Annotated in this window: 58 protein-coding genes and 3 tRNA genes (1 of these 61 cut by a window edge); 30 read left to right on the top strand and 31 right to left on the bottom strand. The window is 65.6% G+C overall.

The window, feature by feature from the left end; all coding sequences use genetic code 11:
- On the bottom strand, positions 1–342 hold the 5' portion of the coding sequence (gene infB, locus NO362_RS01690; RefSeq protein ID WP_256288844.1) for a translation initiation factor IF-2. It extends 1,473 nt beyond the left edge of the window; 342 of the gene's 1,815 nt are visible here — the first part of the coding sequence; its start codon is at positions 340–342; the stop codon falls past the left edge of the window.
- 245 nt (positions 343–587) lie between these two features.
- Between infB and NO362_RS01685 the strand changes: the two genes are divergently transcribed.
- The gene (locus NO362_RS01685) at positions 588–842 is read left to right on the top strand and encodes a PRC-barrel domain-containing protein (protein ID WP_121568491.1); all 255 of its coding nucleotides are present in this window, start codon (positions 588–590) and stop codon (positions 840–842) included.
- 16 nt (positions 843–858) lie between these two features.
- Entirely contained in the window at positions 859–1,317 is a 459-nt protein-coding gene (locus NO362_RS01680) for an NOB1 family endonuclease (RefSeq protein WP_256545883.1), read from the top strand.
- 92 nt (positions 1,318–1,409) lie between these two features.
- Here the strand turns inward: NO362_RS01680 and NO362_RS01675 are convergent, their stop codons facing one another.
- Positions 1,410–2,156 (bottom strand): CPBP family intramembrane glutamic endopeptidase, encoded by a 747-nt coding sequence (locus NO362_RS01675; protein ID WP_256545882.1) that lies wholly within the window; start codon positions 2,154–2,156, stop codon positions 1,410–1,412.
- 113 nt (positions 2,157–2,269) lie between these two features.
- Here NO362_RS01675 and NO362_RS01670 point away from each other — a divergent pair, with 113 nt between their 5' ends.
- A complete protein-coding gene (locus NO362_RS01670) occupies positions 2,270–2,686 on the top strand; it encodes a DUF6276 family protein (RefSeq protein ID WP_256545881.1) in 417 nt (138 codons plus the stop codon).
- Between the two features lie 10 nt (positions 2,687–2,696).
- Here NO362_RS01670 and prf1 read toward each other — a convergent pair whose 3' ends face one another.
- Positions 2,697–3,947, bottom strand: a complete 1,251-nt coding sequence (gene prf1 / locus NO362_RS01665; RefSeq protein WP_121568487.1) for a peptide chain release factor aRF-1 — start codon at positions 3,945–3,947, stop codon at positions 2,697–2,699.
- 123 nt (positions 3,948–4,070) lie between these two features.
- On the opposite strand from prf1, the gene minD reads away from it, so the two are divergent.
- Positions 4,071–5,837: a cell division ATPase MinD gene (gene minD, locus NO362_RS01660; RefSeq protein ID WP_256545880.1), complete on the top strand. Its 1,767-nt coding sequence runs from the start codon at positions 4,071–4,073 to the stop codon at positions 5,835–5,837.
- 55 nt (positions 5,838–5,892) lie between these two features.
- The gene (locus NO362_RS01655; RefSeq protein ID WP_199722996.1) at positions 5,893–6,039 is read left to right on the top strand and encodes a hypothetical protein; all 147 of its coding nucleotides are present in this window, start codon (positions 5,893–5,895) and stop codon (positions 6,037–6,039) included.
- Positions 6,040–6,083: 44 nt separating this feature from the next.
- On the opposite strand, the gene argS is transcribed toward NO362_RS01655, so the two are convergent.
- Positions 6,084–7,838 carry an arginine--tRNA ligase gene (gene argS / locus NO362_RS01650; RefSeq protein ID WP_256545879.1) on the bottom strand — a complete coding sequence of 585 codons (1,755 nt, stop codon included), beginning with the start codon at positions 7,836–7,838 and terminating at the stop codon, positions 6,084–6,086.
- Positions 7,839–8,112: 274 nt separating this feature from the next.
- Here argS and NO362_RS01645 point away from each other — a divergent pair, with 274 nt between their 5' ends.
- The 3 genes from NO362_RS01645 (at position 8,113) to NO362_RS01635 (ending at position 10,628) form a co-directional block, all read left to right on the top strand.
- The gene (locus tag NO362_RS01645) at positions 8,113–8,823 is read left to right on the top strand and encodes a DUF120 domain-containing protein (RefSeq protein ID WP_121568484.1); all 711 of its coding nucleotides are present in this window, start codon (positions 8,113–8,115) and stop codon (positions 8,821–8,823) included.
- Positions 8,820–9,545 carry a 3,4-dihydroxy-2-butanone-4-phosphate synthase gene (gene ribB / locus NO362_RS01640; protein ID WP_256545878.1) on the top strand — a complete coding sequence of 242 codons (726 nt, stop codon included), beginning with the start codon at positions 8,820–8,822 and terminating at the stop codon, positions 9,543–9,545. The genes NO362_RS01645 and ribB overlap by 4 nt, the downstream gene beginning before the upstream one ends.
- 153 nt (positions 9,546–9,698) lie before the next feature.
- Complete coding sequence (locus NO362_RS01635) at positions 9,699–10,628, top strand: branched-chain amino acid transaminase (RefSeq protein WP_121568482.1); 930 nt, start codon at positions 9,699–9,701, stop codon at positions 10,626–10,628.
- A gap of 226 nt (positions 10,629–10,854) precedes the next feature.
- Here the strand turns inward: NO362_RS01635 and NO362_RS01630 are convergent, their stop codons facing one another.
- Complete coding sequence (locus tag NO362_RS01630; RefSeq protein ID WP_121568481.1) at positions 10,855–11,442, bottom strand: DUF502 domain-containing protein; 588 nt, start codon at positions 11,440–11,442, stop codon at positions 10,855–10,857.
- A 134-nt stretch (positions 11,443–11,576) separates the two neighbouring features.
- Between NO362_RS01630 and NO362_RS01625 the strand changes: the two genes are divergently transcribed.
- The 6 genes from NO362_RS01625 (at position 11,577) to NO362_RS01600 (ending at position 17,142) form a co-directional block, all read left to right on the top strand.
- Positions 11,577–12,119 (top strand): CDP-2,3-bis-(O-geranylgeranyl)-sn-glycerol synthase, encoded by a 543-nt coding sequence (locus NO362_RS01625; RefSeq protein ID WP_256545877.1) that lies wholly within the window; start codon positions 11,577–11,579, stop codon positions 12,117–12,119.
- A 247-nt stretch (positions 12,120–12,366) separates the two neighbouring features.
- A complete protein-coding gene (pyrE, locus tag NO362_RS01620; protein ID WP_256545876.1) occupies positions 12,367–12,897 on the top strand; it encodes an orotate phosphoribosyltransferase in 531 nt (176 codons plus the stop codon).
- A gap of 144 nt (positions 12,898–13,041) precedes the next feature.
- The gene (locus NO362_RS01615) at positions 13,042–13,761 is read left to right on the top strand and encodes a phosphoribosyltransferase family protein (RefSeq protein ID WP_256545875.1); all 720 of its coding nucleotides are present in this window, start codon (positions 13,042–13,044) and stop codon (positions 13,759–13,761) included.
- Positions 13,762–13,842: 81 nt separating this feature from the next.
- The gene (locus NO362_RS01610) at positions 13,843–15,255 is read left to right on the top strand and encodes an NCS2 family permease (protein WP_256545874.1); all 1,413 of its coding nucleotides are present in this window, start codon (positions 13,843–13,845) and stop codon (positions 15,253–15,255) included.
- 148 nt (positions 15,256–15,403) lie between these two features.
- Positions 15,404–16,798 (top strand): aryl-sulfate sulfotransferase, encoded by a 1,395-nt coding sequence (locus NO362_RS01605; protein WP_256545873.1) that lies wholly within the window; start codon positions 15,404–15,406, stop codon positions 16,796–16,798.
- Positions 16,799–16,881: 83 nt separating this feature from the next.
- Entirely contained in the window at positions 16,882–17,142 is a 261-nt protein-coding gene (locus NO362_RS01600; protein WP_256545872.1) for a glutathione S-transferase N-terminal domain-containing protein, read from the top strand.
- A gap of 180 nt (positions 17,143–17,322) precedes the next feature.
- Here NO362_RS01600 and NO362_RS01595 read toward each other — a convergent pair whose 3' ends face one another.
- On the bottom strand, positions 17,323–18,300 hold the full coding sequence (locus NO362_RS01595; RefSeq protein WP_121568474.1) for a transcriptional regulator: 978 nt from the start codon (positions 18,298–18,300) through the stop codon (positions 17,323–17,325).
- A gap of 144 nt (positions 18,301–18,444) precedes the next feature.
- Between NO362_RS01595 and NO362_RS01590 the strand changes: the two genes are divergently transcribed.
- Positions 18,445–19,722 carry a tRNA(Ile)(2)-agmatinylcytidine synthase gene (locus NO362_RS01590; protein ID WP_256545871.1) on the top strand — a complete coding sequence of 426 codons (1,278 nt, stop codon included), beginning with the start codon at positions 18,445–18,447 and terminating at the stop codon, positions 19,720–19,722.
- Positions 19,723–19,839: 117 nt separating this feature from the next.
- Here NO362_RS01590 and NO362_RS01585 read toward each other — a convergent pair whose 3' ends face one another.
- Positions 19,840–20,292: a DUF7382 domain-containing protein gene (locus NO362_RS01585; protein WP_256545870.1), complete on the bottom strand. Its 453-nt coding sequence runs from the start codon at positions 20,290–20,292 to the stop codon at positions 19,840–19,842.
- Positions 20,293–20,367: 75 nt separating this feature from the next.
- Between NO362_RS01585 and NO362_RS01580 the strand changes: the two genes are divergently transcribed.
- Genes NO362_RS01580 through NO362_RS01570 form a run of 3 tightly spaced genes read left to right on the top strand, consistent with a single transcriptional unit; the run spans position 20,368 to position 22,311 of the window.
- A complete protein-coding gene (locus tag NO362_RS01580) occupies positions 20,368–21,570 on the top strand; it encodes an ATP-binding protein (RefSeq protein WP_256545869.1) in 1,203 nt (400 codons plus the stop codon).
- A gap of 10 nt (positions 21,571–21,580) precedes the next feature.
- The gene (locus NO362_RS01575) at positions 21,581–21,922 is read left to right on the top strand and encodes a fluoride efflux transporter FluC (protein ID WP_256545868.1); all 342 of its coding nucleotides are present in this window, start codon (positions 21,581–21,583) and stop codon (positions 21,920–21,922) included.
- On the top strand, positions 21,919–22,311 hold the full coding sequence (locus tag NO362_RS01570; protein ID WP_439331157.1) for a fluoride efflux transporter FluC: 393 nt from the start codon (positions 21,919–21,921) through the stop codon (positions 22,309–22,311). Before NO362_RS01575 ends, NO362_RS01570 begins: the two co-directional genes overlap by 4 nt.
- A 70-nt stretch (positions 22,312–22,381) precedes the next feature.
- Here NO362_RS01570 and NO362_RS01565 read toward each other — a convergent pair.
- The 15 genes from NO362_RS01565 to ahaH all read right to left on the bottom strand — a co-directional run bounded on the left by NO362_RS01565 (position 22,382) and on the right by ahaH (position 36,661).
- Positions 22,382–22,454: transfer RNA gene (locus tag NO362_RS01565), tRNA-Asp, on the bottom strand.
- Between the two features lie 22 nt (positions 22,455–22,476).
- Positions 22,477–22,549 (bottom strand) — tRNA-Asp (locus NO362_RS01560).
- Positions 22,550–22,759: 210 nt separating this feature from the next.
- Positions 22,760–23,443: a V-type ATP synthase subunit D gene (locus NO362_RS01555; protein ID WP_256545867.1), complete on the bottom strand. Its 684-nt coding sequence runs from the start codon at positions 23,441–23,443 to the stop codon at positions 22,760–22,762.
- Positions 23,444–23,477: 34 nt separating this feature from the next.
- Entirely contained in the window at positions 23,478–24,581 is a 1,104-nt protein-coding gene (locus NO362_RS01550) for a Brp/Blh family beta-carotene 15,15'-dioxygenase (RefSeq protein WP_256545866.1), read from the bottom strand.
- Positions 24,582–24,583: 2 nt separating this feature from the next.
- Positions 24,584–25,405, bottom strand: coding sequence for a lycopene cyclase domain-containing protein (locus NO362_RS01545; protein WP_256545865.1), 822 nt, complete (start codon positions 25,403–25,405; stop codon positions 24,584–24,586).
- A 139-nt stretch (positions 25,406–25,544) separates the two neighbouring features.
- On the bottom strand, positions 25,545–26,291 hold the full coding sequence (locus NO362_RS01540; protein ID WP_256545864.1) for a bacteriorhodopsin: 747 nt from the start codon (positions 26,289–26,291) through the stop codon (positions 25,545–25,547).
- A gap of 213 nt (positions 26,292–26,504) precedes the next feature.
- The gene (locus tag NO362_RS01535) at positions 26,505–28,226 is read right to left on the bottom strand and encodes a PAS domain-containing protein (RefSeq protein ID WP_256545863.1); all 1,722 of its coding nucleotides are present in this window, start codon (positions 28,224–28,226) and stop codon (positions 26,505–26,507) included.
- Between the two features lie 178 nt (positions 28,227–28,404).
- Positions 28,405–29,826, bottom strand: coding sequence for a V-type ATP synthase subunit B (locus tag NO362_RS01530; protein ID WP_256288867.1), 1,422 nt, complete (start codon positions 29,824–29,826; stop codon positions 28,405–28,407).
- 1 nt (position 29,827) lies between these two features.
- On the bottom strand, positions 29,828–31,585 hold the full coding sequence (locus NO362_RS01525) for an ATP synthase subunit A (RefSeq protein WP_256545862.1): 1,758 nt from the start codon (positions 31,583–31,585) through the stop codon (positions 29,828–29,830).
- A gap of 2 nt (positions 31,586–31,587) precedes the next feature.
- Positions 31,588–31,911 (bottom strand): V-type ATP synthase subunit F, encoded by a 324-nt coding sequence (locus tag NO362_RS01520; protein WP_256288869.1) that lies wholly within the window; start codon positions 31,909–31,911, stop codon positions 31,588–31,590.
- Positions 31,908–32,954 carry a V-type ATP synthase subunit C gene (locus NO362_RS01515; RefSeq protein ID WP_256545861.1) on the bottom strand — a complete coding sequence of 349 codons (1,047 nt, stop codon included), beginning with the start codon at positions 32,952–32,954 and terminating at the stop codon, positions 31,908–31,910. Before NO362_RS01515 ends, NO362_RS01520 begins: the two co-directional genes overlap by 4 nt.
- A complete protein-coding gene (locus NO362_RS01510; protein WP_256545860.1) occupies positions 32,951–33,532 on the bottom strand; it encodes a V-type ATP synthase subunit E in 582 nt (193 codons plus the stop codon). Before NO362_RS01510 ends, NO362_RS01515 begins: the two co-directional genes overlap by 4 nt.
- A 22-nt stretch (positions 33,533–33,554) precedes the next feature.
- A complete protein-coding gene (locus NO362_RS01505; RefSeq protein WP_121568461.1) occupies positions 33,555–33,791 on the bottom strand; it encodes an ATP synthase subunit C-like protein in 237 nt (78 codons plus the stop codon).
- A gap of 274 nt (positions 33,792–34,065) precedes the next feature.
- The gene (locus NO362_RS01500) at positions 34,066–36,342 is read right to left on the bottom strand and encodes a V-type ATP synthase subunit I (RefSeq protein ID WP_256545859.1); all 2,277 of its coding nucleotides are present in this window, start codon (positions 36,340–36,342) and stop codon (positions 34,066–34,068) included.
- Complete coding sequence (gene ahaH, locus NO362_RS01495) at positions 36,329–36,661, bottom strand: ATP synthase archaeal subunit H (protein WP_256545858.1); 333 nt, start codon at positions 36,659–36,661, stop codon at positions 36,329–36,331. The genes NO362_RS01500 and ahaH overlap by 14 nt, the downstream gene beginning before the upstream one ends.
- 141 nt (positions 36,662–36,802) lie before the next feature.
- On the opposite strand from ahaH, the gene NO362_RS01490 reads away from it, so the two are divergent.
- The gene (locus NO362_RS01490; protein WP_256545857.1) at positions 36,803–37,426 is read left to right on the top strand and encodes a methyltransferase domain-containing protein; all 624 of its coding nucleotides are present in this window, start codon (positions 36,803–36,805) and stop codon (positions 37,424–37,426) included.
- 53 nt (positions 37,427–37,479) lie between these two features.
- Here the strand turns inward: NO362_RS01490 and NO362_RS01485 are convergent, their stop codons facing one another.
- Positions 37,480–37,977: a type IV pilin gene (locus tag NO362_RS01485; protein ID WP_256545856.1), complete on the bottom strand. Its 498-nt coding sequence runs from the start codon at positions 37,975–37,977 to the stop codon at positions 37,480–37,482.
- A 108-nt stretch (positions 37,978–38,085) separates the two neighbouring features.
- The gene (locus NO362_RS01480) at positions 38,086–39,474 is read right to left on the bottom strand and encodes a DUF7094 domain-containing protein (protein ID WP_256545855.1); all 1,389 of its coding nucleotides are present in this window, start codon (positions 39,472–39,474) and stop codon (positions 38,086–38,088) included.
- Positions 39,475–39,758: 284 nt separating this feature from the next.
- Between NO362_RS01480 and NO362_RS01475 the strand changes: the two genes are divergently transcribed.
- Both NO362_RS01475 and NO362_RS01470 read left to right on the top strand, forming a co-directional pair.
- Positions 39,759–41,060, top strand: a complete 1,302-nt coding sequence (locus NO362_RS01475) for a helix-turn-helix transcriptional regulator (protein ID WP_256545854.1) — start codon at positions 39,759–39,761, stop codon at positions 41,058–41,060.
- Between the two features lie 99 nt (positions 41,061–41,159).
- Entirely contained in the window at positions 41,160–42,002 is an 843-nt protein-coding gene (locus NO362_RS01470) for a polyprenyl synthetase family protein (protein ID WP_121568454.1), read from the top strand.
- Between the two features lie 34 nt (positions 42,003–42,036).
- Here NO362_RS01470 and NO362_RS01465 read toward each other — a convergent pair whose 3' ends face one another.
- Positions 42,037–43,164: a DUF373 family protein gene (locus NO362_RS01465; protein ID WP_256288916.1), complete on the bottom strand. Its 1,128-nt coding sequence runs from the start codon at positions 43,162–43,164 to the stop codon at positions 42,037–42,039.
- A gap of 138 nt (positions 43,165–43,302) precedes the next feature.
- On the opposite strand from NO362_RS01465, the gene NO362_RS01460 reads away from it, so the two are divergent.
- Positions 43,303–44,298 (top strand): radical SAM protein, encoded by a 996-nt coding sequence (locus NO362_RS01460; protein ID WP_256288878.1) that lies wholly within the window; start codon positions 43,303–43,305, stop codon positions 44,296–44,298.
- A 58-nt stretch (positions 44,299–44,356) separates the two neighbouring features.
- Here the strand turns inward: NO362_RS01460 and NO362_RS01455 are convergent, their stop codons facing one another.
- Complete coding sequence (locus NO362_RS01455; RefSeq protein WP_256545853.1) at positions 44,357–45,055, bottom strand: hypothetical protein; 699 nt, start codon at positions 45,053–45,055, stop codon at positions 44,357–44,359.
- Between the two features lie 118 nt (positions 45,056–45,173).
- On the opposite strand from NO362_RS01455, the gene NO362_RS01450 reads away from it, so the two are divergent.
- Entirely contained in the window at positions 45,174–45,641 is a 468-nt protein-coding gene (locus NO362_RS01450; protein WP_121568449.1) for a TRAM domain-containing protein, read from the top strand.
- Between the two features lie 81 nt (positions 45,642–45,722).
- The gene (locus NO362_RS01445; RefSeq protein ID WP_256288881.1) at positions 45,723–46,265 is read left to right on the top strand and encodes a Tfx family DNA-binding protein; all 543 of its coding nucleotides are present in this window, start codon (positions 45,723–45,725) and stop codon (positions 46,263–46,265) included.
- Between the two features lie 99 nt (positions 46,266–46,364).
- Here the strand turns inward: NO362_RS01445 and NO362_RS01440 are convergent, their stop codons facing one another.
- Together NO362_RS01440 and NO362_RS01435 are read right to left on the bottom strand one after the other, a co-directional pair.
- Positions 46,365–47,573: a mannose-1-phosphate guanylyltransferase gene (locus tag NO362_RS01440; RefSeq protein ID WP_256545852.1), complete on the bottom strand. Its 1,209-nt coding sequence runs from the start codon at positions 47,571–47,573 to the stop codon at positions 46,365–46,367.
- Positions 47,573–47,878: a DUF7091 family protein gene (locus tag NO362_RS01435; protein ID WP_256545851.1), complete on the bottom strand. Its 306-nt coding sequence runs from the start codon at positions 47,876–47,878 to the stop codon at positions 47,573–47,575. The genes NO362_RS01440 and NO362_RS01435 overlap by 1 nt, the downstream gene beginning before the upstream one ends.
- A 201-nt stretch (positions 47,879–48,079) precedes the next feature.
- Here NO362_RS01435 and NO362_RS01430 point away from each other — a divergent pair, with 201 nt between their 5' ends.
- From NO362_RS01430 to NO362_RS01420, 3 genes are all read left to right on the top strand, one after another.
- Positions 48,080–49,009, top strand: a complete 930-nt coding sequence (locus NO362_RS01430; RefSeq protein WP_256545850.1) for a replication factor A — start codon at positions 48,080–48,082, stop codon at positions 49,007–49,009.
- Positions 49,010–49,678, top strand: coding sequence for an RPA family protein (locus NO362_RS01425; RefSeq protein WP_256288885.1), 669 nt, complete (start codon positions 49,010–49,012; stop codon positions 49,676–49,678). It begins immediately after the preceding gene.
- Between the two features lie 170 nt (positions 49,679–49,848).
- Positions 49,849–50,265: a DUF8146 domain-containing protein gene (locus NO362_RS01420; RefSeq protein ID WP_256288886.1), complete on the top strand. Its 417-nt coding sequence runs from the start codon at positions 49,849–49,851 to the stop codon at positions 50,263–50,265.
- A gap of 132 nt (positions 50,266–50,397) precedes the next feature.
- Here NO362_RS01420 and NO362_RS01415 read toward each other — a convergent pair whose 3' ends face one another.
- Positions 50,398–50,853, bottom strand: coding sequence for a DUF5814 domain-containing protein (locus tag NO362_RS01415; protein ID WP_256288887.1), 456 nt, complete (start codon positions 50,851–50,853; stop codon positions 50,398–50,400).
- 175 nt (positions 50,854–51,028) lie between these two features.
- Between NO362_RS01415 and NO362_RS01410 the strand changes: the two genes are divergently transcribed.
- A tRNA-His gene (locus tag NO362_RS01410) sits at positions 51,029–51,101 on the top strand.
- Positions 51,102–51,267: 166 nt separating this feature from the next.
- Here NO362_RS01410 and ddh read toward each other — a convergent pair.
- Positions 51,268–52,206, bottom strand: a complete 939-nt coding sequence (ddh, locus tag NO362_RS01405; protein ID WP_256545849.1) for a D-2-hydroxyacid dehydrogenase — start codon at positions 52,204–52,206, stop codon at positions 51,268–51,270.
- A gap of 181 nt (positions 52,207–52,387) precedes the next feature.
- Here ddh and NO362_RS01400 point away from each other — a divergent pair, with 181 nt between their 5' ends.
- On the top strand, positions 52,388–52,939 hold the full coding sequence (locus tag NO362_RS01400; RefSeq protein WP_256545848.1) for a DoxX family membrane protein: 552 nt from the start codon (positions 52,388–52,390) through the stop codon (positions 52,937–52,939).
- Between the two features lie 107 nt (positions 52,940–53,046).
- Entirely contained in the window at positions 53,047–54,078 is a 1,032-nt protein-coding gene (locus NO362_RS01395; protein WP_256545847.1) for a threonine aldolase family protein, read from the top strand.
- A gap of 33 nt (positions 54,079–54,111) precedes the next feature.
- On the opposite strand, the gene NO362_RS01390 is transcribed toward NO362_RS01395, so the two are convergent.
- Positions 54,112–55,053 (bottom strand): cation diffusion facilitator family transporter, encoded by a 942-nt coding sequence (locus tag NO362_RS01390; RefSeq protein WP_256545846.1) that lies wholly within the window; start codon positions 55,051–55,053, stop codon positions 54,112–54,114.
- Between the last annotated feature and the right edge of the window lie 32 nt (positions 55,054–55,085).

The raw sequence follows: 55,085 nt of genomic DNA, 5'->3' as shown, positions 1-55,085 counted from the left end.
GTCGACGACGACGACTGCGATGTCGGCCAGTGCCCCGCCGCGCGAGCGGAGCGTCGTGAACGAGTGGTGCCCCGGGGTGTCGATGAAGAGGAGACCGGGGAGATCGAAGTCCGTCGGGTCGACGAGGTCGCCCGCCATCTCCGAGACGGTGTCGAGCGGGACGGCGGTCGCGCCGATGTGCTGGGTGATCGCACCGGCTTCGCCTTCGCTCACCGCGGAGCCGCGGATCTTATCGAGCAGCGTCGTCTTGCCGTGGTCGACGTGGCCGAGAACGGCGACGATCGGTGTGCGTAGCGCGTTCGATTCGGCTGTCGAGGCGGCGTCGGCGTCGGTGTCAGACATAGAGAATCACCCCGGAGAAGTTCCTTGTGTGTAGATCACTGCTGGACTGTAGTTAAGTCCATCGTCATCCGCGGATGGCGTCGTTTCGGCGATATCGAACGTCTGTGTCGCGGCGCGGTCCACGCATAGTACGTCCTCTGTGTGCGCCTTCGTACGTCGTCTGTACGCGTCATCTGACCTCCGCTGTGCGGCCGCTGGCCGCGTGGCCCGTGGCGTTTATGTAACAGTACGCAGTATTGCGGGGTATGCCGGACGAACTCGCCGAGGACCTCTCCGGGAAAGGCGTGATGGGGTCAGACGGCGCGCAACTCGGAGTGCTGTACAACGTCGAGATGAACGTAAAGACCGGAACGGTCAACGATCTCCTCGTCTCGCCGTACGAAGACGTCAATCCGGATCAACTCCGGTTCGAGACGATCCAGGACGACCACGAGCAGGTCATCCGGGTCCCCGTCTCTCACGTACAGGACGTCAAAGACTACATCGTCGTGCAACCATAACTCAGGGCGACGTCCGATGCAGGTTCTCGATTCTTCGGCGTTCATCCACGAGTATCACACCACAGACGACATCGCGTCGATCCCGATGGTCCGCGAGGAACTGGAGGGCGAGGCGTCGTATCGCTACGACGCCGACGAGGGGTCTGGAATGCACATCCACATCCCCGCTGGCGGGACGGTCGAGAAGATCCAGCGCGCGGCCCGCGAGACCGGCGACTCCGAGACGCTCTCGGAAACTGACGTCAGGCTTCTCGCCGCGGCTTTCGAACTCGATGCCACGCTCGTCACTGACGACTACGCGATGCAGAACGTCGCAGACCACGTCGACATCGACGTGAAGATCATCGCCCGCGAGGGCATCTCGGAGAAGCGCGACTGGAAGTTCCAGTGTCAGGGCTGTGGCCGCGAGTTCGACGAACACCGCGACCGCTGTCCGATCTGCGGGATGGAGCTGGCGCGCAAGAACCCAGCGTAAGCGTCGGTCCGAACGCCGATCGCGCTCTCGCTTATCGGGTCCAGATTACCTACTGAGCGACGCGTCCCTGTCTCGAACGCGCCTATGCGTACTTATAGACTGACGAGCCCGGTCGTCGTCGCGTAGACGGCGACGAACTGTACGGTGTTGAACAGGCCGTGAATCACGGCGGGAACCACGAGGTTCTCGCTCTTCTCGTAGACGACGCCGAGGACACCCCCGAGGACGAGCACGGTCGCGAGCGTCGCGAGCAGGCCATCGCCGCTGTAGGACGTGACGTGCACGGCGGCGAAGACCGCGCTGGCGGCGGCGATAGCGAACCCGGATCCGTACGCACGGCGGAACAGTCCCTGCACGACTCCCCGGAAGATCAGTTCCTCAGTCGGTCCGACGAGCAGGATCGTCACCGGAATCAGATACAGGAAGTAGATCGGCTGATCGCTCCCCTGGGCGACGATCGCGCTGTCGGCTCCCTGGATCCCGAGCACGCTGAGCAGCCCCGAGACCGCGACGAACAGTCCCAGTAGGCCGAGGAAACCGCCGACGAGCCACGTCAGATCCTGCCGCGTCGGCCTGCGAACCGGGACGAGATCGCTCTGGTCCGTCACGAGAAGGAAGCCGGCGCCCGCGATGCCGAAGCCGACGAACTGGAACGCGCTCCGGAGTGCGAGACCGAGCGCGCTCTCTCGATCGACGCCGGCGGCGTCCAGCAGCGGATACCCGAGCGAGACGGTCACTGACGCGAGTAGCACTACGAGCGCGACGACGACGAAGGTGCCACCGAACGCGCGGAGGTGCGTCCGCGGGTCGTCGAGCGAGGAGTGGGCGTCCGAGGCCATTGATTGCCTCGCGGTAGGGCGTCGGCGTGAATAGGGATACCGGTCCCGTGTCGCTCGTCGGCCGGGGAGCCACAGCGACAGCGTCTTTCAGGGCTGCCCGCGTAGGCCCTCGTATGTCAGCAACGTGCTCGCACTGCGAGCGCCCCCTCGTTCGCGTCGCGGTCCCGTCAGAAATACGCGAGTTCGCCCCCGAACCGGCCGCCGTCGTCGGGTACTGTCCGCGCTGTCTTCGCACGTATCCGCTCGAAGACGACGACGAATTCGAGACAGAAGCGACTACGGACGCTGGATCGGCGGAAGCCCCGTCGGCCATCCCAACCGGGGAGGGCGGAGTCGCACTGGTTCTCGCGGTCGGCCTGCTCGATTCGCTGGCGACGAACCGCCCGGCGATCCAGTCACTCGTCGAGTACGCCGAGCGAGCGGGCGCGGACGTCTTTCTGACGTTAGATCGACTCGCGGCCGACGAGACGGTCGAGCCATACGTGGATTTAGCGCGTCGACGGCGACAGCTCGAATCGATTCTCGAATAACAGCGTCTGCTTAGACGCCGGTGGAGTACCGCAGAATGCCGGCGATGCCGCCGAAGGCGTCGTAGAGCTGTTCGCCCTTCTCGAAGTCCGTCGAGATGAACTTCGTCTCGGTGCCGCGCTGTTCGGCGATCTCCATCAGATGCTCGATCACGTCCTCGCGGTCGACTTTCTCGGCTTCCTCGCCGCACTCGGTGCAGACGTGGCCGGGGTCGCTGTGGCGGCGGTCGACGACCTCGTACTCCTCGTGGCCGTTCGGACACTCGTAGATCACGACGTCCGAGCGGAGATCCTCCGAGAGCAAGAGCCGGTCTACGGACCCCATCATCAGGTTCTTGCGGGTCGGTCCGAAGCCGTAGGTCGCCTCCTCGCCCGTATGAAGGTTCTCGAAGAACTCCTCCATCTGGGCTTTGTCCTTCATTACCTCCTGGTCGGCGAGGACGTCCTGTGCGGCGTCGACGAGGTCGTAGAGTCCCGACTCGTCAGTGTAGGAGACGTCGAACTTCCCTTTCACGTGGTCCTGAAGTTCGTGGTGTAGGTAGTCGCCGTCGAGGAACTCGTCTTTCGTCGGCGAGGGGCCGCCGACGAGGATCCCGTCCATCTCGTGGCGCTTGGGGACCATCAGATCGTTCGCCATCTCTGCGACCTCCTGATAGAAGTTGTCGATGGCTTCGAGACGGAGGCGGGCGAACCGCTGCGCTGACTGGCCACCTTTCCGCTGCTTGCCGGGGACGAGCGAGGAGGCGGACTTGACCGGCTCGACGCGCTTGCCCTTCAGCCAGCCGACGTTCGCCTCGCGCCGGTCGAGGACGATCAGGCCGAAGAGGCCCTTGTCGGTCAGCATCTCCTCTAACGGCTCGGTGAGGAAGTTCGAGTCGCAGTGATAGCGGAACGACTGGATCGGTTCGGGCGGGCTTTCGAGCGCCCGCGTCACCATATCCGTCTGGCCGCCGCCGGAGTTGACCGCACCCGAGAACAGGACGATGCCGTTGTCCGGCGGGTACGTGTCGTAGTAGCGGAGCCGGTCTTTGATCGACGTGAGCGCGTCCTGCACGTTCGTCCGCGTCTGCTTGGACTTGATGTTGGACGCCTCCGAGTGCTCCTGGGTAACGTGGGCGACGACGTCGGAGATCTGCTTGTCCGGGGGGATGTAGATCGTGACGAGCTGCGTGCCGGAACCCTCGTAGTCTTTGAGTTCCTCGATGACCTTCCGGAACTCGTATTTCCGGCGGTCCTCGTTCACCTCGTCGGCGTCGGTACTCATTACCCGTACTAGCCCCTCCAGTGGGTAAGTAACCTGCGACTATGTCGTCACAGCGTGCTCGCGCGTCACCTCGACGCCCCGGACAGATTTATATTCTCCACGCGGGACTCACGGAACGAAACAATGGGCCGTGTGTACGCAGTCGTCAGCGCGAAAGGGGGGGTCGGCAAGACGACGACGGCGGCGAATCTCGCTGCCACGCTCGCCGCCGCGGGATCGAGCGTCGCCATCGTCGACGGCGATCTCGGGATGGCGAATCTCGCCGGTGCGGTCGGCGTCACCGTCGGTGACGTAACGCTTCACGACGTTCTCGCCGGCGACGCCGACGTCGACGACGCCATCCACGAAGGACCGCACGGGATGGCGGTCGTCCCCGGATCGGCGGATCTCGACGCGTTCTCGCGCGCCGATCCCGAGGAGATGCAATCCGTCCTCGAAGCGCTCGCCGACCGCTACGAGTACGTCGTCCTCGATACGGGCGCGGGACTCAGCAACGACACCGTGGTACCGCTTACCCACGTCGACGAGGCACTTCTCGTCTCGACCCCGACGCGGGACGCGCTCGGCGACACCGACAAGACCCGGCAGGTCGCAGACCGCCTCGGCATCCCCGTCGCGGGCACCGCACTCACGCGCGCCGATCCCGTCGAGGTCGACGCCGAACTTGTCGCCGAACTGCTCGATGCGGACGTCATCGAGACGATTCCGGACGCCGCCGCGGTCCGGCAGGCGTCCGACGCCGGTGAGCCGCTGACCACGTTCGCCCCCGGGAGCACGGCGGCCGCGGCGTATCGATCGCTCGCGAGCAGTCTCACCGGCGAAGACGTCGCAGCAGACGAACCTCCCGAAACAGCATCCAACGACGTCTCAGGAGCGTCTGCAGACGATACGCCCGACGCGTCTGCCGCCGACGACACGTCCGAAGCCTCCGTCGACGACGCGTCCGAAGCCTCCGTCGACGACGACGCGTCCGAAGCCTCCGTCGACGACGACGCGTCCGAAGCCTCCGCCGCCGCCGACACCGACGTTCCGGGTGCGAATGCCGCCGCCGACACCGACGTTCCGGGTGCGAATGCCGCCGCCGAACTCGGCGCCGACGACGCGCTCGGTCCCGACGACCCCCTCGGCAACGCACTCTCAGAGGACGATCCACTTCCGGACGAGGAGTCGCTGTCGGGAGGCGACCTCCCGTCGAGCGATGAGTCCGCTACGGCCTCAGAAGACGAATCGGAGCCGGGCGTCGACGACGATGCGGAGATCCTCGAGACGACCCCGGATACGGACGAGACGGCTTCCGACGACGAGGCGGATGCGACTCCGGAAACGCCGTCCGACGACAGCGAATCGACGGGAGCAGACGGCGAAGACGTACGCCTCTCCGAGGAAGACATCGTCGTCGCCGGGAGACACGAAGGCGACCTCGACCCAGAGACAGTCGAGGTGATCGAAGCACACGAGGAAGCGTCGTCGGTCGATCCCGACGCCGAGGTAGAGCCGACGCCGGCCGACGTTCGAGACGCCGAATCGGACGGGGACGTCGAGCCGAACGCGGGTGCGGAGTCGGACTTGGATGCCGAATCGGACGCCGACGCTGCTACCGAGGACGAGCGGCCGCTCGTCGAGTCTGCGAGCGCCGCCGAAGTAACGCCGTCCGGGTCGGACGCGACTGCCGAGGAGGACTCGGAAGGCGGCGTCTATACGACGTCGCTGGCGGAGGAGGCCGATCTCGGAGAGGGTAGCGGCACCGACCGTTCCGGGCGAGACGACGCCGACGACCGTTCCAGCGCCGACGCCGACGACGAAGACGCCGCCGACGATGCCCCCGAAGACGGCGACTCCGAAGACGGCGACGACACGAAAAAGGGGTTCTTCGGACGCATCTTCCGCTAGCTGTCAGCGCGCCGAAGCGGGAGCTTCTTTTATGCGGGTGCGGTGAATCGAGGATATGGCAGAGAAAGATTCCAGCGTTCCCTTCTGGTGGCTCGTCCTGTTCCTACTGTTAGCGCTCGGAGCCGGGGTCGCAACGGTGCTTGCCGTCGGCGGATCGCTCGTCGCCGGGGCCATCGTTCCGGTCACACCGTTCGGACTGTGAAATAGGGAACTCGAGACTCTCGACGGGGTGTGCCCCTACGGGAGCTACATCGAATCCGGCGCCTCGATCCCGAGGACGTCGAGCGCGTTCGCGACCGTGTGCCGCGACGCCTCCACGAGACCGAGCCGTGCCGCTGCGACCGCCTCGTCGTCGGCGTTGAGGACCGAACACTCGCGGTAGAACGTGTTGAACGTCTCTGCGAACTCGCGAGCGAACGTCGCGACGACGTGGGGTTCGAGGTCGTCGGCCGCCTGTTCGATCACGGCCGGGAAGCGCGCGACGTCTCGCAGGAGCGCGCGCTCGGCGTCGGTGTCGAGCACCGAAACGTCGGCCGACGCCTCGATGCCCGCATCGGCGGCTTCGCCCTCGATGCCGCAACAGCGCGCGTGGACGTACTGGACGTACGGAGCCGACTGCGCCTCGAAGTCGAGCGCGCGTTCCCACTCGAAGGTGATGCCCTTCGTCGGCTGTTTCGAGACGATGTCGTAGCGGACGGCGCCGATGCCGACCTGGCGGGCGATGCGGTCGATGTCGTCGTCGGTGAGTTCGTCGTTCCGGATCCGCGAGTCCAGACGCTCCTCGACTTCTTCGCGAGCACGCCGGACGGACTCGTCGAGTAAGTCGTCGAGGTCGACGCCGGTTCCCTCGCGGGTCGACATCCCGCCCTCCGGGAGGTTGACCCACGAGTAGAACGTCTGCCGGAGCTGATTGGTGTCGTTGCCCAGAACGTCGAGCGCGGCTTCCAGTTGTTCGGCCTGGAGCTTGTGGTCTTCTCCGAGGATCGTCACCGCCTCGTCGTAGTTGTCGAACTTCCACTCGTGGTGTGCGAGGTCGCGGGTTGTGTACAGCGTGGTGTCGTCAGAGCGGAGGAAGACGAGGTTCTTCTCTAACCCGAACGCCGAGAGGTCCAACTGCCAGGCGTCCTCCTCGTAGACGGCGTGTTCGGAGTCTTTCAGCCGTCTGACGACGTCGTCGGCGTCGCCGTTGCGAATGAACTTCGTCTCCTTGACGAACCGGTCGAACTCCGCCGGAAGGCGTTCGAGGGACTCCCGCATCCCGCCGAGCACCTGATCGACGACGACCGCGACGCGTTCGTAAGTCTCCTCGTCGCCCGCTTCGAGACCCTGCATAATCTCGGCGATCTCCTCTTCGGCGGCCGCGAGTTCCTCGTCGTCGGCGGATTCGAGATACTCGTTGCCCTTCCGGTAGTAGCGGACGAGGTCGTAGTCCGCGCGGTCGCGTTCCGGCTCGGGGAGCTCTGACTCCTCGAACGTCTCGTAGGCCCAGGTGAAGACGGCGACCTGGCGGCCGGCATCGTTGACGTAGTAGTGCGTTTCGACGTCGTTGCCGGCGTACTCGAGCAGGCGGGCGACGGCGTCACCGAAGATCGGATTTCGAGCGCGACCGACGTGGACCGGACCGGTCGGGTTCGCGCTCGTGTGCTCGACGACGACCGATTGGCCCGTATCGGGGAGCGCCCCGTACTCGGCGTCGCGGCCGGCCGAGAGCGTGTCCGCGTAGTAGGCGTCGGCGACGTAGAAGTTCACGTACGGTCCCTGCGTGTCGACGCTCGCGATGTATTCCGCGTCGTCGAGGTCGATCGCCTCGGCGACGTCTTCGGCGACTGCCGGCGGCGGTGCACCGACCTCGCCGGCGAGACGGAAGGCGACGCTGGATGCGAGCGTCGCCGGGACGTCCTCCGGCGGCTCTTCGACCCCGAGGTCGTCGGTCGGGAGGTCGAGCGCGGCCAGCGCCGCCTCGACCGCGTCCTCGACCTCCGAACGGAAGGTTCTGAACATACTCGCCGTTCTCGAACCGCGGCTAAATGCCTTTCCGAACGCTCTCGCGCTCGGGGAGCACTCCCTCGGGGGCAGACGAACACAGTGCGATTGCTGGCCGGAACGGAGGTGATGCAACCGACCCGCCGCACTGCGATCGACGCCTTTAGAAGCGGGGAGAAACAATACTGAGATAAGTCTCGTCTCCGTGATTCCGGAGGCGGCTTACCGTAACACTTCTGTTATACATCCCATAGCCGTTATACTTAACAGGGCAGCATCCCAACTCCGGATAATGTCTGAATCGGCAGTCTCCGCCGTGGGAAACGACGAGTTGGCGGCGCTGAAATTCGTCGCCCTCGAAGGCGCGCTCTCCGGCCCGGTCAAAATCTCCTGTTCGAGCCTCGCCGAACGCCTCGACGCGTCGAGCCAGACCGCCTCGCGTCGGCTCCAGCGGCTCGAAACCGCCGGCCACGTCGAGCGCGACGTCGTCGCCGACGGTCAGTGGGTGTCGCTGACCGACTCCGGTGAGGCGGCGCTGCACCGAGAATACGCCCACTACCGGCGGATCTTCGAGGGCACTGACCCCTCGGCCGTCGAACTTGAAGGCACCGTCACGAGTGGAATGGGCGAAGGACGACACTACATCTCTCTGTCGGGCTATATGGAACAGTTCGAGGAGCGACTCGGCTACGAGCCGTTCCCCGGCACGCTCAACGTCGACCTCGACGAGGAGAGCATCCGTGCTCGCTCGGCGATGACGTCGCTTTCTGGCGTCCCCATCGACGGCTGGGAGGACGACGAACGGACGTTCGGGCCGGCGACGTGCTACGACGCGACCGTCGAGTACGACGACGAAGTCGCCGAGACGACGCACATCATCGTCCCCGAGCGCACGCACCACGACGAGACGCAACTGGAGATCATCGCGCCCGTCCGGCTTCGGGATGCGCTCGATCTCGACGACGGCGACGCGGTTTCCGTTCGCGTGGAGGCGGTTCGATGACGCGCACGCGTTCGGACGTCGCTGTCGACACGACCGGTGAGAGCGCCGTCGACCGCGCCATCGAGGCGTTCCGCGAGGGCCAGCCAGTGCTCGTCCACGACGCCGCCGACCGCGAGGGCGAGACGGACATCATCTACCCCGCAGGCGCGGTCGACGCCGACGACGTCGTCCGTCTTCGGAGCGACGCCGGGGGATTGATCTGCACTGCCGTCTCACATCCCGTCGCAGAGACTCTCGAACTGCCCTTCCTCGAAGACGAGTTCGACCACCCCGCGGCCGCGGACCACGACCTCGGCTACGACGACCGCTCGTCGTTCTCGCTGCCGGTGAACCACCGCGAGACGTTCACGGGCATCACCGACGACGACCGCGCACTCACGATCCGCGAACTCTCCTCGGCCGCCGAACAGGCAGCGGAGCCCGACAGCGACTACGACGCCTCGGAGTTCGCCGCCGAGTTCCGCACGCCGGGCCACGTGCACGTCCTCCGCGGCGCCCCGGGACTCCTCGACGACCGTCGCGGGCACACGGAACTCGGTCTCGCGCTCGCCGAGGCGGCTGACCGCCCGCCTGCGGTCGTCGTCTGCGAGATGCTCGACGCCGACTCCGGCGGCGCTCGAACGCCGACTGCCGCGCTCGAATACGCCCGTCAGAACGATCTCGTCTACGTCGAAGGCGCGGACATCATCGAGCGATTGGCCGACGAAATAAACCGCGTCTGAGCCGACGGTTCCGCGTTCCCACTTGGTGGTTGCTGCGCCGAGCGGTGGCTGTCGACTCCGTTTTCTTGCCCCCGCAGATCCACCGCACCGACGGCGTAATTCGCCGCAAACACTCCTGTAGGGTTTTATATCCCGGGGAGTAAATCACGGCATATGGGATTCGACGAGATGGACGTCGAGACGATTTGGCAGGACGGTTCGTTCGTCGACTGGGACGACGCGACGGTCCACGTTCTGACGCACGGTCTGCACTACGGATCCGGCGTGTTCGAGGGCGTCCGCTGTTACGACACCGAAAACGGGCCGGCGATCTTCCGCTGGGAAGAGCACCTCGATCGGTTCTACGAGTCGACGAAACCCTACGAGATGGACATTCCGTTCTCGCGGGAAGAACTCACGGAGGCGACGCTGGAACTGATTCGCCGTGAGGAACTGCGCTCCTGTTACATCCGCCCGGTCGCGTTCTACGGCTACGGCTCGCTCGGCGTCAGCCCGAAAGACAACCCGGTGAACGTCGCGATCGCGGCGTGGCCGTGGGGCGCCTACCTCGGCGAGGAAGCGCTCGAACAGGGCGTCGACGTGATGATCTCCTCGTGGCGCAAACACGCCTCCAGTCAGATTCCGACGAACGCGAAGACGACCGGCCTGTACGTCAATTCGCTTCTCGCGGGCGAGGAAGCCCGCCGCAACGGCTACACCGAAGCGATCGTCCTGAACAAGGAAGGCAACGTCGCGGAAGGCCCCGGCGAGAACATCTTCCTCGTCCGCGACGGTGAGATCTACACCCCCGGTCTCTCCGAGAGCATTCTCGACGGCATCACCCGAAACACGGTGATCGAACTCGCCCGCGAGCGCGGCTACACCGTCCACGACCAGGCGACCATCTCCCGCGGCGAACTCAACACCGCCGACGAGCTGTTCTTCAGCGGTACCGCCGCCGAGGTGACGCCGATTCGGAAGGTCGACAACGTCGTCATCGGCGACGGCTCGCGCGGCCCCGTGACCGAGGAACTCCAGCAGGCGTTCTTCGACCTCGTCGAGCGTCGCGACGACGCCCACGACGAGTGGTTCACGTACGTCTAAACCCACCTTTTTCGACCGGGGCCTCGCGCCGCCTTCGGCGGCGCTCGACCCCGGTCCAAAAACCTGGAGGGAAAAATGCCGCGAGGCTCGCGTTCGCTCGCCTCGCGGTACGACTTCTCGACTACCGCACAGCACCGTACCGCCCGACACCGCCCGACACCGCCCGACACCGCCCGGGACCGCACAGCACTGCACTGCACCGCCCGGCACCGCACTAGACCGACGCTCAGTCTTCTGACCGGGCGTCGATCTCGATCGGCGCGTCCCGCTCTTCCTCGCCGAATCCCGCGGACAACACCCGAGTCAGCGCCTCTTCGACGCGCTCGTCGGTTTCGGTGATATCCTCGGGATCGACCTCCATCACGAAGCCAGTCGTGATGTTCGGAGCGGTCGGCATAAACAGCACCACGCGGCCGTCGTCGGTCACCTTTCCAGTCTTGAATGCCGTCATCCGCATCCCCTGCCAGGGCTCGACTTTCACCGGCTTTTGGAGGTCCTCGGTCCCAGTCACGGCCGTTTCGACGGCTAACTTGGAGGCGTTGTAGAGCACGCGTATGAGCGGCACGCGATTCATCGCCGCATCAAGATACGTCTCGAACAGGCGGCCGACCGTCGTCCGCATCAGGTACCCCACCGACAGGACGAGCATAATGAAGACCACGACTGCGACGAGGAACCCGATGGGGTCGTCCAATCGTCGGATGACCGGGAGGTCGACGATCTTCGAGTAGAGGTAGTTGAGAACGAACAGAATGACGAGGATCGGCGTGAGAACGATCAAGCCGCTTGCGAAGTCGCGCCTCCAGGAGGACATCTATCTGCCAGTACGTCGCGCCGGAGAGTTAAAGGAACTGCTGTCGCTTCGGTCACAGAACCGCTGTTCTGCGGCGGCGCGTCGCGGTGGCCGAATCGGGGAGACTTTTGTCGTCGCCGTCGGACGCGACACGTATGCTCGTTGATCTCGTCGTCGTCGCTTTCTGGGCGATGCTCCCCGCCTACGTCCCGAACAACGCTGCCGTCCTCGCCGGCGGCGGCGCACCGATCGACGGCGGCCGAACGATGGGTGGCCGCCGCCTCCTCGGTGACGGCAAGACGTGGCGTGGGACGGCTATCGGCACGCTCGCGGGCGTCCTCCTCGCGCTCGGACTGAACGTCCTCGCGCCCGTCGTCGTCCGCGTGACCGGATTCGAGGTCCCGGCCTTCCCGCTCGCCGCCGCGTTCGGTCTCGCGTTCGGCGCGATGCTCGGCGACATCGCCGCCTCGTTTCTCAAGCGCCGGACGGGCCGCGAGCGCGGCGCGCCGTTCCCCGGTGTCGACCAACTGGACTTCGTCGCCGGCGCGCTCGCCTGTGCCGCCGTCCTCGACTTCGGCTGGTTCCAGACCACATTTACGCTCCCCGTGCTCGGAGTCGTGATCGTTCTCACGCCGGTCCTGCACGTCCTCACGAATGCCATCGCGTACGTGCTGGGGTTGAAAGACGAGCCCTACTAACCCACCTTTTTCCACGGTGGGTTTCCTCGCGGCGCGGAGCGCCGCTGCGGGAACCCACCGCGCAAAAACCTGGAGGGAAAAATGCCGCGAGGCTCGCATTCGCTCGCCTCGCGGTACGAACGCTTCGACTCCGCACCGCCTCCGCACTGCACCACCCGACTCCGCGCCGCCTCCGCCCTGCACTGCCTCTGACCGCATCGCCTCCGAATCGCCCCGTTTAAGCGCCTCGCCCGCCCTCTCACATCCAATGGCGAACGACGAACTCATCGCGGCGCTCCGCGACGCCGACGCCGTCCAGTTCGGAGAGTTCGAACTCTCCCACGGCGGCACCTCCGAGTACTACGTCGACAAGTATCTCTTCGAGACGGACCCCCGCTGCCTCCAGCTGATCGCCGAGGCGTTCGCGGACGAACTGTCCGGCGAAAAGCTCGCGGGTGTTGCGCTCGGCGCCGTCCCGCTCGTCTCCGTCACGAGCGTCGAGACCGACACGCCGTACGTCATCGTCCGCAAGAAGACCAAAGAGTACGGCACGGCCAACCGTATCGAGGGGCGCTTCTCCGAGGGCGAGGAAGTCGTCGTCCTCGAAGACATCGCGACCACCGGCAAGAGCGCACTCGACGCCGTCGAAGCACTCCGCGACGCCGGCGCGGTCGTCAACCGCGTCCTCGTCGTCGTCGACCGTCAGGAAGGTGCACGCGAACGACTCGCCGATGCCGACGTCGAACTCGACGCCCTCGTGACTGCGGCGGACCTCCTCGACGACGAGGACCGTTCGTAGCGCTTCTCGCGAACCTCGCGATTTCGGGCCGTTTTCAGCCCCGAGACCGGACGTTCTCTCTCGCCGTCTAATCCACGTTCGTGGTTTTTTCACGCTGTATCTGTATCGACATATTCATACTTACGCAACATCGCAGATCGAAGTATGAACAGAGCGGAGAAAGCGGCCCTCCAGTTGCAGGCGGTCGCCGTCCTTCGGATGCTGAAGGAGACCCGGACGTACGACGAACTCGCCGAACTCAGCGGACTCCCCGCCGGCGATCTCAATCGGTACGTCAACGGCCACGTCCTGCCGGGCGTAGAGCGCGCCCGCGAAGTCGTCGACGGGGTCGGCCGCGACGCCCTCGCGACGGAACTCCGCGCGCGCGTCGAGTTCGACGACGAGGGCTACGTCGACAACTCCGGTATCGTCTTCGACCAGTCGTTTCTCGATCTCGTTGCTCCGGTCGCCGCCAACGCGCTCGGCTTCGAGCGCCCGGACGTCGTCCTGACGGCGGCGACCGACGGCATCACGCTCGGCGCGGCGATGGCAGGGTACTTCGACGCCCGCGTCGCCTACGCGAAGAAGTCCAAAGAAACGGCCGTCGAGGACTTCATCGAGTCCCGTCAGCGCCTCGCTTCGGGCATCGAACTGACCTACTACCTCCCCGGCCGCGCGATCTCCCGCGGCGAGAACGTCCTCATCGTCGACGACCTCATCCGCTCGGGCGAAACCCAGGAACTTCTCCTCGACATCGCGAAACAGGCGAATGCGGACGTTACGGGCGTTTTCGCGCTCATTTCCGTCGGTGAGGAAGGCATCGACCGCGCCCGGGAACTCACCGACGCACCCGTCGGTGCGCTCTCGACGTTCGACGCCGAGTGATCTGCCGATACGGGCCTCACTGTGCCCGGCGTCGATGAAAACCCTTATCGACCGTATCGGGGTTATGCTCACACGTGCATTATGGGGCTCGCTGAAACACTCGGAAACTACTTCGATGTGCAAGAACACGGATCATCGGTCCGGACCGAACTCCTCGCCGGGCTGACGACGTTCCTGACGATGTCCTACATCGTCGTTGTCAACCCCTCGATCCTGACCGACCAGCCGAACATTCCCGGTGCCGACGGGATCTCGATCGCCGGCATCCCGCCGGGCGAGATCCAGTCGATGCTCGCCGTCGTCACGATCCTCGCGGCGGCGACGGCGACGTTCGTGATGGCCTTCTACGCCAACCGACCGTTCGCGCAGGCGCCGGGCCTCGGCCTGAACGCGTTCTTCGCGTTCACCGTCGTCAGCGCGCTCGGAATTCCGTGGCAGACCGCACTCGCGGCCGTCGTCGTCGAAGGGATCATCTTCATCATCCTGACGGCGATCGGCGCGCGCGAGTACGTGATCAAACTCTTCCCCGAACCCGTGAAGTTCGCCGTCGGGACGGGTATCGGGCTCTTCCTCGCTATCATCGGCCTGCAGGCGATGGGGATCGTCGTCGACGACACGGCGACGCTCGTCTCGATGGGATCGATCGCATCGAACCCCGTCGCGATCGTCTCCGTGTTCGGCCTCTTTCTGACGTTCGCGCTCTACGCCCGCAACGTTCCCGGATCGATCATCATCGGAATCGCCCTCACGTCCGTCCTCGGGTGGCTTCTCACCGCGTTCGGCCCCATCGCGGCTGACGCTGGCCTCGTCGCCGGCTCTACGTCCGTCTCCTACGACATCACTCCGCTGGCCGGCGCGTTCATCTCCGGCCTCAGCGACGTCGAGGCGTTCACCTTCGCGCTGGTCGTCTTCACCTTCTTCTTCGTCGACTTCTTCGACACCGCCGGCACGCTCGTCGGCGTCGGACAGGCCGGTAACTTCCTCGACGAGGACGGTGATCTCCCCGACATCGACAAGCCGCTGATGGCCGACGCGATCGGCACCACGGTCGGCGGAATGCTCGGGACCTCGACCGTGACGACCTACATCGAGTCCGCCTCGGGCGTCGAGGAGGGTGGCCGCACCGGCCTGACGGCGCTCACTGTCGCTGTACTGTTCCTCATCTCGCTCGCGCTCGTCCCGCTGGCGGCCGCGATTCCCCTGTATGCCTCCCACATCGCGCTCGTCGTGATCGGCGTCGTGATGCTCCGCAACGTCGTCGACATCGACTGGGACGACCTCACGCAGGCGATCCCCGCCGGAATGACGATCCTCGTGATGCCGTTCGCGTACTCGATCGCCTACGGTATCGCCGCCGGGATCGTCTCGTACCCGGTGATCAAGTTCGCGGCCGGCGAAGGCGACGACGTCCGTCTGGGCCACTGGGCACTCGCGGGCGCGTTCGTCGTCTACTTCGTCGTCCGCACCGGCGGCATTCTCGCCGCGCAGGTGTAACCGACCGCTCGCTCGCGCTTTTGGCCTTCTGACTCACCCTCGCTTTTCGCCTTCCGACTCACTCCCGCGCTCCTCGCCGTCTGACTCTCACCCCCGCGACTGCCGTCGGACCGCAAGAGATTCATTATTCACTGTCGCAATCGAGTACGTGACGCTCTCCCCGCGCTCCCGAGCGAACGCAGTGCGGCTCATCGCGCTGCTGCTCGTCGTCTCTCTCCTCGCACCGGCCGGTGTGTCGGCGCTGACGTACGACCCCTCGACAGACACGAGCCTCGAACCGGGCACGATCACGAGTCCCGCGAACGGATCGACCGTCATCAGCGTCCAGGGCTACACCTTCCAGGGCAATACGAATCCCAAAAAGCCCGCGCGACTCCTCTCGGTCGGCCCGCGCGGTGACCTCCAGTGGACCCACAACGACTCTGTCGGCGGGAGCGCGTGGTTCTTCGACGTCGACCCGCTGCCGAACGGGAACCTCCTGGTCTCCTCGCCGCGGGCCGGCGATACGGTCGTCTTCGAGTTGAACCCCGAGACGCAAGAACGCGTCTGGCAGGAGCGGTTCAATATGACCGACACCCACGACGTCGCGTATCTCGGCGACGACCGCATCGCGATCGCGAATATGCGCGAGTGGAACGCGTCCGCCGAGGTCAGCGACGACCGCATCGTCATCTACAACCGCTCGACCGGCGAGTTCACCTGGGAGTGGTACTTCAAGAACCACTTCCCCGAGAGCACCGACGGCGGTTACAACGACGACTGGTCGCACGTCAACGACGTCGACCCCGTCGGTGAGGACCGCCTGCTGCTCTCGCCGCGGAACTTCGATCAGGCCATCGTCGTCGACATCGAATCTAAAGAGATCGTCGAGCGACTCGGCTCAGACGACGACTACGACGTGATGCGCGAGCAGCACAACCCTGACTGGCTCCTGAGCGAGAACGGCACGCCGACGATCCTCGTCGCCGACAGCGGTAACAACCGGGTCGTCGAGTACGCGAAGGAAGACGGCGAGTGGGTCCGGACCTGGGAGGTCGGCACGGGATCGCTCACCTGGCCGCGCGATGCGGACCGACTCCCCAACGGAAACACGCTCGTCACGGACACGCTCAACCACCGCGTGATGGAACTCACGCCCACGGGCGAAGTCGTCTGGGAGTACTACGCCACGTGGGGCCCCTACGACGCCGAGCGCATTGGCACCGGCCCCGAGTCGTCGGGGCCGACGATCCGTGATCTGAACGCCAGCGGTTCCTACGACATCACCGGCAGTGCGAACCTCACCGCCGGCGGAAACGAGAGCGTCGGCTTCGCCGGGCGGATTCGCGCGACGTTCGCCGGCACGGCCCTCGAAGGGCCGATGAACGAGTTCGCGACGCGCTGGGCACACGTGACGCCGTGGCTCCGCCCGGTCTGGATGTCCGGCTGGGACTTCGTCTGGGCGATCAGCGCGCTTCTCGTCGGCCTCGTGTGGGCCGGCGGAGAGTTGATCGCCGGCCGCCAACAGATCGTCGCCGGCATCCGGCGCCTCGCGGACCGATAGCGACGCGATAACACGGTACGGGAGTGCGCCCGCCGCGCAGTCCACCACGTGACTCTTTAGGTCGGATCGCGTACCGATCGTCGATGTCTGATCTCGTCCTGTACGAAGTCGGGGGCTGTCCCTTCTGTATCAGAGTCAGGAACAAACTGGAGGAACTCGATCTGGAGTACGAATCGGTGATGGTGCCGCGATCGCACGCCAACCGGACGGAAGTGAAAGAGATCAGCGGGCAGACGGGCGTTCCCGTGCTCGTCGACGAGGAACACGACGTCCACGGGATGCCGGAAAGCACCGATATTATCGCCTACCTGGAAGAAACGTACGGCGACGGCGCGAACCGATAGGGATTCTCGTAACTGTTCGGAGATTCTCGCCGTATCGTCCGGCGAGAAGTCTATGAGGACTTACGATAACCCCTATGAGCGTCGGGACCCGTCGGCGGCGGCTCGTCGTATTCGTCCTCGGTTACGGTCGCGCACTGATACGACTCAGAACACAGTCGGAAACAGCGCCCGCTCCCGTCGCTACGCTTCGGTCGGCTCTTGTGACCGCTCTCGGATGAGATCCCGGATGCGGTCGGGGTCGTCGATATCTGCTAACTCCTCACAGCTGACGAGCGCCGTGCCTTCGACGGCGTCGCGCTTCGAGCGATCTTCGGTGAAGTAGACCGAACGGGTCTGTGTGACCTCGCCGAGCGAGGACATAATCCGGGCTCGCTTCTCTGCGCTCCGTGTGAAGGCTGAGTGCCCGGTAAGCATCGGCATAAAGTCCCGTCGGCGTTCGTCGTCCTCGCTGACTGCCTTGAACGGTGCGCGGGCGGTCGGGTGAACGGTGAAGCCGGCGCGCGTCAGAACGTGTACCACGTGCTCGTCGTCGGATTCTGGGTCGGGATCGTCGGGTGTCGGCTCGGCGTCGCGAACGTCTTCCGCACCCTCCATCACCTCGACGGGGCTGGAAAACGGCTGATCGAACATCTCCTCTAACCGGATCGCAACCTCGATGCTCGCGTTCATCCCGTCTTCGTACTTCGAGACGGTGCGGCGCGAGACGCCGAGTTCCGTCGCCAACTGCCCGAGACTCCACCCGCGATCGCGGCGCTCGTCTGCCAGGAGGTCGCCGTCGATGTTGACGTAGAGGCCGCCCGGCGCGGCGTAGATGAGCGGCGGGACGCCCTCGATGAACAGTTCCATCGCCGTGTCGGGATTCAGGACCGGAACGCCGTGCCGGAAGTACACGACACCGGGCTTCAGATCCTCGTCGCGCGTTCGCAGTCCCACGACCATCGGGGTCGCGTTGAGATAGGTACCCAGCCGTCGCATCTCCTCACCGGTCGTTCCGTCGAACGCGTCGATGTTGCCTAGAATCTTCAGCAGCACCAGGTCCTCGCCTCGCCTCGCGGCGACGTCGAAGCTCTTCGGCCGGATCGCACAGCGCTCGCTGACGAGGAATCCGGCGTCCTCGAGCATCGCTGTGACGTTTCCGACTAGCGCGGACCGAGACATACCCGGTTGTACGCGATTCAGCGCATATATGCGTTGTGCCGTCGAGGCCGCCTGCGTCCACTGGTTCTCGGGCTGTCGCTGCGACTGGACCTCCCGAAGCCGTGAGCGAAAGCCGTTAGACTCCGCGTCGACTACGCCACTCCGATGACTATCGTCGGCCTCGACGACACCGACTCCCGCGAGCGCGGGATGTGCACGACGTACCTCGCCGCGCGACTCGCCGAGGCCGTCGTCGACGCCGGGGGCCGCGTCGACCGCAAACTGTTGATCCGGCTCAATCCGGCGGTCGAGCACAAGACCCGTGGAAACGCCGCGCTCGCGCTTCACGTCGATCTCGAACCCGAACACGCGCTCGATCTCGCTACCGCCGAACTCGAACCGCTTGCGGAGACTGCGGATCCGCGGACGAGCCCCGGCGTGGTCGTCGCCGACGACGATCCGAGCGACGTTCCCGAGGCGGTGTCGACGTTCACGCGACGCGCAATCCGTGACTTTCTGGAGCCCGCCGACGCACTTCGGGTCGCGGATGACGCCGGATACGTCCACCGCGGCTGGGCGGGGGGCCGCGGCCGCATCGGCGCGCTCGCGGCCGTCGGCGCGTGGGCCGCACTCGAGGAGTGGACCTACGAGCACATCTCCTACCGCGCGTTCGACCGGTGTGGCACTCCCCGAGAAGTCAACACGGAGTCCGTCTTCGATGCTGCAGCGAAATTCCACCCGCAGGCGTGGGACACGGTCGACCGCGAGGAGGACGAACCGGTCTGCGTCCCGAACGCGCCCGGGCCGATCCTCTATGGGATTCGCGGCGACGATCCCGACGCCGTCAGCGACCTCGCAGCCCGTATCGACAGTGAGTCAATCGAACGGTCGGCGACGTTTCTGACGAACCAGGGAACCGATGTCCATCTCCGCGAGGGGACGCTCGGTGAACTGCGCGACGGGCGCGCCTATCGCGTCGACGGGACCGTCGCCTCCGACCCGGAGACGCGTCGTGGGGGCCACGTGTTCTTCGACCTCGAAGCACGCGGCGACGCCGACGATTCGGTCGACTGCGTCGCGTTCGAACCCACGAAGCGGTTTCGGGACCGCGTGCGGGCGCTTCGCTCCGGTGACGAGGTCACCGTCTGTGGCGAGGTGAGCGACGGGACGATCAAACTGGAGAAGTTCGCCGTCCGATCACTCCGGCGCACCGTGGAGACGACGCCGACGTGCGGCGAGTGCGGACGGTCGATGGAGAGCGCCGGCCGGAACCAGGGGTACCGGTGTCGCGACTGCGGTACCTCGCGGTCTGGTCCGGAAACCGTCTCGGTCGACCGCGACCTCGATGTCGGGTGGTACGAGGTCCCACCCTGTGCCCGTCGACACATCGCTAAGCCGCTCGTTCGTGGCGGCTTCGACGCGCCGACGCACCCCGAGCGGTGATACTGTCGGACAGCAGTTCGTGAACTGTGTTGACACCCACGGGGTGCCGATAATTTTCACAGAGTTCTGTCCGACAGTATGAACGGCTGGCGCTGGCCGACGCCAACGTCGCCCGCGCTACTCCTCGACGACGAGAATCTCCGTGTTCGCGCGGCGGTCCACGAACTGGCTCCCCGACGGAGGTTTCACGTCGACGACGAGCGTCCCCGTCTCCTGATTCGTCCGGGTGTCGGCCTCGATGGTGACGGTCGCGACGCCATCGGCATCTGAGCTGGCAGTCACCACGCTGTCGATCTCGGCGCTGCCGTCTTTCACGATCACCGTCGCACCTTCGACCCCGTCGCCGTCGTCGTCGACGACGGTCAGCGAGAGTTCTTGCTCGCCCGGCTGGACGACGTCGGGTGAGGGTTTGACGTCGAGTTCGGAGACGGCGAGTCCCTGCACGCCGGACAACATATTCAGCATCACGCTCATCGTCGCGACCCCCACAACGAGCGCGATGACGAGTCTGATCGGCAGTCCTTCGATCGCACGGTCGTCGGCGGCGAAGCGGCGGAGTTCGTCGAACATACCGGCCGTGGTCCCGTCTCAGTATATAAACAGTCGGCCGTGCGTTTATATCACATCCCGAGGGTACTCCCGCTGATGCACACCGAAGTTCTCGGTCGTCGAGACGAGTGCGGCCGAACGGCTTCCGACGGTCCCGCCGGCCGCCTCGGGTCCCACCGCGCCCGCGACGGTAGCCGCGGCGCACCCGTCGGGATCGATCTCGACCGGCCGCACGCCGCGCTCGTCGTCGGCAAGCGGGGTTACGGTAAGTCCTACACGCTCGGCGTCCTGGCGGAAGAAGCAGCCAGAGCGCGCGGCGTCGCCCCCGTCGTCGTCGACCCGATGGGCGTCTTTCGCGGCTTGGCCGACGACGCGAACGGGACGCCCGTCCCCGCTCGGATCGTCGACGAGCCGACGATCCGCGCAGACGCGATTCCGCCGGCGCGGTGGCCGCAACTCGTCGGGAGCGACCCCGACCAGCTGGTCGGCGCGCTCGTCTGGCACGCCGCATCGACGGCCGCGACGCTCTCTGAGATGCGTGCTGTCGTCGACGCGGCCGACGCAACGGCAGACATTCGCCGCGCGGCCGGCAACCGTCTCCGGCGTGCCGATTCGTGGGGTGTCTTCGATCCCGCGGGACTCGACGCACACGCACTCGCCGGCGGCGAGGCGACGATTCTGGACTGTTCCGACCTCGACGACGCGCCTTCGAACGCGGTCGTCGCCGGCGTCGCAGCGGCGCTCTACGACGCCCGTCTCGGGCGTGGTGCTGCGGGTGTGGCGGGTGCCGAGCCGCCGGCGGTCGAACGTCTCCCCTGGCTCTTCGTCGACGAAGCACACGTCTTCTTCGAGGGCGTCGCCGGTGCATCGCTCCGGGCGATCCTCACTCGCGGCCGCGCACCGGGCGTCTCGCTCGTCGCCGCGACACAGCGCCCGAGCGCGCTCCCGGCCGTCGCCGTCTCCCAGTCGGACCTCCGTATCGTCCATCGGTTGACGGCCGGGCCGGACGTCCGCGCGCTCGCGGCCGCGGATCCTGCCTACGTCGATACGGACGTCACAGACGCGATGCCGACGGCTCCCGGGGAAGCGCTCGTCGTCGACGACACCGCGGAAGCGACTCGCACGGTCGCGGTCCGCGAACGCGACACGCCGCACGGCGGGGCGAGTCCGCGCGCGTCGGCGGTTGCAGCGGCGTCGCCCACATCGGCTGCCGCATCTTACGCCGACAGTGCGGAGGCGACCGACACGGGAACGGCTGACCCAGACGCGACCGAAACCGACGAGTACACTCGCGTGTGATCCACGCTCGATGGCCGACAGGCTCGTCCCCGTGCTCGTCGCGCTTGGCGGATTCCTCGGAGCGACGTCACGCTATCTCGTCGGCACGGCCGTGCCGGGGCTACGCGGGACATTCGTCGTGAACGTCCTCGGAAGTTTCGTCCTCGCGCTCTCGATCGGTGTCGTCCGGTCGAGTCGCCTCCGCTTCTTCCTCGCGACGGGATTGCTCTCCTCGTTCACGACGTACAGCACCTTCGCCGTCGAGACGATGTCGCTCGGCCCGACCTGGGGCCTCGCGAACGTCGGGGCCAACTACGCGTTCGGCTTTCTCGCCGCATTCCTCGGACTCGCCGCAGGGAGGCGGTTCGCGTGACTATCTCCCTCGGTGTCGTTCTCGCGATACTCGCCGGTCTCGACGGCGTTCCCCTGTCGATTCTCGTCGGAGTCGGGGGAGCGGTCGGCGCACTCGGCCGGTACGCAGTCGACGTCGCACTCGGCGGCGGCCGTCGGAGTACCTTCGCCGTCAACGTCCTCGGGAGCGCCGCGCTCGGGGCGCTCGTCACCTCGTCACCGCACGCGACGACTCTCGCTGTCGCTGGGACGGGATTCTGCGGCGCGTTCACGACGTTCTCCTCGTTCGCCGTCAACGTGGTCGAGGCCGCCTCGAAGGAAAATTGGCGGCTCGCGGCTGTCGACGCTGTTGGGACACTCGCGTCGGCGCTCCTCGGCGTGGCTCTCGGGACTGCTCTTGTGGGAGTATAGATAGATAGATCGTCTCGCCGCCATCGGCTCACGAGAAAAAGCACCTGCTACGACGTTGAAATCGAAAAAGCGCCCGAGGCGGGATTTGAACCCGCGTCACGACCGTGACAGGGTCGTATGATGGGCCACTACACCACCCGGGCACACATCGGAGCAAAGCACAAGCGCCCGAGGCGGGATTTGAACCCGCGTCACGACCGTGACAGGGTCGTATGATGGGCCACTACACCACCCGGGCTTGCTCCACTTCTTCGTTGCCCGGTAGTCTAATTAAGACTTATCATCTGATGGCGGCGTGGGAGAGGTCACCGCGCGGCCGACGATGCGGGGAAACTCCTGGACAGAGCCCAGGCTCCGGCGAGAGTAGCGGCCGGACGAAAGACAGCAAAGCGAGCGAAGAGCGATAACCGAAGACGCGCGGTTCCGTCGTTCGATTGGCGGGGGTGCCTCAGTCGTCGGCCGGGGTCGCTGCGGCCGCTTCCTCGGCCTCTTTCTCGGCTTTCTCTTCTTTTTCTTTCTTGTTCTTGATCTTCTTCAGACGGAAGATCTCCTCGCGCTCTTGCTCTTCGAGCTTCTGCTCGATGTACTCTTTGTTCTCGTTGAGTTCGGGGAGCAGCTTGAACTCCAAGGCGTTGACGCGGCGTTTCGTCGTCTCGATCTCTTTGAGCATCTTCTTCATCGCCGTCTCGACCTCCGCGGCGAGGATGATCGTCTCGAGCAGTTCCTCGTAGGCGTCTGCGGCCTCGTCGATCCGCGCCGAGGAGCCGAGGAGCCCGTAGCCGCGCTGGTCGAGGCTCTTTTTCACGCGCGAGGACTCGATCTGCGGGACGACGACGCCCATAATGTTCTTCGACTGCGTGGTGATCTCCGGATGCTCTTTGAGCGCCGCGGCGGCACCGCGCACGGCGACGTCGCCTTCCATCGCTCGCGCCATATTGATCTTCTCTTGGGCCGTCTCGTAGTTCTGGTTCAGCTCGGAGCGGACGTCCTGTGCTTGGTCCAGAATGTCCATAAACTCCATAATGAGGCCGTCTCGCTTCTGTTCGAGCGTGTCGTGGCCCCGCTCGGACAGTTGGATCCGATCCTCGATCGCCATCAAGTTCTTGCGTGTCGGTTTGACGTCTTCGGCCATTGCCTGCCAGTTGTGAACCGAGCCTGTTAACCTTTTACTGTTCGCGGACGAGGCCGGCCAGGCCGGCGTTCTCGGTGCGGTCCATCCACGTCACGATCACTACGTGGGGAAGCGTCAACACGGCGATGAAGACGAGGTACAGCGCGGCCAACGTCTGCAGGTCGGTCTGGACGCGTCCAACGAGTGCGACGCCGACGAGCAGTCCGACGGAGACCACCGTCAGCGGCAGCGCGTCGCGGCCCGTCCGCAAGAGCGCAGGGACGGCTCCGCGATCGGCGAACGCCCGCCTGGCGCTCGGGTCGACGCCGACGAGACGGGCGATGTGTCGCAGCGAGTGCCACACACAGAAGTACACGCCGATCGCGAGGATCGGCGGAACGACGAGGAAGTACACCCACAGCAGCCCCGTCTCGGCGGCGTCGAGCCGCCATCCGTCACCGGGACTGCGCCGATACCCAGCGAGGAGCGTCCCGACCGTCAGCGCCGCGAACGCCGCACCGACGCTGAGGCGCACGTCGGGCGCGACCAGCCACGACGCGTCGAGGCTGCCGCCGAACAGCGCCACCCAGGCGTCGACGACGTCTCGGTATCGCTCCGGGAATCGGAGTAGCGGCACGAGCATCGGCAGTCCCCCGCGCACGAGAAGCGTGCCGGTGCGTACCGCTCGACTGTCGAGATGTGACCCGCCGAGCGCCTCGAGCGCGTAGAGATCGCCTTGGCCCCAGTGGACCCAGGTCATCCCGATGAAAAACGCGGCTGATGCTATCGGTGAGAGGAGCCACAGCACCGCGTACGCCCCGCCGAGGAGTAGATACACGAGTCCGACGATCAGGAGCCAGCGAACCGACGGTTGCTCCCCGGCCGCCCGGGCGGGTGCCAGGTGGTCGACTGCGCCGTGCGGCAACCCGAACACGAGGAGGCTCACCGCCAGTGGGGCGTACCGCGCCCACGGCGGCAGCGTCGTCGCCGCCCCTACGAGCGCCGCACCGCCCCCGAGAATCGCGACCCCGGCAGTGAGCAACCACGCCGGACGGCCGCCGATCGTGCGCATCAGCGATTGTGTCACGTCGTCCTCGCTCTCGACGGCGCTCTCGTCGATCCGCCGCGTCTCGCCGTCGTGAGCCGTCGAGCCAGCCATCGTTATCGGGCCGTTTCCGCGCCGGCGCGGAGGCGATCGTACCAGTGCCGCGCCGTCGCGGCCGTGCCGTCCGCCCACCGCTGCATCACGAGCCGATACAGGACGAGTCCCTGCACGACGAAGAGGTTCGTCACGAGGAAGAACATCGCTTCCTCGACGGGCAGCCCCGCGATGGAGAGCCCAGTCGTGTACTGCTTCGAGAGGATCCAGATGCCGTACTCGATGGCGATCCTGTCGGCGACGCAGAGATACAGTGTCGGGAGCACCGTTCCGAGAGCGACGGTGCGCCGGCGCGCCCACAACTGCGGTGCGCCGACGACCCATTGCAACGCCAACACCGGGGCCGCCCACGCGAGCGTCGCACCGAGGTAGAACGTCGCGTCGGTGCCGAGCAACTGCCAGCCCCCGAGACCGATGGCGACCGCGAGTCCGAACGCGACGAGGCGGCTCCTGATCGGATGCGACGCCGACGGCCACGCCGTCGAAAACGACAGGTGTGACAGCCACAGCGCAGTCAGCCAGGGTTGGACGACGATGAAGAGATACTCCTCCAGCGGCGCGTAACCGATCGTCAGGACGGTCGTCTCGGCGCCGTACCACCAGACCCCACGCGCGATGAGGTAGTTGTCCCACGGCGTCGTGTACACGAGCGCAACGACGGTGATGATGGCTACCCCCGCCCAGTAGTTGCGCCAACTACTGCTGTCCCACGAGGCGACACCGCTGATCCGTGATCGGCTCACGAAGCCGGTCGCAGACAGCAGCATTACTGCTGGCAGTAAAAACGCGAAGTGGAATTGGAGGTACGTGAACTGAAACGTCATCTGTAATCTCGTCTCGTTGGCGGCCGTCTGCGTCGTCTCGGCGCCGGCGACTCACGCGCCGGCGTACGGTCCAGACTGTGAACGCGGGGTGGGCGGGGTACGCGTTCGGTGCTGCGTTCGAATCTCCGGTGTTCGTCGATTAGTCTGCCGGTTCGGCGCTCGACGCTCGCGCCCCGGCAGCGTCGAGTACCTCACGGCTCGACAGCAGGATGATCCCGAATCCGACCTTTGCGACCAGGTCCAGGACCATAAATCCGGCCGTCTCGATGTTGAGCGACACGAGCTGTAGGCCTTCCGTGCCGACGATCCACCAGACGGGGTAGACCAGCCAGACGACGACGATCAGCGTACGGAGCGTGCTGAACGTCGACGCGGCGTCGCCGGTGAGTTTGCTCGCTTTCTCGTCGAGGGAGCCGTACAGCATGTACAGCAGCACCAGCAGGAAGCCGGTGGAGATCCCCCACCAGATCAGTCGACGTGCGCCCTCGCTGAGGAAGCCGGGACCGGCGGACAGCGTCGCGACGACGCCCGTTCCGATCATCAGCATATCCAGTCCGACCAGCGAGGAGAGCTCGTTCCTGTTCGCCCCGACGAGCAGCCCGAGGTCGATGAGCAAAAGCGGTGTCGTGAAGAACCAGTCAGTGTACCGGGCCCAGTAGATCGGCAGTTCCTCGCCGCCGACCTCCACTATCGTCAACCCGAATCCCAACGCCATCGCAAGATAGTTTACAAATGCGATGGCGGTGATGAATATCGTGACGATATAGAACTCCTGTCTCCGTCTGTCTGTTTCTCCCCAGCCCCTGGCGATGAAGTACAGCATCCCCAGGAACATCCCGAGCGTTCCGAGCCAGAGCCATATCGATTCACTACCTGGTTGTGGCATATTGCGTCCCAAAGTTTGCAGGTAAATGATATAAGCAACGTTCCCAACTAGTTGGGCTTCGATTAGACGGCACGGGCCTCCGTACACAACTGTTGACAGTTATCGGGGAGATCACACGGCTGCAACGCTGTTGTGTCTCTCGGGGACTGGACGTGTAGAAGTTGCTGACTCCGTCGTGCCCCAATGCGTTTCGGTGCGTCTCGCGGCGGTGCGTCAGTCGAACAGCGCGGCCGCGACCTTTCGCTGCGCCGCTCGCAGATGCTGGTGGAACGTCGATCGGCAGACGCCCATCGACTCGGCGATCTCCTCGCCGCTGGTGTCGTGGGGCCACTCGAAGTAGCCGGCCGTGTAGGCCCGAAGGAACGCGGCGTGCTGTCGATCTGTCAATTCCGATTCCAGCTCGGCGACGAACCCCTGGCTCGTGTCGTCACGCGTCTCGCGACGACAGTAACTGATCACCTCTGCGCTTTCGAAGCGCTCCATCGCGGCTGCAGCCAACGACTGGGCGAGCGCTTCCCGGCCCACTTCGACCGTCACACGAGCGATCCCGGGCTCGATCACGGCTGCACGGAGTTCGCCGCTGTGCGCTGTGAGCAGTTCCTGCAGCGTCGGATCGGTCACCGTGAGTTCGATCACGGGTCCACAGGTGGTCTCGGCGAGCACCGTATCGACCTCGATGTCGTCGCGTTCTGCGGCCGCGCCGTGCACTGCCTCCCCGTCGAGTTGTGCCGTCGGCTCGGCCACCTCGAACAGCATCGTCGGCCGGTCTTTGTCGCCGACGCTGCCGGCGTACTGCAGTTGACTCTGCAGATCGGTGGCGAACCCGGCCAACGGGTGGTCACCGAGTGCGAGCCGCAGTTCGACGGTCTCCTGCGTCTGGAGCGTCCGCTGGGTCTCGTGTGCGTTGATCCCGGTTGCGAGGGTTCGCCCCAGTGCCGCCAGAATGGCCCGCTCGTGGTCGTCGAATCCGTCGTTTCGAACGTACACGCAAACGACGCCGTACGTCGCCTCCCCGTAGTGCAACGGCACGGCGGCGACCGACGTCAACGCCGCTTCGGTGTCCCCGCCGAGAGATTCGATGCGGACGTGGCGTTCGGCGAGCGCGCCGGCCACGGCCCGTTCGACCGGGTTGCGCGATTCGCCCCCGTCGCTGACGTCGCCGTCACCCCCGCCCATCGCGGCCACGTCGCCGACGACGAATCGACTGCCTTGGGGGACGTCCGTTTCTCCGACTACCTCGTCGGGCTCGACCGCTTCGATCGCGGGATCGTACGCTCCGAACCACGCGCCGGCGTAGACTTCTCCGATCGCCTGGACGGCTTCACGCTGCAGGTCACTCCGTGACTGTGACTGGGTTACTGCGTCTGTGACCTCTGCGACGATGCCATCGAGCCGTTCGAGGAGATGCTTTTGTGCGGTGCGTTCCCGTTCGATCCGTTCGGCCCGATCCGCAGCAGCCTGCTCGGCGCGTTTTCGGCGCGTGACGTCCTGTTGGAATCCGACGTAGTAGGCGACCTCGCCCGTCTCGTCGTACAGTGGCGCGATCGTCACCTCGTTCCAGAACAGCTCGCCGCCTTTCCGGTAGTTCCGAAGCACGACGGTGGTGGCCTGCCCGTCTTCGATGGCTGCTCGCATCTGTGCGACGGGTTTCGCACGCGTCGCCTCTCCCTGCAGAAACCGGCAGTTTCGCCCGACCGCGTACTCCGGTGCGTAGCCGGTGATCCGCTCGAACGCGGCGTTCGCGTACACGAGCGGCATATCCGGCTTCGTCGCGTCGGCGATGGTGATTCCCACCGGGGCTTCGTCCATCGTGCGCGTCTTCAGCGACTCGTCGACGGCGTCGGTACTCGCAGACATCGTCCGCGAGTCGGTTTCGGGCCGCTCCCGTGCCACACCCGACCGCACCCGCACGTCCGCCTCCGACCGCTGTGTCATAGGCTAGCTAGCGAGCGATGCAGTAAAACGTGTGTGGCCGATTCGGGGACGCGAGCGAGCCCACCCGAGCACCCCTCGTGGGGGTTCTCGTGGGGGCCGAGAGCAGTCACTCGCGGGAGTGTGAGTGCTCGGAGCGAACGCAGCGCCGCAAAGAAAGTCGAAAAATCGCCGCCCGCGATCAGTCGGCGGTCGCTTCCGCTTCGGTCTCGCCGCCGGCGTCTTCGCGGTAGTACTCCTCGATGAAGTCCTCGTCGACCCGGTTGAGTTCCTCTTTCGGCAGCATCGAGAGGAGGTCCCACCCGATCTCGAGGGTCTCTTCGAGTTCGCGGTTGGTCTCGAAGCCCTGGTCGATGAACTCCTCCTCGAAGCGGTCGGCGAAGTCGAGGTACTTGTTGTCTCGCTCTGAGAGCGCCTCGCGACCGACGATGTTCACGAGGTCGCGCAGGTCCTCACCCTCGGCGTACGCGGCGTACATCTGGTCGGAGACGTCGCCGTGGTCCGCGCGGGTGAGGCCCTCGCCGATACCGTCGTCCATCAGCCGCGAGAGGCTGGGCAGGACGTTCACCGGAGGCTGGAGCCCCTGACTGTTGAGGTCGGGGTCGACGTAGATCTGCCCCTCGGTGATGTACCCGGTCAGGTCCGGAATCGGGTGCGTGTCGTCGTCGCCGGGCATCGTGAGGATCGGAATCTGGGTGACCGACCCCTCACGACCCTCGATCCGGCCGGCGCGCTCGTAGAGCTGCGCCAGGTCGGTGTACATATATCCGGGGTAGCCACGGCGGCCCGGGACCTCTTCACGAGCCGCGCCGATCTCACGGAGCGCCTCGCAGTAGTTGGTCATGTCGGTGAGGATGACGAGGACGTGGTAGTCCTTCTCGAAGGCGAGGTACTCGGCGGTGGTGAGGACCATCCGCGGGGTGACCGTCCGCTCGACGGCGGGGTCGTCCGCGAGGTTCATGAAGACGACAGAGCGTTCGAGTGCGCCCGTACGCTCGAAGTCCTCCATGAACTCGTTGGCCTCTTCCTGGGTGATACCCATCGCGCCGAAGATGACGGCGAACTCGGAGCCTTCTCCTTCGCCTTCCTCTTCTTCGGGCACGCTCGCCTGACGAGCGATCTGCATCGCCAGTTCGCTGTGGGGCTGGCCCGAACTGGAGAAGATCGGGAGCTTCTGCCCGCGGACGAGCGTGTTCATCCCGTCGATTGCGGAGACGCCCGTCTCGATGAACTCCTCGGGGTACTCCCGGGAGTAGGGGTTGATCGCCGCGCCGACGATGTCCTGTCGCTCGTCGGGGACGATGTCGGGGCCGCCGTCGATCGGGCGGCCGGATCCGTCGAGAACCCGTCCGAGCAGATCCTCGGTGACGGGCATCTTCATCGTCTCGCCGAGGAAGCGAACCGATGCGTGCTGGTCGATACCACTGGTGCCCTCGAAGACCTGGATGGCGACGACGCCGTCCGAGGATTCGAGCACCTGACCGCGCAGCGTCTCGCCCTGGGCCGTTTCGATCTCGACGATCTCGTCGTAACCGATGGCTTCGTCGACCTCGGCGTACACCAGCGGACCGCTGATCTCGGTGATGGTTTGGTACTCTTTCATGTTAGTAGAGGCTCCGGAGCTGTTCGGTGATCTCCGATTTGAGCTCGTCGACGTACTCTTCGTAGTCTTCCTGGACGCCGATCCGGTTGATGTTCGGGGCGGCGTCGATGTCGATGATCTCGTCGACCGGGACGCCGGCTTCCAGCGCGTCGAACGCCTCGTCGTTGAACGTCTGGATCGTCGTCAGCATCAGGTACGTCTTCTCCGGCGGACAGTAGGTGTCGACCGGGTGGAAGGCGTTCTGCTGGAGGTACGCCTCACGCAGGTAGCGAGCGACCTCGAGGGTCAGCTGCTGATCCTCCGGCAGCGCGTCCTTCCCGACGAGCTGTACGATCTCTTGCAGTTCGGTCTCCTCGTCGAGGACGTCGACCGCCCACTGGCGCTTCTCTGGCCAGTCGTCGGCGACTTCGTCCTGGAACCAGGGGTCGAGCTGATCTTTGTACAGCGAGTACGACTCGTTCCAGTTGATCGAGGGGAAGTGCCGACGCTCGGCGAGGTCTGCGTCCAGCGCCCAGAACGTCTTCACGATACGCAGGGTGTTCTGCGTGACCGGCTCGGAGAAGTCGCCGCCGGGCGGCGAGACCGCACCGATCGCAGAGACCGATCCCTCGGTCCCGTTGACGTTCTCGAAGTAGCCGGCGCGCTCGTAGAACTGCGAGAGGCGCGCGGCCAGGTACGCGGGGTACCCTTCCTCGCCGGGCATCTCCTCGAGACGCGAGGAGATCTCACGCATCGCCTCGGCCCACCGCGAGGTGGAGTCGGCCATCAGCGCGACGTCGTAGCCCATGTCGCGGTAGAACTCCGCGATGGTGATCCCCGTGTACACGCAGGATTCACGCGCGGCGACGGGCATGTTCGAGGTGTTCGCGATGAGCGACGTCCGGGCCATAAGCGGGTTCCCGGTCGAGGGGTCTTCCAGCTCGGGGAAGTCGTCGATGACTTCGGTCATCTCGTTCCCGCGCTCGCCACAGCCGACGTAGATGATGATGTCGGCGTCGGCGTACTTCGCGAGCTGGTGCTGGGTGACCGTCTTCCCGGAGCCGAACGGCCCCGGAATCGCGGCCGTTCCGCCCTTCGCGATCGGGAACAGGCCGTCGAGGATGCGCTGTCCAGAGACGAGCGGCGTTCGCGGGGTCTTCTTCTCGACGGTGGGGCGGGCCTCACGGACCGGCCACTCCTGTCGCATCTGGACCTCTTCGCCGTTGTCGAGTTCGACGACCGTCTCGTCGACGGTGAACGACCCGGACTCGACGGCGACGACTTCGCCACCCTCGTAGTCCGGCGGGACCATCACCTTGTGGTCGATGGTGATCGTCTCCTCGACGATGCCGACCACGTCACCGGTCTCGACGACGTCGCCTTCCTCTACTTCGGGCTCGAACTCCCACTCTTTGTCGAGTTCGATCCCCGGCGCGTCGACGCCGCGGTCGAGGTAAGGACTTCCCATCTTGTCTTCGAGGACGTCCAGCGGACGCTGGACGCCGTCGTAGATGGTGTCGAGAAGTCCCGGACCGAGGTCGACACTCAGGGGTTCGCCCGTGCTCTCGACTGGCTCGCCCGGACTGATGCCCGAGGTCTCTTCGTACACTTGAATCGTCGTCGTGTCGCCCTCGATCTCGATAACCTCGCCCATCAGACCCTCGTCGCCCACATAGACGACGTCGTTCATCCGGGCGTCGAGATCGCGGGCGGTCACGACGGGACCACTCACGCTCGAGATAATACCGTCTTCGCGGACGGTTTGTGCTGTCTGGCTCATAGTTAGTCTTCCTCCATCAGATCGATACCGATGGCTCGTTTGATCTGGTCGCGGAGGCCGCCTGCGCCCGCGCCGCCGCCGAGGGTTACCAGCGTCGGTTCGATGCTGGTCTCGACGGCGTTGCGGACCGATCGAGAGAGGTACTCGAGGTCGTCGTCGTGCATCACCACGATGCCGACGTCTTCGTCTTCGAGTACGTCCGTCACGGCCTCGTCGAGCTGTTCGTCTTTCTCTTCGTCGGAAACCGTCTCGAACTTCCGGACGCCCGCGAGGCGGAACCCGGTCGTGAAGTCCGGACTTCCGACGACGGCGATCTCCTGGCTCATAGGATCACCAATTCCTGTTCGATCTGCTCCTCGGAGAGCCCCGCCTCGCGTCCGCGTGCAATCGCCCGAATGTTGTCGACCTCGCGTTCCTTCGCGAGGATGTAGGAGGCGATCGGCGTGATCGAGAGCGGGAACACGTGCCCGAGTGCGTCCGTGTACTTCAACAGGACGGCGTCGAGCGCGCGCTCGAAGCCGATGAGACTGTCGATGGCTTCGAGTTCGTCGAGCGCCTCCGAGAGTTCGTCTCCGTACTTCGACTCACGGATCGCCGACACGAGTTCGTCGCGGTTCTGCGCCAGCGTCGCGAGTTCGCTCGCCGAGAACAGCGAGCCGCCGTCGATGTAGTAGTCGGCGGGGTCGATGTCCGCGCCGCTCTGTGCGAGGCGCAGCGCGTTCCGGGCGTTCCGGAAGTCGATCTCGGCTTCGAGGAACTCGCGGTACTGCTGGGTCGCTTCGTCGACGACGAGCCCTTCGAGGAGGTGGTCGTAGTACGTCCGATCGACCGCGTTCTCGAGGGGCACGAGGACGCCGGTGTCCTCGTAGTCCTCGTAGGCCTCCGCGAGCCCGGGACCGAAGATCGTTCCCGAGAGGCGGTCGACGACGTCCTCGATGCTCGGCGCATCGAGCAACTGATCGAGCAGTTGATTGTCGAACTCGCCAGCACGGATGAGGTCGTCGGCAATCGCGTCCCGGTCGGCCTCCGAGTAGAGGCCGCGGATGACGGTCTTGACGTTCCACGCGTCGAACTTGCGCAGGTACCGCGCGATGAGGTCGTAGAGACGCCCGTCGGCCCACCGAAGCAGATCTTCGAACTGCTTTGCGAGGTTCCGGTTGAGCGCGTACTCGATGAGATCGACGCCCGAGTGTCGCGATCCGAGCGCGTTGATCTCGGACTCGTAGTCGGACTCCTCCATAAACCGGGCGATCTCGGCCGGCCCCATCCGAATCAGCTTGCGGTACTCTTCGTCCCCGTACAGTGCGCTTCGACGCGCCCTGACGCGGGCCGTCACGTACTCCGGGTTGGAACCGCCGGCGGTACTCATTGTTCGAACAGGATCTCGCTCACGTTCTTGAGGTTATCCTCCCAGACGCCTGCAAGAACCGAGTCGAAGGTGTTGTTCACGCGAACGCGGGAGTCGGCTCCCTCGACGACGACGCCGCCGAGACAGTCGTACTCGCCGGCGTACTCGAAGCCGTCGTACTCGTCGGCGAGCTCTTCGAGCAGTTCCGCGTCGTCGGCGCGGCCGTAGACCGACACCGACTCGCCCTCAGCGAACTCCGTGGTCGCGTCCTCGAGGAGCGTCCGGGTAAGCGTTTCGCGCTTCTCACCGGAGAGTTCGACGAGTTCGTCCTCGACGCGCTGGCGCACGTCTTCGAGGACGTCGCGGCGGGCTTCGAGCCGCTCCTGTTTCGCTTCGAGCTTCGCGCTCGAGAGCGCCTGTTCGCGTTCCTGTTCGATCTGGCGCTCGACGTCGGCCTTTCGCGCCTCGAGGAGTTCGTCGGCGTCCGTCTCGGCCGTCTCGACGATGTCCTCGGCGCGGCGCTCACCCTGCTCGCGTATTTCCTCCGCACGCGCGCGGGCTTCGTCTCGGATGTCTTCGACGACGTTGTCCAAACTCATTGATGGAAAGAGGCGGGGGCGGTTAGACCAGGAATACGACGACGAGCGCGAGGATGACGAGTGTCTCCGGCAGGACGGTCAGGATGAGACCGTTGACGAAGAGATCGTTGTCTTCAGCGATGGCGCCCATCGCTGCGGCGCCGATACCACGCTCGGCGTAACCCGCACCGAAGGCGGCGAGGCCGACCGCGATCGCGGCGGCGGCGGTTGGTTCGAGAGCCGGTGCAGCTGCCTGAGCTTCCTGTAGGAGTGCGTACATTGTCTTAAATTTTCGACCGGATAGTCGTCTCCGAACGTGCGTAATTGAACAGAGGCATCTCATAAAGCTTCCCAAACTAACTCGCCGTATCGGGGACAGAAGCGGCCGCACTCGGCCGTATTCGTCGATTCGAGGAATTGGCTGCGCCGCTAGTCGCGCCGCGGCGACCGGGTCGCATAGAGCGAGTCCCGCCTGCGGTGCGGTCGGATGCGTCTGCCGTCAGATGAGTGGTCGCCGACGCAGCGTGCGTCGGCGAGGAGGTTCGTTCGTCTGCTCAGTCTTCGGTCGTGAAGCGCCGTTCGTAGCCGAAAGGCTCGTACTCGCGGCCGCCGCCGTCGAAGAACTTGTTGAAGAACTCGACGTACTCGAGACGCACCGCCTGCAGGCCCGCGCTCGTGACACCGAGCGCGAGGACGAGCAGGTGGCCGAGGACGAGCACCAGGAGGCCGATCAGGATCGTCGCGGCGTCGCCGTGGACGAGCCCGCCGAACATAATTTCGGTCACCTCGTAGCCGTGGTAGCTCAGGGTTTCACCCGGCCCGAGCGCCGCGACGGCGGCGGCGTCCGGCATCCCGCCGAGGCCGAAGTGCCAGCCGCCGTGGCTGTCGACGTACACGCCGAAGAACAGCAGGTTGACCGTGAAGGCCATTCCTGCCTTCGCCAGCAGCACCGCGGCGATACGCGTGTACGAGAGGACGTTCACGAGCACGTTCAGGAACTCGACGGCCTCGATCGGCTCGCCGACTGCGAGGAGGACGAGGCCGATGAGGAACACCACGAGCGGGACAGTGATCGGTCCAACGCCCGGGATCGTGAAGATCTCCATCGCCGGGAAGCCGCTGAACCCGAGCGGCAGCACGCCGTCGCTCGCGAACGTGGTGTAGAGGAACCCCGGAGCGACGCTACGGAGCGCGTCGCTGAAGACCCACACCCACAGGCCGTTCATCATCAGGAGCCACGAGCCGTTCTCGTAGATGGCGTGTTCGAGGTCGTGCAGTTCGAGGTCTTCGAGGAACCCGAAGATCCACGCGACGTTGAGGTGGAAGATCCCGATCAGCACGCTCACGACGAGCCAACCGCGGGCCCAGTCGATGCCCTCGGGCGAGAGCCCCTTCTCGATCGGCGGGTGTGCCATTCCGAGCGCACCCTCCCAGAAGTACGTCGAGATCAGGTGCAGGCCGAAGATCTCGCCGTAGAGGATCCCGAAAATCGCCGTGAACACACCGGCGGCGATCGTGACGCCGCCCATACTCCGGAAGGCCGGTCGGTCCGCGAAGGCGGTGTAGAGATAGTAGCCGATCCCAGTGTAAATGAGGCCGTAACCGAGGTCCCCGATCATGAAGCCGAAGAACGCCGGGAACGTGAGAAAGAGCACGATCGTCGGATCGAACTCGTAGTAGCTCGGCCGGTTGACCGCCTGAACCAGGATCTCGAACGGCTTGACGGCGCCGGGGTTGTCCTGCACCGTCGGCGGTTCGTCGTCGGCCATCACGACCGGGCTGCCGCCGTCGGCGCGTGCGTCGGCGTTCGAGCCGCCGTCAGCGGCCGCGGGCGATCCCGCACCGCCGCTGCCGCCGGCAGACACGTCTTCGCGCACGTGGTCGGTGCCGTCCTTCGAGAACGTCGCGCGTTCGATCTCCTCGATCTCGGCGCGCTCGCCGACGACGTCTTTGATCGCGCCCTTGAACTCGGTGTAGCGCTCGCTCGGGATCCAGCCTTCGGCGATGAAGGCGTTCTCGGTCGTCGCGAAGGAGAGCGGCGCTTCGGTCTTTTGGACGTCGATCGAGAGTTTCTCCTCGGCAGCGAGCAGGAAGCCCGCCGCATCCATCTTCTCGGCTTCCAGTTCGTTCTCGACCGTCGAGAGCTTCGATTCGAGCTGCTGTTTCTCGTGTTCGAGCTCCTTTTTGTACTCGCTCGGCGTCCCCTCCCAGTCCGGGATCTCATAGGAGGAGAAGTCCGCGCTGACGAGCGCGTCGACGAGCGCGGAGTCGTCGGCGTCGGGCGTCGGCCGCGCGAAGACCCCGAGGACGCCGTCACCGGTGAATATTTCGTGCGAGCGGAGGTCGTCGGCGTCGATGATCGCCCGCTCGATCGTGTCGCGGTCGCCGTCGCCGACGGCGACCTGTAGCGTGTCGTACCCCGACAACAGGTCGAGGTCGATGCCGAGATCCACGAACGGATCGATCGCGTCGAGTTGATCCTCCACGTCGCGGATCTCCTGTCGGAGTTCCTGCCGTCGGTCGTCGAGTTCGTTGACCCGCGTCCGGATCTCCTCGAGTTCCTCGTCGAGCGCCTCCTCGGTGACGATGCGCGTCGGTCCCGCGTCCTCTTCGTCGACGTCGAGGATGCTCTCCAGCGAGCGGACGGTGACGAGGCGATCGGAGGACTCCTCGGCGCCTTCGACCGGATCGCCCGGCTCGAAGCCGTCCCAGGAGCCGTCGTACTCGGTGACGTGCAGGAGGTTCAGTCCGTGAGCGGTCTCGATGACCTCGTCCATCACGGCCTTTGATCCCGTCACCGAGACCTTGCTCATCTGCTCAGGTCTGAGCATTTACCGCCTCCTCGAACTGACTGATCGCGTATTCGACCGCCTCGTCGGCGTTCTCCTCGGCCGACGCGACCAGTTTCTTGCGCGCTTCCTGGCCCTCCTCGAGGAGCTCTTGACGCTCCGTTTCGATCTCCTCGCGGGCCTCTGTGAGCCGTTTCTCTTCGTACTCGTCGGCCTCTTGTTCTGCCTCGTTGCGGATCTCTTCGGCTTCGCGCCGAGCCGCCTCGATTCGCTCGTCGCGATCGTCCTCGGCCTCTGCAACGATGTCGTCAGCCTCGGATTCAGCCTTTTTGATCCGTTCGAGAACCTCTGGTCTCGGCATACTCGTATCACCGAAACGTTGCGCAAGCGCTGTATAAGGTGTTTGCGGAACACACCCGGGAAGCCTCGGCGTTGCGTCGTCCGTGACGCCCCGCGACTCGGATCCGCACCGTTATGATTCTCCCGTTCTAACCGCCGTCCAATGGGAGTCCTCGAAGACAAGGCCAACGCGCGCCTGTTCTACAAGTACCTCTCGAAGGTGTACGACCGGATCAATCCCTTCATCTGGAACGAGGAGATGCGCGACGAGGCGCTGGAGTGGCTCGCCATCCAGCCCGACGACCGCGTCCTCGACGTCGGGTGCGGCACCGGATTCGCCACCGAGGGGCTGCTTCGCTACACCGACGACGTCCACGGGCTCGATCAGAGCCGCCACCAGATGCAGAAGGCGTTCGAGAAGTTCGGCACGCGCGACCGCGTGCGATTCTACCGCGGCGACGCCGAGCGGCTCCCGTTCGCAGACGACTCCTTCGACGTGATCTGGTCGTCGGGGTCGATCGAGTACTGGCCGAATCCCGTGGCCGCGCTCGAGGAGTTCCGGCGGGTCGTCAAACCCGGCCACCGGGTCTTGGTCGTCGGACCGGACTACCCGAACAACTCGCTCTTCCAGCACCTCGCGGACGCGATTATGCTGTTCTACGACGAGGAGGAAGCCCAGCGGATGTTCGAGGAAGCCGGCTTCGTCGACATCGAACACCACATCCAGCAGGCGTATCCGGGGAGCCCACGGGCGATCACGACCATCGCGCGCGCGCCAGAAGAATAAATCAGACTACAATCGAGATACGCGGATCGAGCGACCGGAACGGGCCTCCGGCGTCAATCGACAGTCCCGCGGACGCGACTCACCCGATTCTCACCGACGTAGACCGTGACCGACACGGTTCGCCCGGGCTCCAACTGCGGATCGTTCGTTCCGGCGATTCGAAATGACCCTGTCTCGCCGACCGCCCAGACCCCGTCGCTCGCGACGTTGAACGGGCCAGTCGGCCCGCCTCCGAACCCAGACGCGGCGAAGAAGGGGACAGGCGGCTGGTGCGCCAGCGGCTCACCGTTTATTTCGACGACGAGACGAACCCTCGCGAGTCGAAGCGGTGCGCCGGCCTCGTGGGTCAGTGCGACCGTGTCGCCGTCTACATAGAGCGACACTGCAACTGGGCCCGGACGCGCAGTATCGCGCGCATCGCTGCCGGTCGCCACGCCCCCCGTCGCCGTCGCGACGGCTTCGGCACCGGCCGCGACGACGCCGCCTAAGACGATACCGACGAGAAGCAGGACGACCACGCCGATCACCGGAGCCGAAGCACGGGTCCTCACGGGGGGTGTGGCCGCCCGATCGGTGATGAACGTTCGGATCCGGCCTCACCGCCGCCGGACGAGGTGACGTTGGGGTTCAGTCGGCTCGGCTTCCCGCTCGCTGGTCGCTCAGAAACCGGCTGTCGTCGCGGTTCTGTCACTCCCGGTGCTGTTGTTGACCGGTCCGTAGACGCTGGGCGTCGCCGTCGGCTCGACCGAGAGCAGGACGACCGAACTCCCGTCGATGGCTGTCACCTGGTACGTCCCGCTCGGCGCGAGCGTCCACAGCGATCCGTCTTCGCCCGTCCGTCCGACAACCGAACTCCGACCACCGGCCGGCCCGACCGTGATCTGGGCGTCGACGGGATCGCCGGTCGTCGTGCTGTTGAGTTGTAGCCGCACGGGGCCGCCGGGGTAGGTCCGGTGCGCCGTCAAGTTCAGTGCGTCCTTGACGGCCGACGTCGAGGAGCCCGTCCGGACCTGGTCGAGCGGCCGGTACTGGTACTCCTCGAACACGCGCTGACTTCCGCTGTCGACGAAGGCGACGAGGCGGCCGCGCTGGTGCTCGATCGTGACACGCGTGCTGTCGCTGTCGGGGTTCCCGAGCGTATCGTCGCGGAGACGGAGCGCCGCGATCGTCGGGTACGCTTGCTCGGTCGCGTTGACAGCCTCCGCGAGCGAGAACGGGCCGCTGCTGTCGCCCTGCCGGAGCGCCCCGCGGTACGTCTCGCGGACGTACGTGCCGTCGCGGATGACGCTGAGCGTGACGCTGTCGGCTCCGGTCTGCACGTAGAACCGCGCGGAAGCGGCCTCGCCGCGCAGAACGGATCCCGCGTAGCCACGGACGGGACCGCTCAGCGTGTTCAACTCGAGCCCGATGTTCCCGAACCGCGCCGAGGAGATGCTGAATCCGGGCGTCGACCGGGCGAGGGATTCGAGTCGGTCCCGCCGCTGTTCGAGCTCACGCGCCTCGGCGTCGATCAGTGCGAGTTCGTAGAGGAACCGCCGCGGCGGGAGTTCGTCGCGGCCGTATGCAGCGACGGCTTGTTGCTGACGTGCGCGCAGAGCGACGATCTGCTGTTCGATCCCGCTGACCTCCTGCAACAGGTAGCGCTGGCGTGCCTCGGTCGTCTCCGCGGACTCGATCCGTTCGACCGCCGTTGCCGTTGCCAGGTGAGCGTCGGTCGTGGCCGACGAGAACGCGAGGCCGCTCCCGAGTTCGACGTACTCGGTTTCGAGCGTGCTCCGGGTCGACTCCGCGGACGGGATTCCGAGGACGTTGATCTGCGCCTCGCTGGCGTTCGCATCGACCACTTGTGCCGGTGTGCCGCCTCCGGGGCCCAACCGCTCAGTCGGTTGTGCGGCCGACGGCACTGGAGCCGACACCGACGACGCAGACGGCGTCGACCCGTCGATCGACGGGGCAGACGCTCCGTCCGCGTCCGACAGCGCCGGCACTGCGCCGACGACCGCCGAGAGGACCAAGAGGAGGGCGAGCGAGAGGGAAACGGCACGCATATCGCGAGATATGCCGTGACGTTACTAAAAACGACGCCTTTCGTCGCAGTTCACGCCGCTGCGGTTACGGGGCACGACGGGGAAGGCCGCGAACGGGCCTGATAGGGATTATCGTAAGTCTCCATAGATTTCTCGCCGGACGGTACGGCGAGAATCTCCGAACAGTTACGATAATCCCTATGAGGCGGAGCGAGAGGTACGCTCCGGCGCCGAGACAGTGCGATCGGGGCGTGAGAGGCGGTTGATGGAAAGCGTTTTGAGCGTTCCACGTGCAGTTTCGTCAAATGCGGACGCCCGCGCTGTGGTTGGCCCTCCTCGTCGTCGTCGCCGCGGTCGCCCCAGCATCAGCGCTCGCTCTGGACGCGTCACAGACGGCCGCGCTGGATGACTCGGCCCCGGTTCCGCAAGTGGACGACGGATCGGACGCCACGCAACCGCGGACCACGGTCGACATCTCGCTCCGTTCGGACCGGAGCGCGTCCTGGCGCGTCGAGACGCACTACGCGCTCGATTCCGAAAACGAGACGCGCGCCTTCGAGACGCTCGCGAGGCAGTACGAAGCGGGCGAAGCGAACGCCGGACCGGACATCGTGCTCTTTCGGTCGCTCGCGGACCGAGCGAGCGAGTCGACCGGTCGGCCGATGGCGATCGAGAACGTCACGTATCACAGTTCGATCGACGAGGCGGACAGTCGCGGCACGCTCGCGCTCACTTTCCGGTGGACGAACTTCCTCCGCCGCGGCGACAACGAGACGCTCGTCCTCGACGACGTGTTCACGCTCCCGACCGCCGAAAGCGACGATCAAAAGACGTGGCTCTCGGTCTTCGGGTCCGACCAGGAGATCCTCATCCGGCCGCCGGACGGGTACACGGTGACGGGGACGAGCATCCCCGTCCAGCAGCGTGAGAGCGCCATCGTCCTCGCAGAACCGTCCGACTTCGAGGGCGAGACGAGCGAACTCCGCGTCACCTACACCGCCATCGGGCCGGCCGGGGCACTTCCGATCGGTCTTCTCGCGGGCGGTGGCTTCGCCGCACTCGTAATTCTTCTCGCGGGCGCGTGGGTGCTCCGGGGTCGTGAGGAGAGCGGCCGCACGCTTCCCTGGGAGGAGCCTACCGTTTCTGACGACCGGTCCTCGGTCGCCTCTGGGGCCGTCGCCGGACCGAACGGCGGTGACAGCGGTCCCTCGCCGAACGGGCGGCCCGGAAATGGCGAGTCCGCGTCGGAACCCGAAGCCGCGGCAGCGGTCGGCGGAGCGGCGTCGGGCGGCACCGTGAGCGCAGACGACGCCGAGAGCAGTGTCGAATCCGAGGTCGATCTGTCGCTGCTCTCCGACGAAGAGCGGGTCGAACACCTGCTGGAACAGAACGGTGGGCGGATGAAGCAGGCGACGATCGTCGACGAGACGGGCTGGTCCGACGCCAAGGTCTCGCAGTTGCTGTCGGCGATGGCTGATGAGGGTCGGGTCGACAAACTCCGACTCGGCCGCGAGAACCTCATCTCGCTTCCCGACGGTGCGGGAGACGACGAGGACGGCGACGGTGGATCGCCCGGTGGTACTGGCGTCCCCGGCGATGGAACGTGACGACACACGTCCAAAAACGCGAGCGGACCCCCACTCGCCCCCACTGAAGCGGACGCGCTTCCGGAACCTCTTTTGCTGCGCCATCCTCAGCGACGGGTAATGGAGTACCTGGAGCGTCGGGTTTCGATGGTCGAAGAGCGCCTCGAGGCGGTCATCGAGGCGGTCGACCCTCAGGAACTGTCCGACGAGGTGGCACACGTCGCGCTGGCCGGCGGCAAGCGCGTCCGGCCGGCTGTCACGGTTCTCGCGTGTGAAGCGTGCGGCGGTGACCCCGCAGACGCGGTCGACTTCGCCGTCGCCATCGAACTGGTCCACAACGCCTCGCTCGTCATCGACGACATCATCGACCGCTCCGACGTGCGGCGCGGCACGGCGAGCGCGTGGGCCGAGTACGGCTACGGTCCCGCGATCATCGCCTCCGACGGCCTCCTGGGCGAGGCGTTCGCCCTCCTCTCGCGGAACGACCACGCGACGCAGATCGTCGCGGAGTCGATGGTCGAACTCGGCGAGGGTGAAGCGACGGAACTGGTCGCCCGTCCGAGCAACGAGCGCGAGTATATGGACCTCGCTCGCCGGAAGACCGGGGCGCTGTTCCGCGCGGCGGCCGAACTCGGTGCCGTCGCGGCCGGCGCCGACCCGTTTACCGTCGAGGCGTTCGGCGAGTACGCAGAGCGCGTCGGCGTGGCGTTTCAGATCCGCGACGACGTTCTCGATGCGACGGCCGACGCCGCCGACCTCGGCAAGCCGACCGGCCAAGACGAGGAGATGGACCGTCCCTCGCTGGTGCAGGTCACCGACCTGTCCGCCGAGGAAGCCAACCAGCGTGCACACGACCAATCCGAGCAGGCGCTCGAGGCCCTCGCGGCGTCGAATGTCGACGACAGCGAACCGCTCGGCTACCTCCAGGACCTCGCAGAGTTCGTCGTCGTCCGCGAGCGCTGAGCCCGATATCTTTCGCGACCTCCGATATTCTCAGTCACCCTTTGGCTGCCTCTGCGGCGGTCGGGAACCGTGATTCCGCGATCGCGAACACGAGCGTGCTGAACACGCCGAGGAGCGTCCCGGCCGTGAGCCCGATCGCCAACTGCGTCATCGAGAACGACTGGACGCCGGCGATGTCCCGGGGCAGGAAGAAGCCGGAGACGACGTAGAGGACGACCGCGATCGCGACGACGTAAAACGGCGCGTTGAGGTAGCGCCACTTGAACTGGTCGGCGAGATACTCGTCGGTCACCTGTCCGAGACTGGAGGTGACGCCTGCGGCGGCGAACCACTGGACTGCGCCGTGGACGAGCGCCGCGAGGACGATCGGTGGCGTCGGGTCGGGGACGCTCGCGCGGACGGTCTCGAAGAGCGCGTAGCCTCTGAATCCCCCCACGACGAGCAGGGCGGCGGCGGCGACGTAGGTGATGAGCGTAACCCGGCCCTCGTAGAGCACGTCGCGGACGCGGTCTGCGGTGTCGTCGACGGCATTTTCGAGTCCCAGGCCCCGAAAGAGCGTGTACAGACCCAACAGCGCCGAGATGATGCCCAGCACGACCGCGCCGGGCACGTCGAAGAGGCTCGCGATCGTCACGAAGGGGTAGATGAGAAGCAGGATGCCGAGCGGGACGAGGATCGTCCCGCGGGTCTCCGGATCCGCGAGGACTTGCTTCATCGTGTAGTAGATCGACTCTAAGTCCTGCGCCTGTCTGACGACGACGCGCCGGACGCTGTCGATGGGAACCCGCGAGCGGACGATCGGCAGCACCGACTCGTCCTGTGCGCCGTCGGTTATGACGATGGCACTGACGTTCTCACCGGTCGAGAGGCCGGCGAGGACGCGGTCGATCTCTTCGCCGATCGCGCGGTTCGCCTTCACGTCACCACCCTGTGTCCCGGTGACGGCGGCGACGGTCACTTCCTCGTCGACGTCGGGATCGGCGTACAGCGCGTCGTACTCGTGGATCCCCTGGAACAGAACGTTGACGTCTGAGTCCTCCGGGTCGGCGGTTGCGAGTTCGACCGCCGCCGACTCGACGCGGTCCCGGCCGACGATGGGCGTATCCAGTCCCGTCTTGCGACCGAGGTCGTCGTCGAGGTCGACACAGAGGACCAACAGCATCTGGCGGACGTACGCCATCGGAGTATATCTGTTTTCGGGAGCAGTCACGAGCGATGGACCAGCGCCGCGGGCACCGGCGTGTCCCTGCGCGGCCGAAGTAGCACGACTTTTGAGTCTCGGACCGCTATCGAGAAACGAATGATCTCGAAGGGCTGTGAGCAGTGCGCGAAGGGCGGTAAGATGGTTCTCTTCGTCTACGGTTACTGCGACCAGCGCGACTGCTTTTACTGCCCGCTCGGCGAGAACCGCAAGAACGTCACCGACGTCTACGCGAACGAGCGACTCGTCGAATCCGACGACGACGTCATCGAGGAAGCCAAGCGGATGCAGGCGCTCGGCACCTCGATCACCGGCGGCGAACCGCAGGAAGCGCTCGATCGCACCTGTCACTACCTCTCGCTTCTGAAAGACGAGTTCGGCGAGGACCACCACACGCACCTCTACACCGGCATCACCGGCGGCCGCGAGAATATGCGCCGGCTCTCGGAGGCCGGCCTCGACGAGATCCGGTTCCACCCGCCGTACGAACAGTGGGGCGATCTCCACGGGACCGAGTGGGAAGAGATCCTCTACATCGCTCGCGAGGAGGGGCTCACGCCCGCCTTCGAGATCCCCGGCATCCGCGCTGAAGAGGAGTTCCTGGACTTCCTCGACGAAGGCGCCGCGGAGTTCTGCAACGTCAACGAGTTCGAGATGAGCGACGGGAACTACCGCCGGATGCAAGAACAGGGCTTCGAGCTGCAGGAAGGCCATATGTCCGCGGTCGACGGCTCCAAAGAGGAGATTCTCGACACGATGGGCGACCACGAGCGCGTGTACTTCTGTACCTCCGTGTTCAAAGACGCCGCACAACATCGCAACCGCCTCAAGCGGATGGCACGCACCATTCGCCGCCCCTTCGACGAGGTGACCGACGATGGGACGCTCGTCTACGGGAAGACGTGGATCACGGCCGACGAACTCGACGCCCTCGGCGTTCCCGAGGAGTTCTACACGGTCAAATCGAACCACGTCGAGGTCGCGTGGTGGCTCTTAGAGGAGATGATCGAAGAGGGCGACGTCCCCGAGGGCGAGATCGTCGAGCAGTATCCGACCGCCGACGGGACGGTCGTCGAGCGGACGCCGCTGGCGTAGTCTCTTATCCTTAGCAGCGACCGCCCCCGATTCGGGTTCTTTAATTGTTATTCCGCGCTTACCACTCCGAGCGGCGCGATCGCTCGAAGGACTCCGCCGTCAGCGCAGCGTAAAGACTCGGCACGAGCGCGGTCGCCGTCCCGACCAGGAGCCACTCGCCCAGCGGTCCGCCGCGGACGACGCCGACGGCAACGATCCCGACGCCGAGCACGCCGCCCCCGGCCGCAGCAAGCCGCTTCGTCCGCCGGTCGAAGGTGACGCCGCGTGCAGTCCCGTACAGCGCCGCTCCGAGCCCGATTGCGACTCCGGCACCGACGCCGACGTACGGTGTGCCGACGAGTACGCCGGCGACGACGAGGGCCACTCCAGCCGTCGCCCCGACGAAGACGGTCGTGCGGGGCGAGAGCGGATTGACGTCTGCCCCGTATCTGGTCGCGTAGCCAGCGGCCGGGGCACCGAGCGCGGCGGCGACGAGGATCGCGAAGAGGACGCCGCGCGGCGACGGGTCGTCGAGGAGGACGCCGAACGCGCCGGCCGCGGCGACGACGCCCCCGGCGGCGAGGAGCCACCGCGGTCGGATCGTCGCTGCGGGGTCGTCGTCGCGAACGATGCCGAATCCGACGAACGGGTACGAGACGAGCGCCCCGACGACGACCGTCGCATAGAGGCTCCAGCCGAGGAGCAATCCGGAGACGAGTACGGAGATACCGAGGAAGACGCCCGTGATGACGGCGAACTCGGGGACGCGGCGACTCATACCGGCAGTCGGGGCGAGACGGCTGAAAGCGTTGCGGTGGGAGTCGCTATCGTGTCTCAGCCACACTGTCGTTTCGAGACCCGCAAGCGTTTAGACACGCCGTGGAGTAACATTCGCTATGTCAGACTGTCCGCTGGCCGACGACTGTCCCCGGTATTCGGAGCGAATCGACGGGATGGGGTGTCAATACTACGGCGACCGCGGTGGCGCCGAGTGGTGTAACAACTACGACCAGCCGATCCGCGATTTGAAGGCCCAGCCCGTCAAGCCCGGCGAGGAAGTCGTCGTCGACGTCGACGACATCCACGAGAGCGGAGCGGGCGTCGGCCGGACCGACGACGGTTTCATCGTGCTCGTCGACGGCCTCCTGCCGGAGGCGCGCGCCGTCGTCCGCATCGACCGCGTGAAATCCAACCACGCGACCGCGAAGAAGGTAGTCGAACGGCTGCCGCTCGACGAAGACGTCGAAGAAGCCGCGGACGAGACGGCCGCGTCCGACGCCACAGACGACGGCTCCGAGGACCGGACGGGCGGCCCGGACAGGCCGACCGCGCTCGGCAGCCGCGACAACTTCTGGGGCGGATAATCGACCGCCGCCGGCGGGGCGAGACGGCACGGACAGTCACTCTTCTGCATCTTTTTTGCGCGGGGCCGCCAACGCGACAGTATGGACGACGCCGAGAGAGACGGCGACAGCGCGAAATCGGACGGGGTCGACGGGTTACACACCGAGGAGGGAGAGGACCTCTCGGCGTTCGACGTCGACGCCGCGCTCGCGGAGGCGGGCTTCGACGCCGACGAGAGCGTGTTGACGCGCCGTCAGGCCGAAGTGCTGGTGCTCCGAGAGCAGGGGATCCGCCAGTCGAAGATCGCGTCGATGCTCGGGACGTCCCGTGCGAACGTGTCGAGCGTCGAATCGAGCGCGCGCCGAAACGTCGAGAAAGCGCGCGAGACCGTCGCCTTCGCCGAGGCGCTGACGGCCCCGGTGCAGGTTTCCGTCGAGGAGGGGACTGACCTCTACGACGTCCCGAAACAGGTGTACGACGCCTGCGACGAGGCCGGCGTGAAGGCGAACCGGACGGCACCCGAGCTGATGAAAGCGGTCTCGGACGCCGCCGGCGACGCCATTCAGGGTCGCGAGGTTCGTGAAGCGCTGCTCGTCGGAGTGACGACGGGTGGCCGCGTACAGGTGCGGCGCTCGGCCGAGTAGCTCTCTTTTTGAGTCGGCTCATACTGTCGGACAGAACTGTGTGAAGAGTATCGACACCTGTGGGTGCCAACATAGTTCACGAACTGCTGTCCGACAGTATCAGAACTCCCCGCGCGCTTCGAGCGAGCGAACGAGCCGTTTGACGTCCTGTGCGCGCTCTTTCGGCACGACGAGGACGCGGTCGTCCCACGCGACCACGGCGAGGTCCGAGACACCCACGAGCGACACGTGTGCGCCGTCTGCGGCGACGACGTTGTCCGCGGCATCCAGCGTCCGCAGCGTGACGTCCTCGCCGGCGACGTTTCCGGTCCCGTCGGCGTCGAGGACGCGTTCGAGCGCGTCCCAGGAGCCGACGTCGTCCCAGGGGAACGCGACCGGGACGACCGCTACGTCGTCGGCGCCCTCGAAGATGGCGTGATCGACGCTGACCGACTCGGTCGCCTCGAACGCGGCCGTTACGTCCGGGTGGTCGCTGGTGATCACGTCGGAATGGCCGTCGGATTCCACACCGGAGTGATCGCCGGAAACCACATCGGAGTGGTCGCCGGAGAGGTCGCTCGCGGATCGAAGTGCGTCGAGAAGATCGGCTAGTGGTGAGGTCGCGGCCGCGCCCAGAAATACCTCCGGCCGCCAGGCGAACAGCCCGGCGTTCCAGTAGTGGCCGGCCGCGACGTACGACTCGGCGGTTTCTACGTCTGGCTTCTCGTGGAACGACTGGACGGGTTTCCAGGCGGGGTCGGAGCCGGTGTCCGTTTCCGTCGTTTCTGTCGTCGTAGGGGCCGCTGGGGTGGGCGCCGCTGGGGTGGGCGCCGCCGGTTCGATGTAACCGTAGCCCGTCTCGGGCCGGGTCGGCTCGACGCCGAACGTGATCAGCCGGTCCTCGGCTGCCGCGACGCCGACGCCGCGACGGACTGCGGGCGCGAACCCCTCGCCGACGAGGTGGTCGCTCGGGAGCGCGAGGACGACGCAGTCGCCGTAGCGTTCTGAGGCGTAGTGCGTCGCGTACAGGAGCGCCGGACCGGTGTCGCGTCCGGCGGGTTCGACGAGCACGTCGGCGTCGGGGACGCGGTCTCGCACGCCCGCTGTGTACTCCTCGCGGGTAACGACGACGACCTCGTCTGCGACGTCGCGCGCCCGTGAGACGGTCCCTTCGAGGAGCGATTTTTCGCCCACGAGCGGGAGGAACTGCTTCGGGCGATCCGACCGACTGGCGGGGTAGAGCCGCGACCCCGTCCCGCCGGCGAGCACGACGGCGACGACGGGGACCGAAACCTCGGTTCCCCCGGTGGCTGAAACGTTGTCGGTCATCACCACGTCTCCACGATCCCGTCGTGGAGGTCTTCGACGCAGCCCTCACAGTCCGGATGCCCCGCCTCGAAGCACGCCGGGCGCCCCTCGGCGTCGACCGCGACGGCGCGGCGGTCGGCTTCACGGCGGCAGACGATGCGGAGGCGGCCGTCGTCGTCCCGAGGGATGGCGGTCGGGATGGCCGTTCGATCCTCGTCGCCCGTCTCCGCGTCGCGACCTTCGCGGTAGGCATCGCGGGCGCGGGCGTACTGGCGGCCGGCCTCGCGGAACTTCGCTCGCAGGAGGCGTTCGAGACGGTCGCTCATCGGGAGAGAGTGCGAGGGCGAGTCGTATAGGTCCGTTGGTGGTCGCAACGACCTGATCGCGGACACAAGTCCGTCGCGTCAGTCTCACTTTCGTCCGTCACGTCGGCTTCACTTTCACCCCGGTTACGATACTTTATTAGCGATCGGGAACCAATCGCACCGTGCCTCCCAACGGAAAACAAGGCGGAGGCGAGTGAAACTATGTCAGACCTGCGAACACACGCAGCGGAGATAGCGGAACAGTTCTCAGACCACCTCGACGTGGACGAAGACGAAGTCGAAGAGCGACTGCGTAATCTCGTCGACGAGTACCGCGTGCCCGTCGACGAGGCGCGCCGCTCGGTGGTCAACAGCTACCTCGAAGAGGCCGGCCTCGAACGCGACGAGATCGGTCGCGGCGGTAACGACGAGGTCCGCCTCGCCGACATCGACGAGGACGAACAGTGGATCGACGTGACCGCGAAGGTCGTCGAACTGTGGGAGCCCCGCAGCGAGTCGATCGCCCAGGTCGGCCTGCTCGGCGACGAGTCCGGGCGCACGAAGTTCGTCGCCTTCGAGACATCGGATCTCCCCGAACTGGAGGAGGGCGCGGTCTACCGCCTCGGGAACGTCGTTACCGACGAGTACCAGGGTAACTTCTCGGTGAAACTCAACAAGACGACGTCGATCGAGGAACTCGACGAGGACATCGAAGTCGGCGACGACGCGGTCTCCGTCGAAGGCGCGCTCGTCGACATCCAGTCCGGTAGCGGCCTCATCAAGCGCTGCCCCGAGGAGGGCTGCACGCGCGTCCTCCAGAACGGGCGCTGTTCGGAACACGGCGACGTCGAAGGCGAGTTCGACCTGCGGATCAAGGGCGTCCTCGACGACGGCGAGGAGGTCTACGAGGTGATCTTCGGCCGCGACGTCACCGAGGAACTCACCGGCGTCACCCTCGACGAAGCCCAGCAGATGGCGATGGACGCTCTCGACACGACGGTCGTCGTCGAGGAGATGCGCGAGGACCTGCTCGGGACGTACTACCGAGTCTCGGGCCCCGAACTCGGTCGCTACGTGCTGGCCGACGACGTCGAACGGCTCACCGAACCGGCGGATCCGGAAGCGGTGCTGATCAAAGCGAGGTCGATCTAAATGAGTTCCAACGAAATCCCATCCCGAGAAGTCGCCCGGCGTGTGTTCGCAGACGAGTTCAACGACGCCGCCTTCACGTTCAAAGAATCCGACGACGATCGCGCGCCGGTCTATCTGCTGCTCCCGACGGGCGCGAAGGCCAACCGCGTGTTCTTCGTCGGCACGCTGACCGAGAAGGACGACGTCGGCGAGGACAACGAGTACTGGCGTGGCCGGATCGTCGACCCCACGGGGACGTTCTTCGTGTACGCGGGTCAGTATCAGCCCGAAGCCGCGAGTATGCTCCGCGAACTCGAACCGCCCGCGTACGTCGCGGTCGTCGGCAAGCCGCGGACGTACGAGACCGACGACGGGTCGGTGAACGTCTCGGTCCGACCCGAGTCGATCCAGGTCGTCGACGCCGCGACCCGAGATCGCTGGGTGGTCGAGACCGCAGAGCGGACGCTCGAACGCATCGAGGCGTTCGACCAGGAGGGTAACGAGTACGCGCGGATGGCCCGCGAGGAGTACGACCTCCCCACCGACCGCTACAAGGAGTCCACTATCTCCGCCTTGGAGAGCCTCGAAGAGTCCGACGGCGACGAACTCGGACTCGACGGCGGCCGCGTCGACGACACGACCGGAGAAAGCGAACGCGACGCGCACGCCGACCTGCAGACCGAACCGTAGGCGGCGAACCGCCGACGAATCCGCATTCCCCCGATTTCACTTTCAGACCCGCACCGAGAGCGGCGCTCTCGTCCCGTCGCCGGACCGGCTTCGAATCAAATCCTGTTGTTTCAGTCACACTGTCTGACGAAGCATTAAGTGGATCCGCCGACGAACGACGAGACGAGACAATGGGCAACAAAAACAAGACCATCTCGTTCCGCGTCAACGAGGACGCGTTCGAGACGCTCCGTGAGATCGCCGAGGAGCGCGACATCTCGCTCTCGGCGGTCTTCCGCGACTACGTCGACACGCTCGTTGCCCACGACGGCCAGGTCCAGGTCGTCCCCGAGCACGAACTCGAACAGTTGCGCAACGGCGATGACGAAGACGAGAGCTTCCCGCCGAAGGTGAAGGTCCCAAAGAGCTTCGTCCGCGAACACGAGCGCCTCGAACTGGAGGCCGAACACCTCCGGGAGCAACTCGAAGAACACAAGCGATACGTCAACTACCTCCGGGAGCAACTCGAAGACGGCGAAGACGACGTCATCCAGCTCGAAGACCTCGACGAGAGCGAGGCCGACGAGCCGTCGTTCCGACTGGGCTGATAGTGATTACTCTCACTGTGTACCGCCGAGCGCCACTCCCGGTGGCGATGGTCGGCGGTAAGAGACGAGAGTAATCATTATGAGGCGTCGACGCCGTTGGGGAGAGGTTGCGACGCCGAGCCAGCGATGGCGTTACCCCGAGAGCGCCTTCCGGGCGCGCCGCATCTTCTGTTCCATCTCCTCGTTGCCTTCGACTTCCGCGAGCGTCTCGGCCGCCTCCAGCGTTCGGACGGCACTGTCGAGGAACGAGAGGATGTCTCCTGGGTACGCATACAGCATATACTCGTCGCTCATCACGTCGACGATGGCGTCGGGACCGAGGCCCTGCGCCCGGAGCTCCAGCAGGTACGATACGAACTGCCGCTCGGGGTAGCCCGTATAGAGGTCGTCGGGGTTCTTGGGATCGAGGAAGTCCTCGGCGAAATCCAGGAGTCGATCGCGCGTGGCGTCGTCGAGTTTCGAGAGTCCCTCCCCGGTGTAGAGGACGTCCATCGTCGCGCCCTTGAACGCTCCCTTCGGGATGTTGACGTCGATCTGCGAGACGATCTGGCGGTGGTTCTTGAGATAGATCTTGTCCGTGATAGCCACGGTTGTCGATCGTACGCCGCTGTGCGGCAAAAGCGTCCCGGTGCCGGTCCTCGACAGTCGATCGCGACCGCCCGTGGCTGGTGGGGCGTCGGAGCGACGCCCTGTGTGAGGCCGGCGCACCCCGGTGGTGAGTCGTAACGTATTTGACTTCGACGGGGGTACCTGAAGATGCGTGTCCGGGTTAGGGTAGTGGACTATCCTTCAGCCTTGTGGAGGCTGAGACGCGGGTTCGATTCTCGCACCCGGACCTTTCTGCCTGCGAACAACGTGAGCAGGTGAACGTCCGTACAGAGGATTGAAACGGCGAGCAACCGTGCGAAGCGAGGTTGCGAGTGGGGTTCGATTCTCGCACCCGGGCCGTCTCCGAAACGCCACGCCTGCAGAGCGGTCGCTCTCCCCGCTGTGAGACGCCGCTCAGACGATCTGATTCGCGAGAGCGTCGTCAGTGCGGATCCGCTTTATGTTCTCTTCGACTAACGCGGCGACCCGCTCGCCGTACGCTCGGGTCGCGCCGGCGGCGTGGGGCGTGACGATGACGTTCTCCATCTCCCAGAGCGGCGACCCCTCCGGCAGCGGCTCTTCTTCGAAGACGTCCAGTGCGGCCCCAGCTATCCCGCCGGCTTCCAGTGCACCGATTAGACTCGCCTGGTCGACGACCGGCCCGCGCGCGACGTTGATGAGATAGGCGTCCTCTCGCATCGCGTCGAGTTCTTCGGAGCCAACGAGACCGCGCGTGCGGTCGGTGAGCGGCGGGGTCAGCACGACGAACCGCGCGTCGGCGATCGCATCGGTGAGCGCGTCCGGCGTGTAGATCTGTCCGACCGACGGGACCGGCGTCGGCGTTCGTCGGACGCCCACGACGTCCATCCCGACGGCGTCGGCGCGCGCGGCGACGCCCTGCCCCAGCGTGCCGAGGCCGACGACACAGACAGTTTCGCCCGCGAGCGTGAACGTCTCGTCCCAGTCGGGATACCGCCACTTGCGCTTCGGTTCGTTGTCGCGGTAGACGTGCAGCCGCCGCGCGAACTGGAGCATATACCCGAGCACCGTATCGCCGACTGCGTCGCCGTGAATCCCGGAACTGTTCGTGAGCCTGATCCCGTGTCGCTCCAGCGCGTCGAGCGGGAACGCATCGACACCGGCGAGGACGCAGTGGATCCACTCCAGGTCGGCGGACAGGAACGCATCGTCGTACGTGAACGTCACGAGTCCGTCGAGGCCGTCGAGATCCGAGCCGTCGGTCAACAACTCCACGCGAGCGGACACGTCGTCTAATTCGTCTCGCAACGTCGCCGGCGGAAAGATCGTCGCCACCGACGGATGAATCCCGATCACCAGCCCATCGTCTGCCATACAGCGCACATCTGTTCACGCACACAAAAAGACTCCCTGCGGCCCGCATCACCGGGCCGGGTCGTCGGTAACGGTTCTCGGCGCTGTGTGTCACTCTCTGGAACGATTTCTGACCATTTGAGAACCAGATACCTATTATATTGATACTATACGCGACTGTTCACGTGTAAGGTGGACGATTATGAGTACGACTCCGACAACCCAAACTACGACACCTGAGACAGCCTTCAGCACCATCCTCGACTTCGACCTGCAGGGCACAGTCGCCGGCTACTGGCTCGCGGTCCTCCGCGTCGTCACCGGCTACTGGTTCCTCCACGCCGGCTTCACGAAGTTCAGCTTCGTCGCCGGCGAACCGTTCGACGCGGCGGGGTACCTTCTGCACGGCACGACCGCCAGCCCGATCCACGGCTTCTTCGCGTGGGTCGCCGGCACGCCGTGGCTGATCGAGTTCACGAACTTCGCCATCCCCGCCGGCGAGTTCCTCATCGGACTCGGCCTCGTCGTCGGCGCGCTCGTCAGACTGGCCTCGTTCTTCGGGGCCTTCCTGATGGTGTTCTTCTATCTGGGGAACGCCGACTGGGCGCACGGTTTGGTCAACGGTGACCTGATGGGACTGCTGCTGTTCGTCACCATCGCAACGCTCGGCGCAGGCCGGATCCTGGGCCTCGACGTCTTCGTCGAGCGCCTCGATCTCGCACAGACCCGAATCGCGAAGTTCGTGCTCGGATAGGACTGCGCGGCCGGGGTGTGCGGCGGTTCGGTCGTTTTTCGCCTGCTACTCCTCTCGCTTTCCGTATCGATCCGCGGATATTTCTCGCTCGCCGTCGACGCTCAGGTATGGCGATCGATCTCCGAAGCGACACGGTAACCCGCCCTTCCGACGCGATGCGTGAAGCGGCAGCAGAGGCCGCCGTCGGCGACGACGTCTACGGCGAAGATCCCACAGTGAACGAACTCGAAGCCGCCGCGGCCGACCGTGTCGGCTTTCCGGACGCGATGTACGTCCCGACGGGGACGATGGGCAATCAGATCGCTGCCCACGTGCACGCCGACCGCGGGGAAGAGATCGTCCTCGATCGGATGGCGCACATCTACGACTGGGAGCTCGGCGGGCTGGCACAGCTCTCGGGCCTTCAGACCCGCGCGGTCGACGCCGTCGACGCCGTCCCGACGCCCGAACAGATCGACGCGGCGTACGTCGAGGAGAGCCTTCACCGCCCGGGGACGGGCTTGATCGCGCTCGAAAACACACACAACGCCCGCGGCGGCGTCGCCGTTCCGCCAGCGTCTATCTCGGCGGCTGCCGACGCGGCCCACGACCGCGGCGTGCCGGTACATCTCGACGGCGCGCGCCTGTTCAACGCCTGCGTGGCGCTCGACGTCGACCCGGCGCGGATGACTCGCGACGTCGATTCGGTGCTGTTCTGCCTCTCGAAGGGCCTCGGCGCGCCGGTCGGATCGATTCTCGCCGGCGATGAGGACTTCATCGCGGACGCGCGACGCGTCCGAAAACTGTTCGGCGGCGGGATGCGCCAGGCCGGGCTGATCGCTGCGCCCGGACTGCTCGCGCTGGAGAACGTCGGCCGACTCGCGGAGGACCACGAAAATGCGGCCCGGTTCGCGGCTGGACTCGACGAGATCGACGGGCTTCGGGTATCGGATCCCGACACGAACATCGTCCAGGTCTACACCGACGACCTCGACGTCGACGCCGAGACGTTCGAGGCAGTATGCGCGGAACACGGCGTCCTCGGAGGCGCACACGGCGACTACCTCACACGCTTCTGCACGCACCTCGATGTGACCCGCGCGGACGTCGAAGACGCGGTCGACCGGATCGGAGACGCGGTCGACGACCTGCGGGACTGATCGTCACCGCTCAGCGACTCGATCGCTGTGTGACTACACTTCGGGTTCGACGTAGACGTGTTTGATTCGGTCGTCGGCCTCGCGGAGTTGGGTCTCGATGTCGGCGATCAGTTCGTCTAACTCCGTTGCCTCGGTGTCGGGGTCGAAGCTCACGTCCGCGGTGACGAGAGCGCTCTGGGGACCGACGAACACCGTCCGGAAGGCGTCGATGTGGGTGACGTGGGGAGAGTTCTCGATGACGGCCCGTAAGTCGGTCTCGACGTCGGCCGAGAGACTTTCGCCGAGGATGAGCCGCTTGTTCTCCCAGGCGAGCGCGAGCGCGAAGCCCATCAGCAGGAGTCCGATGAGCAGTGCGGCGACGGCGTCGTACACCTCGTTGCCGGTCGCCTTCGAGAGGAGGATCCCGGCGAGTGCCAGCCCCGCGCCGAGGAGCGCAATCGTGTCCTCGGTGAGCGCCGTCAGCGTCGTCACGTCGCTCGTTTTCTGGAAGGCCTCGCGCATCCCGGTCCAGTTGTACTGGTCGATCTGCCGCTGCATCTCCGTGTTCGCCTTCACGAAGGCGTAACTCTCGAATCCGATCGCGCCGAGGAGGACGACCACGTTGACGTACCAGGAGGGGAAGGTCGCGCCCGCGATCGACACTGTTCCCGCGGCGCCGTGTCCGCCGTGAACGATGGCGTTGTAGCCGTGCTTGACCGACTCCCAGCCGGCGATGCCGAACAGCAACACGGCCACGAGGAACGAGTAGAAGAACTGCGCTTTGCCGTAGCCGAACGGGTGATCGCGGCTCGTCTCCTTCTTGCTGTATCGAATCCCGATGAGGAGAAACACCTGATTGCCCGTATCGGAGATCGAGTGGTACGTCTCCGACAGCATCGAGGGACTGCCGGTGAGGAGAAATCCGATGAATTTCAGGACGGCGATGGCTCCGTTCGCGACGAGGGCTGCGAGGACGACGCCTCTACTTCCGGCCATACCATCCCTCTCTGGTGACGGGACTAAAGTGG

This window comes from Halobellus inordinatus (assembly GCF_024498335.1).
GTDB lineage: Archaea > Halobacteriota > Halobacteria > Halobacteriales > Haloferacaceae > Haloquadratum > Haloquadratum inordinatus.
Note: the sequence above shows the minus strand (reverse complement) of the source record. Positions and strands in the feature narration are given on the sequence as shown.

Bases quoted from the DNA above. Each gene is read 5' to 3' on its own strand.
- NO362_RS01645 (WP_121568484.1), top strand. From the start codon at position 8,113: ATGTCTGAATCGGCAGTCTCCGCCGTGGGAAACGACGAGTTGGCGGCG.
- NO362_RS01625 (WP_256545877.1), top strand. From the start codon at position 11,577: ATGCTCGTTGATCTCGTCGTCGTCGCTTTCTGGGCGATGCTCCCCGCC.
- prf1 (WP_121568487.1), bottom strand. From the start codon at position 3,947: ATGAGTACCGACGCCGACGAGGTGAACGAGGACCGCCGGAAATACGAG.
- NO362_RS01595 (WP_121568474.1), bottom strand. From the start codon at position 18,300: ATGTCTCGGTCCGCGCTAGTCGGAAACGTCACAGCGATGCTCGAGGAC.
- NO362_RS01435 (WP_256545851.1), bottom strand. From the start codon at position 47,878: ATGAGCGACCGTCTCGAACGCCTCCTGCGAGCGAAGTTCCGCGAGGCC.
- NO362_RS01470 (WP_121568454.1), top strand. From the start codon at position 41,160: ATGGAGTACCTGGAGCGTCGGGTTTCGATGGTCGAAGAGCGCCTCGAG.
- NO362_RS01460 (WP_256288878.1), top strand. From the start codon at position 43,303: ATGATCTCGAAGGGCTGTGAGCAGTGCGCGAAGGGCGGTAAGATGGTT.
- ahaH (WP_256545858.1), bottom strand. From the start codon at position 36,661: ATGCCGAGACCAGAGGTTCTCGAACGGATCAAAAAGGCTGAATCCGAG.
- NO362_RS01525 (WP_256545862.1), bottom strand. From the start codon at position 31,585: ATGAGCCAGACAGCACAAACCGTCCGCGAAGACGGTATTATCTCGAGC.
- NO362_RS01440 (WP_256545852.1), bottom strand. From the start codon at position 47,573: ATGACCGACAACGTTTCAGCCACCGGGGGAACCGAGGTTTCGGTCCCC.
- NO362_RS01545 (WP_256545865.1), bottom strand. From the start codon at position 25,405: ATGACGTTTCAGTTCACGTACCTCCAATTCCACTTCGCGTTTTTACTG.
- NO362_RS01555 (WP_256545867.1), bottom strand. From the start codon at position 23,443: ATGGCCGAAGACGTCAAACCGACACGCAAGAACTTGATGGCGATCGAG.
- NO362_RS01425 (WP_256288885.1), top strand. From the start codon at position 49,010: ATGAGTTCCAACGAAATCCCATCCCGAGAAGTCGCCCGGCGTGTGTTC.
- ribB (WP_256545878.1), top strand. From the start codon at position 8,820: ATGACGCGCACGCGTTCGGACGTCGCTGTCGACACGACCGGTGAGAGC.
- NO362_RS01490 (WP_256545857.1), top strand. From the start codon at position 36,803: ATGGGAGTCCTCGAAGACAAGGCCAACGCGCGCCTGTTCTACAAGTAC.
- NO362_RS01550 (WP_256545866.1), bottom strand. From the start codon at position 24,581: ATGGCTGGCTCGACGGCTCACGACGGCGAGACGCGGCGGATCGACGAG.
- NO362_RS01585 (WP_256545870.1), bottom strand. From the start codon at position 20,292: ATGTTCGACGAACTCCGCCGCTTCGCCGCCGACGACCGTGCGATCGAA.
- NO362_RS01590 (WP_256545871.1), top strand. From the start codon at position 18,445: ATGACTATCGTCGGCCTCGACGACACCGACTCCCGCGAGCGCGGGATG.
- NO362_RS01680 (WP_256545883.1), top strand. From the start codon at position 859: ATGCAGGTTCTCGATTCTTCGGCGTTCATCCACGAGTATCACACCACA.
- NO362_RS01500 (WP_256545859.1), bottom strand. From the start codon at position 36,342: ATGCTCAGACCTGAGCAGATGAGCAAGGTCTCGGTGACGGGATCAAAG.
- NO362_RS01480 (WP_256545855.1), bottom strand. From the start codon at position 39,474: ATGCGTGCCGTTTCCCTCTCGCTCGCCCTCCTCTTGGTCCTCTCGGCG.
- NO362_RS01685 (WP_121568491.1), top strand. From the start codon at position 588: ATGCCGGACGAACTCGCCGAGGACCTCTCCGGGAAAGGCGTGATGGGG.
- NO362_RS01465 (WP_256288916.1), bottom strand. From the start codon at position 43,164: ATGCTGTTGGTCCTCTGTGTCGACCTCGACGACGACCTCGGTCGCAAG.
- NO362_RS01455 (WP_256545853.1), bottom strand. From the start codon at position 45,055: ATGAGTCGCCGCGTCCCCGAGTTCGCCGTCATCACGGGCGTCTTCCTC.
- NO362_RS01505 (WP_121568461.1), bottom strand. From the start codon at position 33,791: ATGTACGCACTCCTACAGGAAGCTCAGGCAGCTGCACCGGCTCTCGAA.
- NO362_RS01670 (WP_256545881.1), top strand. From the start codon at position 2,270: ATGTCAGCAACGTGCTCGCACTGCGAGCGCCCCCTCGTTCGCGTCGCG.
- NO362_RS01445 (WP_256288881.1), top strand. From the start codon at position 45,723: ATGGACGACGCCGAGAGAGACGGCGACAGCGCGAAATCGGACGGGGTC.
- NO362_RS01450 (WP_121568449.1), top strand. From the start codon at position 45,174: ATGTCAGACTGTCCGCTGGCCGACGACTGTCCCCGGTATTCGGAGCGA.
- NO362_RS01515 (WP_256545861.1), bottom strand. From the start codon at position 32,954: ATGAGTACCGCCGGCGGTTCCAACCCGGAGTACGTGACGGCCCGCGTC.
- pyrE (WP_256545876.1), top strand. From the start codon at position 12,367: ATGGCGAACGACGAACTCATCGCGGCGCTCCGCGACGCCGACGCCGTC.
- NO362_RS01575 (WP_256545868.1), top strand. From the start codon at position 21,581: ATGGCCGACAGGCTCGTCCCCGTGCTCGTCGCGCTTGGCGGATTCCTC.
- NO362_RS01540 (WP_256545864.1), bottom strand. From the start codon at position 26,291: ATGCCACAACCAGGTAGTGAATCGATATGGCTCTGGCTCGGAACGCTC.
- NO362_RS01675 (WP_256545882.1), bottom strand. From the start codon at position 2,156: ATGGCCTCGGACGCCCACTCCTCGCTCGACGACCCGCGGACGCACCTC.
- NO362_RS01535 (WP_256545863.1), bottom strand. From the start codon at position 28,226: ATGACACAGCGGTCGGAGGCGGACGTGCGGGTGCGGTCGGGTGTGGCA.
- NO362_RS01420 (WP_256288886.1), top strand. From the start codon at position 49,849: ATGGGCAACAAAAACAAGACCATCTCGTTCCGCGTCAACGAGGACGCG.
- minD (WP_256545880.1), top strand. From the start codon at position 4,071: ATGGGCCGTGTGTACGCAGTCGTCAGCGCGAAAGGGGGGGTCGGCAAG.
- NO362_RS01475 (WP_256545854.1), top strand. From the start codon at position 39,759: ATGCGGACGCCCGCGCTGTGGTTGGCCCTCCTCGTCGTCGTCGCCGCG.
- NO362_RS01610 (WP_256545874.1), top strand. From the start codon at position 13,843: ATGGGGCTCGCTGAAACACTCGGAAACTACTTCGATGTGCAAGAACAC.
- NO362_RS01430 (WP_256545850.1), top strand. From the start codon at position 48,080: ATGTCAGACCTGCGAACACACGCAGCGGAGATAGCGGAACAGTTCTCA.
- ddh (WP_256545849.1), bottom strand. From the start codon at position 52,206: ATGGCAGACGATGGGCTGGTGATCGGGATTCATCCGTCGGTGGCGACG.
- argS (WP_256545879.1), bottom strand. From the start codon at position 7,838: ATGTTCAGAACCTTCCGTTCGGAGGTCGAGGACGCGGTCGAGGCGGCG.
- NO362_RS01530 (WP_256288867.1), bottom strand. From the start codon at position 29,826: ATGAAAGAGTACCAAACCATCACCGAGATCAGCGGTCCGCTGGTGTAC.
- NO362_RS01635 (WP_121568482.1), top strand. From the start codon at position 9,699: ATGGGATTCGACGAGATGGACGTCGAGACGATTTGGCAGGACGGTTCG.
- NO362_RS01395 (WP_256545847.1), top strand. From the start codon at position 53,047: ATGGCGATCGATCTCCGAAGCGACACGGTAACCCGCCCTTCCGACGCG.
- NO362_RS01630 (WP_121568481.1), bottom strand. From the start codon at position 11,442: ATGTCCTCCTGGAGGCGCGACTTCGCAAGCGGCTTGATCGTTCTCACG.
- NO362_RS01520 (WP_256288869.1), bottom strand. From the start codon at position 31,911: ATGAGCCAGGAGATCGCCGTCGTCGGAAGTCCGGACTTCACGACCGGG.
- NO362_RS01600 (WP_256545872.1), top strand. From the start codon at position 16,882: ATGTCTGATCTCGTCCTGTACGAAGTCGGGGGCTGTCCCTTCTGTATC.
- NO362_RS01655 (WP_199722996.1), top strand. From the start codon at position 5,893: ATGGCAGAGAAAGATTCCAGCGTTCCCTTCTGGTGGCTCGTCCTGTTC.
- NO362_RS01400 (WP_256545848.1), top strand. From the start codon at position 52,388: ATGAGTACGACTCCGACAACCCAAACTACGACACCTGAGACAGCCTTC.
- NO362_RS01510 (WP_256545860.1), bottom strand. From the start codon at position 33,532: ATGAGTTTGGACAACGTCGTCGAAGACATCCGAGACGAAGCCCGCGCG.
- NO362_RS01580 (WP_256545869.1), top strand. From the start codon at position 20,368: ATGCACACCGAAGTTCTCGGTCGTCGAGACGAGTGCGGCCGAACGGCT.
- NO362_RS01615 (WP_256545875.1), top strand. From the start codon at position 13,042: ATGAACAGAGCGGAGAAAGCGGCCCTCCAGTTGCAGGCGGTCGCCGTC.
- NO362_RS01390 (WP_256545846.1), bottom strand. From the start codon at position 55,053: ATGGCCGGAAGTAGAGGCGTCGTCCTCGCAGCCCTCGTCGCGAACGGA.